This is a genomic window from Betaproteobacteria bacterium (assembly GCA_016194905.1).
Taxonomy (GTDB): domain Bacteria; phylum Pseudomonadota; class Gammaproteobacteria; order Burkholderiales; family JACQAP01; genus JACQAP01.
This window is the reverse complement of record JACQAP010000017.1, coordinates 112,156-153,248: the sequence shown is the minus strand read 5'-3', so window position 1 is coordinate 153,248 and position 41,093 is coordinate 112,156. Positions and strand designations below refer to the sequence as shown.

General features: G+C 61.5%; 42 protein-coding genes and 2 pseudogenes (1 of these 44 running past the window's edge). 21 read left to right on the top strand and 23 right to left on the bottom strand.

The features are described from left to right. Window positions 1–289: 289 nt before the first annotated feature. The 6 genes and pseudogenes from HY067_11145 (at window position 290) to HY067_11120 (ending at window position 5,574) form a co-directional block, all read left to right on the top strand. Window positions 290–1,094 (top strand): annotated as a pseudogene (locus HY067_11145) (transposase). A 479-nt stretch (window positions 1,095–1,573) separates the two neighbouring features. Beyond that, window positions 1,574–1,732, top strand: a complete 159-nt coding sequence (locus HY067_11140) for a hypothetical protein (GenBank protein ID MBI3528512.1) — start codon at window positions 1,574–1,576, stop codon at window positions 1,730–1,732. Between the two features lie 235 nt (window positions 1,733–1,967). Continuing rightward, the gene (locus HY067_11135; protein ID MBI3528511.1) at window positions 1,968–2,348 is read left to right on the top strand and encodes an SOS response-associated peptidase family protein; all 381 of its coding nucleotides are present in this window, start codon (window positions 1,968–1,970) and stop codon (window positions 2,346–2,348) included. A gap of 389 nt (window positions 2,349–2,737) precedes the next feature. Further along, window positions 2,738–3,926: pseudogene (locus HY067_11130) on the top strand (IS110 family transposase). A gap of 518 nt (window positions 3,927–4,444) precedes the next feature. After that, entirely contained in the window at window positions 4,445–5,293 is an 849-nt protein-coding gene (locus HY067_11125; GenBank protein ID MBI3528510.1) for a hypothetical protein, read from the top strand. Between the two features lie 140 nt (window positions 5,294–5,433). Then, complete coding sequence (locus HY067_11120) at window positions 5,434–5,574, top strand: hypothetical protein (GenBank protein ID MBI3528509.1); 141 nt, start codon at window positions 5,434–5,436, stop codon at window positions 5,572–5,574. A gap of 280 nt (window positions 5,575–5,854) precedes the next feature. Here the strand turns inward: HY067_11120 and HY067_11115 are convergent, their stop codons facing one another. Next, complete coding sequence (locus tag HY067_11115) at window positions 5,855–6,304, bottom strand: DUF4405 domain-containing protein (protein ID MBI3528508.1); 450 nt, start codon at window positions 6,302–6,304, stop codon at window positions 5,855–5,857. A gap of 21 nt (window positions 6,305–6,325) precedes the next feature. Beyond that, window positions 6,326–6,889: a DUF1924 domain-containing protein gene (locus HY067_11110; protein ID MBI3528507.1), complete on the bottom strand. Its 564-nt coding sequence runs from the start codon at window positions 6,887–6,889 to the stop codon at window positions 6,326–6,328. Window positions 6,890–7,175: 286 nt separating this feature from the next. On the opposite strand from HY067_11110, the gene HY067_11105 reads away from it, so the two are divergent. Then, window positions 7,176–7,427 carry a hypothetical protein gene (locus tag HY067_11105; protein MBI3528506.1) on the top strand — a complete coding sequence of 84 codons (252 nt, stop codon included), beginning with the start codon at window positions 7,176–7,178 and terminating at the stop codon, window positions 7,425–7,427. Window positions 7,428–7,606: 179 nt separating this feature from the next. Here the strand turns inward: HY067_11105 and HY067_11100 are convergent, their stop codons facing one another. Continuing rightward, window positions 7,607–8,539 carry a LysR family transcriptional regulator gene (locus HY067_11100; protein MBI3528505.1) on the bottom strand — a complete coding sequence of 311 codons (933 nt, stop codon included), beginning with the start codon at window positions 8,537–8,539 and terminating at the stop codon, window positions 7,607–7,609. A 98-nt stretch (window positions 8,540–8,637) separates the two neighbouring features. Between HY067_11100 and HY067_11095 the strand changes: the two genes are divergently transcribed. The 5 genes from HY067_11095 to HY067_11075 all read left to right on the top strand — a co-directional run bounded on the left by HY067_11095 (window position 8,638) and on the right by HY067_11075 (window position 12,528). Continuing rightward, entirely contained in the window at window positions 8,638–9,249 is a 612-nt protein-coding gene (locus HY067_11095; GenBank protein ID MBI3528504.1) for an NAD(P)H-dependent oxidoreductase, read from the top strand. A 29-nt stretch (window positions 9,250–9,278) separates the two neighbouring features. Continuing rightward, window positions 9,279–10,124: a pirin family protein gene (locus HY067_11090; protein MBI3528503.1), complete on the top strand. Its 846-nt coding sequence runs from the start codon at window positions 9,279–9,281 to the stop codon at window positions 10,122–10,124. A 67-nt stretch (window positions 10,125–10,191) separates the two neighbouring features. Further along, window positions 10,192–11,640 carry a PQQ-dependent sugar dehydrogenase gene (locus HY067_11085; protein MBI3528502.1) on the top strand — a complete coding sequence of 483 codons (1,449 nt, stop codon included), beginning with the start codon at window positions 10,192–10,194 and terminating at the stop codon, window positions 11,638–11,640. Window positions 11,641–11,798: 158 nt separating this feature from the next. Next, entirely contained in the window at window positions 11,799–12,125 is a 327-nt protein-coding gene (locus HY067_11080; protein ID MBI3528501.1) for a hypothetical protein, read from the top strand. Window positions 12,126–12,138: 13 nt separating this feature from the next. After that, on the top strand, window positions 12,139–12,528 hold the full coding sequence (locus HY067_11075) for a nuclear transport factor 2 family protein (protein MBI3528500.1): 390 nt from the start codon (window positions 12,139–12,141) through the stop codon (window positions 12,526–12,528). Between the two features lie 136 nt (window positions 12,529–12,664). Here the strand turns inward: HY067_11075 and HY067_11070 are convergent, their stop codons facing one another. The 12 genes from HY067_11070 to HY067_11015 all read right to left on the bottom strand — a co-directional run bounded on the left by HY067_11070 (window position 12,665) and on the right by HY067_11015 (window position 24,106). After that, window positions 12,665–13,456, bottom strand: a complete 792-nt coding sequence (locus tag HY067_11070; GenBank protein MBI3528499.1) for a DUF2182 domain-containing protein — start codon at window positions 13,454–13,456, stop codon at window positions 12,665–12,667. Window positions 13,457–13,484: 28 nt separating this feature from the next. Beyond that, the gene (locus HY067_11065; GenBank protein ID MBI3528498.1) at window positions 13,485–14,252 is read right to left on the bottom strand and encodes a DUF899 domain-containing protein; all 768 of its coding nucleotides are present in this window, start codon (window positions 14,250–14,252) and stop codon (window positions 13,485–13,487) included. Window positions 14,253–14,813: 561 nt separating this feature from the next. Beyond that, the gene (locus HY067_11060) at window positions 14,814–15,815 is read right to left on the bottom strand and encodes an NADP-dependent oxidoreductase (GenBank protein MBI3528497.1); all 1,002 of its coding nucleotides are present in this window, start codon (window positions 15,813–15,815) and stop codon (window positions 14,814–14,816) included. A gap of 104 nt (window positions 15,816–15,919) precedes the next feature. Further along, window positions 15,920–16,906, bottom strand: a complete 987-nt coding sequence (locus HY067_11055; GenBank protein MBI3528496.1) for an oxidoreductase — start codon at window positions 16,904–16,906, stop codon at window positions 15,920–15,922. An 18-nt stretch (window positions 16,907–16,924) separates the two neighbouring features. Further along, on the bottom strand, window positions 16,925–17,779 hold the full coding sequence (locus HY067_11050) for an oxidoreductase (protein ID MBI3528495.1): 855 nt from the start codon (window positions 17,777–17,779) through the stop codon (window positions 16,925–16,927). A 149-nt stretch (window positions 17,780–17,928) separates the two neighbouring features. Continuing rightward, entirely contained in the window at window positions 17,929–18,522 is a 594-nt protein-coding gene (locus HY067_11045) for a TetR/AcrR family transcriptional regulator (protein MBI3528494.1), read from the bottom strand. A 193-nt stretch (window positions 18,523–18,715) separates the two neighbouring features. Further along, on the bottom strand, window positions 18,716–19,468 hold the full coding sequence (locus tag HY067_11040) for a hypothetical protein (GenBank protein MBI3528493.1): 753 nt from the start codon (window positions 19,466–19,468) through the stop codon (window positions 18,716–18,718). Window positions 19,469–19,564: 96 nt separating this feature from the next. Then, entirely contained in the window at window positions 19,565–20,143 is a 579-nt protein-coding gene (locus HY067_11035) for a hypothetical protein (protein ID MBI3528492.1), read from the bottom strand. A gap of 20 nt (window positions 20,144–20,163) precedes the next feature. Continuing rightward, a complete protein-coding gene (locus HY067_11030; protein ID MBI3528491.1) occupies window positions 20,164–20,976 on the bottom strand; it encodes a DUF899 domain-containing protein in 813 nt (270 codons plus the stop codon). A gap of 111 nt (window positions 20,977–21,087) precedes the next feature. Continuing rightward, window positions 21,088–21,762, bottom strand: coding sequence for a PQQ-binding-like beta-propeller repeat protein (locus HY067_11025; GenBank protein ID MBI3528490.1), 675 nt, complete (start codon window positions 21,760–21,762; stop codon window positions 21,088–21,090). Between the two features lie 45 nt (window positions 21,763–21,807). After that, window positions 21,808–23,028, bottom strand: a complete 1,221-nt coding sequence (locus tag HY067_11020) for a helix-turn-helix domain-containing protein (GenBank protein ID MBI3528489.1) — start codon at window positions 23,026–23,028, stop codon at window positions 21,808–21,810. 184 nt (window positions 23,029–23,212) lie between these two features. Further along, window positions 23,213–24,106, bottom strand: coding sequence for a LysR family transcriptional regulator (locus tag HY067_11015; protein ID MBI3528488.1), 894 nt, complete (start codon window positions 24,104–24,106; stop codon window positions 23,213–23,215). 288 nt (window positions 24,107–24,394) lie between these two features. On the opposite strand from HY067_11015, the gene HY067_11010 reads away from it, so the two are divergent. The 6 genes from HY067_11010 to HY067_10985 all read left to right on the top strand — a co-directional run bounded on the left by HY067_11010 (window position 24,395) and on the right by HY067_10985 (window position 30,485). Further along, window positions 24,395–24,922, top strand: coding sequence for a cupin domain-containing protein (locus HY067_11010; protein MBI3528487.1), 528 nt, complete (start codon window positions 24,395–24,397; stop codon window positions 24,920–24,922). A 106-nt stretch (window positions 24,923–25,028) separates the two neighbouring features. Next, window positions 25,029–25,868, top strand: a complete 840-nt coding sequence (locus HY067_11005) for an SDR family oxidoreductase (protein MBI3528486.1) — start codon at window positions 25,029–25,031, stop codon at window positions 25,866–25,868. Window positions 25,869–25,882: 14 nt separating this feature from the next. Continuing rightward, entirely contained in the window at window positions 25,883–26,356 is a 474-nt protein-coding gene (locus tag HY067_11000; GenBank protein ID MBI3528485.1) for a (2Fe-2S)-binding protein, read from the top strand. Between the two features lie 10 nt (window positions 26,357–26,366). Continuing rightward, the gene (locus HY067_10995; GenBank protein ID MBI3528484.1) at window positions 26,367–28,613 is read left to right on the top strand and encodes a xanthine dehydrogenase family protein molybdopterin-binding subunit; all 2,247 of its coding nucleotides are present in this window, start codon (window positions 26,367–26,369) and stop codon (window positions 28,611–28,613) included. Window positions 28,614–28,779: 166 nt separating this feature from the next. Further along, complete coding sequence (locus HY067_10990; protein MBI3528483.1) at window positions 28,780–29,772, top strand: aldo/keto reductase; 993 nt, start codon at window positions 28,780–28,782, stop codon at window positions 29,770–29,772. Window positions 29,773–29,825: 53 nt separating this feature from the next. Next, window positions 29,826–30,485: an NADPH-dependent F420 reductase gene (locus tag HY067_10985; GenBank protein ID MBI3528482.1), complete on the top strand. Its 660-nt coding sequence runs from the start codon at window positions 29,826–29,828 to the stop codon at window positions 30,483–30,485. Between the two features lie 299 nt (window positions 30,486–30,784). Here HY067_10985 and HY067_10980 read toward each other — a convergent pair whose 3' ends face one another. Continuing rightward, window positions 30,785–31,927, bottom strand: a complete 1,143-nt coding sequence (locus tag HY067_10980; protein MBI3528481.1) for a PLP-dependent aminotransferase family protein — start codon at window positions 31,925–31,927, stop codon at window positions 30,785–30,787. A gap of 65 nt (window positions 31,928–31,992) precedes the next feature. Here HY067_10980 and HY067_10975 point away from each other — a divergent pair, with 65 nt between their 5' ends. From HY067_10975 to HY067_10965, 3 genes are all read left to right on the top strand, one after another. Continuing rightward, entirely contained in the window at window positions 31,993–32,445 is a 453-nt protein-coding gene (locus HY067_10975) for a MarR family transcriptional regulator (protein MBI3528480.1), read from the top strand. 102 nt (window positions 32,446–32,547) lie between these two features. Then, on the top strand, window positions 32,548–33,204 hold the full coding sequence (locus tag HY067_10970; protein MBI3528479.1) for an ureidoglycolate lyase: 657 nt from the start codon (window positions 32,548–32,550) through the stop codon (window positions 33,202–33,204). A gap of 75 nt (window positions 33,205–33,279) precedes the next feature. Further along, window positions 33,280–33,759 (top strand): L-2-amino-thiazoline-4-carboxylic acid hydrolase, encoded by a 480-nt coding sequence (locus tag HY067_10965; protein ID MBI3528478.1) that lies wholly within the window; start codon window positions 33,280–33,282, stop codon window positions 33,757–33,759. 254 nt (window positions 33,760–34,013) lie between these two features. Here the strand turns inward: HY067_10965 and HY067_10960 are convergent, their stop codons facing one another. The 7 genes from HY067_10960 to HY067_10930 form a co-directional block, all read right to left on the bottom strand. Further along, window positions 34,014–35,093, bottom strand: a complete 1,080-nt coding sequence (locus tag HY067_10960; protein MBI3528477.1) for a DUF2652 domain-containing protein — start codon at window positions 35,091–35,093, stop codon at window positions 34,014–34,016. A 216-nt stretch (window positions 35,094–35,309) separates the two neighbouring features. Next, window positions 35,310–35,798: a nucleoside deaminase gene (locus tag HY067_10955; GenBank protein ID MBI3528476.1), complete on the bottom strand. Its 489-nt coding sequence runs from the start codon at window positions 35,796–35,798 to the stop codon at window positions 35,310–35,312. A gap of 2 nt (window positions 35,799–35,800) precedes the next feature. Further along, window positions 35,801–37,243 carry an 8-oxoguanine deaminase gene (locus HY067_10950; GenBank protein ID MBI3528475.1) on the bottom strand — a complete coding sequence of 481 codons (1,443 nt, stop codon included), beginning with the start codon at window positions 37,241–37,243 and terminating at the stop codon, window positions 35,801–35,803. A gap of 34 nt (window positions 37,244–37,277) precedes the next feature. After that, window positions 37,278–38,279 carry an aromatic ring-hydroxylating dioxygenase subunit alpha gene (locus HY067_10945; GenBank protein ID MBI3528474.1) on the bottom strand — a complete coding sequence of 334 codons (1,002 nt, stop codon included), beginning with the start codon at window positions 38,277–38,279 and terminating at the stop codon, window positions 37,278–37,280. Between the two features lie 50 nt (window positions 38,280–38,329). Continuing rightward, window positions 38,330–39,370 carry an adenosine deaminase gene (locus HY067_10940; GenBank protein ID MBI3528473.1) on the bottom strand — a complete coding sequence of 347 codons (1,041 nt, stop codon included), beginning with the start codon at window positions 39,368–39,370 and terminating at the stop codon, window positions 38,330–38,332. 57 nt (window positions 39,371–39,427) lie between these two features. Beyond that, the gene (locus tag HY067_10935; GenBank protein MBI3528472.1) at window positions 39,428–40,513 is read right to left on the bottom strand and encodes a BMP family ABC transporter substrate-binding protein; all 1,086 of its coding nucleotides are present in this window, start codon (window positions 40,511–40,513) and stop codon (window positions 39,428–39,430) included. Between the two features lie 132 nt (window positions 40,514–40,645). After that, window positions 40,646–41,093: the 3' portion of an outer envelope protein gene (locus HY067_10930; GenBank protein ID MBI3528471.1), read on the bottom strand. Its footprint extends 416 nt past the window's final position; 448 of the gene's 864 nt are visible here — the last part of the coding sequence; its start codon lies off the right edge, out of view; it ends in the stop codon at window positions 40,646–40,648.

Sequence of the window (41,093 nt, the reverse complement as noted above, 5' to 3'; positions counted from 1 at the left end):
AGGCGTTTTTTTGCTATCTTCACACATGGCTGATCCTCCTTGTATGGACGGTGACTTCAGACACCACCATCTTAACAACGCGAGGCTCTCAGCCACCCTATTTCCTCGCACTCCTTGCGGCTTAAGGTAGTGCCATGACGGTCAGAGACAATTTATTCCGAAGGGGTCGATCGGGGTCGGACCACCACAAACCATTGATCGACCCGGACAAGTCCCTACAATAGCGCTCTGCAGGACGCTTAGAACCCCCTTTTTGGTGGCAAAAAGATAGTTTTAAGAGGTCTCCGCAATGCCGCGTGCCAATCGTCACTTCTTACCTGGTCATGTCTGGCACGTCACCCATCGGTGCCACGAGCGGGACTTTCTGTTCAAGTTCGCTCGGGACAGAAACCGCTACCTGCGTTGGCTCTATGAAGCACGCAAGCGATTCGGGTTGTGCATCCTCAACTATGTGGTGACGTCCAATCACATTCATTTGCTGGTCAAGGACACGGCGGAAGGCGTCATTGCCCGGAGCATGCAACTCGCTGCGGGAAGAACGGCGCAGGACTACAACCGCAGGAAAGCGCGTCTGGGCGCCTTTTGGGAAGACCGCTATCACGCCACCGCCATCGAAACCGATGCGCACCTGCATCGCTGTCTTGTCTACATCGATCTGAACATGGTGCGTGCCAGCGTGGTGCGTCACCCATTCGGAATGGGAACACGGTGGCTATGGCGAGATCCAGGAGCCGCCTGATCGCTATCGCCTCATCGATCTTGCCGCGCTCAGCACGCTATGCGGTTTCGGCAATGTCGCGGCCTTCCAGGTGGGACATCGCCAATGGGTGGACGCGGCGCTGCGAATGGGCGCAATGACGAGAGACGATCGTTGGTCGGAGTCCGTCGTAGTCGGAAGCGAACAATTCGTCGAGCAGGTCAAGACCGAACTGGGTAGCGCGGTCGGGCGTCGCCAGATTGCCGCAGAAAATAAAACGTACACCCTTCGCGAGCCCTCCCCGCCTTATAACCATCTTTTCGAGGGGAATAATGGGGTGCTAAGCCAAAATAACGCCTATCTTTGGGATACTATTCTTGATAGTACAAATACATAACGTGGTCCGACCCTCATGGCACTACATCACCGAGCATGCCTTTCATACTCACGGCAATAGCGACAAGTGCCGTAAAGATCATGCTCTACAAAATCGCTCTTTCCGATAGATCATTGGTTTGCGCCAGTGTCCCGCGTGATATTTTTCGATAGTCGTATTTCATAGCCGCATCCCGCGCAAATGTTGCATGTTGCATCAACAAAAAGGGTGCGCTCGGGGGCTTCCCGGGAGATCGCGTGCCTATAGTCGGCTGTGTGGCTAAAGTCTCCGAATTCTCCCCCGGCGCGCCCTTAGTGCTGCAATGGTCATGCCAGTCCGAGGCGCTGTAAAAATAACACCTTCGATACGATCAGAAAACGCTCTGTTTTCGAAGACAAAATAGAAATGCCGGCTATCGGACGGCTAAGCATGTCGTAAGGTCAACACGGAGTACGGTCACAAAGTGTCAAAGAATGCCTCAATGTCATTGAGGCGTGCGGATGCTCTGCGTTTGGCACCCGAGCACTGACGAACCCGGCCATTATTTTGCCGAGGGAAAGCGGCAACTGATCGACTCACTTTATGGGGCGATGATTCAGACTGCGCACGCCGGCAACGATGCGTTTGCTGCGATCGACAAGGCGCTGGGCAAACCTTAACACTCTCGCAACCTGAGCCGGCACTACTACTGACAAACCACTATATGTTGTGGTATCCTGCTCGCGTACCGAGCTTTTCGGTATAGACGACCCCGGGTTCTTGTCCGCCCCCGGACGGTGGGGCTCGTCGGACCCCTTGGTCCCTTCCTCCCTACGGAACCAAGGGGCTTTTTATTTCGTCACGCCATACTGTCCCGCGCTATAAGAAGTTACCCGCCGCAGTATTTTGAAGGGCATGTGTTCAAACTATCGCCCCGTTACCCGCCGGGATAGGCTGCTAACGTTCTTTGGCGTTGAGCGCGAACGACATGAGCCGATCCCGGAGGAAACCTGGCCGCTTGGATTCGCACCGTTCGTTCGCCTGCTCGAAGATGGATCAGGCAACGAGGTTATCAACGATGGCATGTTTGGGTTGTTGCCGCGCTTCGCGACGGAACTGGCCTACGGTCGGAAAACTTACAACGCCCGGTCAGAGACGGTCGACAAGCTGCCCAGTTTTAAAGAGTCATGGGCGCATGGCCGGCGTTGCATCGTGCCCGTGGGAGGGCAACGGGGTCACCTTGAGCTAGCCCCTATATGGCCGGCAACAACTTCGACTGGCAAACCCATCGCATGACGCACTTGTGGAACTTCGCGAACCTCACGGATGCTGCGAAGGAATAGACAGCAACCCAGTCCATTCGCCGGCCCTACCGCGCGCGCTTTGCTTTAGCAGGCGCTGCACGCCTTGCAGTGCTTGCCTTGACGTGGAAGTGTGGGAAGTGGGTCTACCATCGAAATCATGCGGCTGACGGTGTCCTGTCGGAGGCGTAGGATAAGTCTCCGACGGGGGTGTGGCTCATGGGGTCCGTGGCGGCCTGGCTGACCACTCGGCTCTGAAATGCCGCCCCCGTCTTCTTGCATCATCCGTGACGTCTGCCGGGATGGTGCCCTCAATCGATGTGGCTCTGTAAGTAGACGAGACGTGCGGATGGTTTGGTCGCGTTTATACGAGGAGGCACACGCATGAAAGCCAACGAACTTCAGGTCGCAGTGGATGTGGGCGCGCGCACGCACCGCGTGGCGGTGGGCGATGGCTGCGGTCGGCTCCTCGAGGAGTTTGACCTGGAGCACACTGCGGCGGGTTTTGCGGGCTTCTTCATCCGTATCGAACGCCTGCGCGGAAGACGCAGCGCACCGGTGGCCGTGGCGATGGAGGGATTCAATGGCTGGGCGCGCCCGCTCGATCGGCAGGTGCTCGAGCACGGCTGGAAGCTCTACAACGTCAACAACCTGAAGCTCGCGCGCTACAAGGAGATCTTCCCGGCACCGGCCAAGACCGACGCGATCGACGCACGGCGCATTCTGGAGCTGTTTCGGCTGCGCGGCGACCTCGCGGTGGCGCGCGGGGTGCTGCAGGAAATAGTGGCCGTTACCCAAGAGACCGAGCGTCTGAAGCGGCTCACCCGCCGGCGCCGGCAGTTGGTCAACGAGAAAGTCCGGGTACTGAACCGCATGCAGTCGGACTTGCAGGCGGTGTGTCCGGGGTTGTTGGCGATCACGGCGCAAGCCGACAATCTGTGGTTCCTGAGCCTGCTCAGCGCCCGCGAGGACATGCGTAGACTCGGCCGGCCTGCGCCCGACTTCGCTGCTCGCGCTCGAAGGCGTGGGGCGCGCTTATTGCGCGAAGATCGAGGCTTGGCAGCGCGAAGCGCTCTTCTCGCACGAGGCCGAGTGGGCGGGTCCGATGATCGTGGCCGATGCGCGGCGCGTGCTCGCACTCAAGGGCGAGATTGCCGCGCTCGATCAACTCATCGAGCCGCTCACCGAGAGCTGCGAGACGGCGCGGCGGCTGCGCACGATTCCGGGCTTCGGTCCAATCTGCGGCGGTGAACTGGCCGGCGAGATCGGTACCATCGAGCGCTTTGCCACCGAAGCGTCGCTCGCGCTCTACCTGGGCATGGCAACGCTTGATCACAGTTCGGGCACACATACCGGCACCAGGCGCCCGCGACAGGTCAACACCCGGGCCAAGGCGGCGATGATGATCGCGGTGGCGCGTCATATGGAGCAGGTAGCAATCTCGCGTGCTTACTACGATAGGAAGCGTGCGCAGGGCAAGACACACAACCAGGCCGTTCGTGCGCTCGGACGACAACTGGTGCGGGTGATCTGGTCGATGCTCAAGCATCAGCGCGATTACGAGGTGCGTTGAACAATCCGCTTGCAATTTCCAGCGGGATGTTCAGGCCTGCATAATTGCATAATGGCAAGTCGACGCACTTCGCGAAATAAGTTTTGGCGATCATTCCGATGTTCCGAAGCTCTGGAACTGTTTCAAGTCCTCACCCAGCCGCCGACGCGGCTTTCGTTCGCCTGCATCCACGTGAGCGCCGCATCGCGAGGCGTTTTCTTCTCGACGTTGACGAGCCAGTCTATCTCGGTAACGCCGTCGAGACCGAGATCGATGCGCGCCAGGACAGCCCGCGCCGCCGGTTCTAGGCGGCATAAAACGGGTTTAAGGGTTCGATGAAAGCAAGATCCCTTGGAGCGCTAGTCGAACTTCATTAATAGTCTGGGAAGTCCAGATCCTTTGTTTCGGAGAATGCCAGTGAGACTCAGATGCGCACGGCGCGGCATGACAAAGTCCTCAGGAAAGAACATGCTTGTCATATACACTGACCGGAAATGTGGTCTGTCCCCGATCCATTGTGAAAGGACGAACAACATCATATGCGCAAGATAAAAATTAAGAACCTCTTCATCTTATTGGTTTCGGCGCCCTCCTGCACACTTGCAATTGCTGACGACCAAAAGGAAAGTCTGCAGCTAATTAAGGATTTCGCCAAAGAAATGTGCTCGAGCATTCCCCTAGAAAGCACGAAGAGCGAGATAAAGTTGAAGGGTGATGCCCAAGCTAAACTGACAGGTGTTATCAAAAAGCTGGCCGATCTCGGAGCGTCCGGAGCAGTTGACTACTCAAGCCAAAAGGCGCAAGGCGTATTGCAAAGCGATCTGGCAAAAGCATTGTCAGACGCGAATAACTGTCGACTGCACATATTCGACACATTGGAGAAAAAACTCCTGCACAGAAATCCTGTTGTCAATCAGCCCAAACCCGTCAAAAATAAATCCGATCGCCCAGAAGAGACCGCCGTGAATGGCACGATTAACTTCTCAAGTGAGGCTGGCGACTATATCGGAGGCGGGAAATCGATGGATATATCAGATGAAAATGCAAAGCTCTCTGCGATTGCAACGGATAGGACTGTGTCCGTACATATTCGCGGAGATGATGATTGGAATATTATTTTCGAAGCTCCCGAGGGTAAGAGATTGGTGGTTGGAGCCTACGAATTAGCGCAGAGGGCACCGTTTCACAACCCCGTCAAGCCCGGATTGGAAATTTCTGGTGCAGGGCGTGGATGCAATACCCTCGCCGGTAGATTTGACATACGAGCTATTACATTCTCGAAAAAGAAAGCATTGGAGTTGTTTGACGCCGAGTTTGAGCAACATTGCGAGGGCAACTCGCCCGCTCTCCGCGGACGCATTCAAATAAAAGCGCGATCGAATTCTTAAATTGCTTTTTGCTCTGGCAGTTCAAAAAATAGATCAGATTCAATTTGCCCGCGGCCTCGTCAAGGAGGGCTACAAGGCGGGCCTGCTGCTCTTCGAGGAAGGCCGGGTGCGCCCCTGTCTGCCGACAGTCGTAGAGCGACTTGCCCGGCGGCGCGCGTCGGCTGGTCCAGAAAGCCGAGGGCATCCGCGCGACCATCGTCAATGGCGTCGTGACCCTGGAGAACGGCGAATCCACCGGCCACTTCGCCGGCGAGGTCATCAAGGGAAGGCTCGCGTCGTAAGAGACGCATTACCAGATTGAAAACGCCGTTTCCCCCTTGAGGCGCGCCGAGCAGCTCGCCTTGATGTGGGGCTTTCGACGAGCACTGTTCGAGTCCCGCAGTGAGGCGCGTTGTGTGCGCCTCGCCAGGTCGAGTTGCGCAGTCGCCATCGAGGCAGGCAGCACAGGGATACCCCGTGAATACGGGGCGCGACTCCAAGGGCGGCCTTCTTTGGGTTACCTTTCTTGGCCGCGCAAGAAAGGTAACCAGCCGCCGGGCTGCCCCCGGCCTAGCGAAGTACTTAGCGTGGTCCGACCAAATCGTCGCTCGTCGAGCGCGTGCCCCGTCCTGTCACGATGTGCCAGATCAGCGCGACCGGTGCACCGAGGCCGATGATCCAATGCACCATGCTGACGACAGGCCGGGTTTGCTCGTCGCTGTAGTACAGCACATACCCTGAAATAATCAGCAGCACCATGATCGCGACGACGACGCAGCCCGCCAGCAGATTCTTGCGTTGATGCCAGCCGACGCGCACGTGAATCGGCAGCAGGGATCCGGCGATGATGAGCATGAGCACCGCGGCGGTGCCGTGCAGGCGCAGCCACCACTCCTCCATCGGATGCGGAGGTTCGCCGTACTCCCCATGCTCCCGCATGAAATAGCGGTACACCAGCCACAGCGCCCCGGTAGCAAACAGCGCGGCGCCGCTCCAGTAGACCCAGTGGCGATGACCTCGGGAGAGTCGCATCGCCTTCCTACGTGCAGTAATTCATTGCGGTACGGCAGCGCGTTTCGCCGATCTACTCGCGACGTTGATCAGGTCGCCCTTGTTGCCACCTTCGAATGCCATCAGGTAGGTGAGCACGTCGCCTTTCTCGAGCGTCGTGCATTCGCGCTCCAGCAGGAGCAGGCAGTTCAGCCTCAGGAAGGTTTCGACGTATCGCGGATCGCTGAGACGCTTCGGATTCGCGGAGGGGGCGAAAGGCTCTATGTGGCGCTTCTTGGCATGCTTGGGATCGGGGTGCTCCCAATCGTTGATGACATGACAGGTGCGACAGGGGATGTCCGTTTGATGCGCAAGCACCGAGTAGCGCGCGTCCTTCAAATGGCACGACGAGCAGCTCCACAGGCCAGTGGCGCCTTTGACCTTATGCGGTTCGAGATAGAACGCCTCGCCGCGTTCGGCGGAGAATCCGGCGAACGATGGGTCTTTCGCGCGCTCTTGCGCCGCGTACCCAGCCAGAACCTGCTGCGGCGTTTCTGCCCGCGCAGTGCCCGCAATGAGATGACCACACCCCAATACGATCGACGCGACTACCACGCTTCTCAGCATCTTCTCCTCCGATTGCTTGTTATTGTCGTTGGCGCCGCGTGTGTGGAGCTAAATGCATGGCCCTTACGCACGTACAGCATACGCCATGGCGAATCAGTCTGTCGCATCCCGCCAGCCCCGACGCGACCATGATTCTAGCTCGGGTTTGGAAGCTGGGGGAGAATCGAAAACCTGGCCATTTCAAAAAGGGGACGGATTTATTTTCCCCGACGGCAGGTGTAGGCTTTCGTCATACCGCCTCGAATTGACGGAAGTTCCCCCATGCCCCGGATTGGAGGGAGATGCGATGCCATCGGAAATCGGAATCAATGCGCAAGCGCGACTCGTTGAATTCGAAGACGGGCAAGTCCGGGTCTTATATGACGGCATTCAATACGCCAGGGATCAATTGGTTCCCTTCCACATTTTTGGCGTGGACAGCAATCCCACCAGGCACTCGACCGCGGGCGCCTTTGTGACCACCTTCATGTACGCCAAATTCGGAATAGATGAAACTGTCTGGCCGGCGCTTGCTCGCCAGTTTGTCAATTCGCCATGATCGTAAATGGGGGACAGCCCACCTTTCCCGTTTCAGCACAAGGAAGCGCAGAGGAAGCGCACAGAGGAAGTGGAGGAAGCGGGTCATGGGCCTGTATAAATGCATAAAGCACTAATAGCAATACCAGATTGAAACGCCGTTTCCCCATGTGGCGCGCCGAGCAGCTCGACTCGCCGGCCCTACCGCGCGCGCTTTGCTTTAGCAGGCGCTGCACGCCTTGCAGTGCTTGCCTTGAGGTGTTCGATCAGCCAGCGCCCAGCCGGGCCGGGCGGCCTGTCTGTTCGGAACACTGCGGACATCACCATAATGAGGTTGGCGTCGGGTATGTCCTCGATCCCGATTTTCACCAAGGATCCATTTGCCAAATCGGTTGCGATCACGCCCGCCGGCATGCCGCCCCAGCCCAGACCTGCGCGCAAGAAGGCGTGCTTCGCGCCGAGGTCGGCAAGCCGCCAGGTGTTTTCGGAAAAAACGCCGAACTCTTTTCCCTGCGACAGTTCGGAACGGTCCGTCAGGACGAGTTGCCTGTGCTGCGCAAGGAAACGCGATGGAATTGCGCCCTTGAGTGACGCCAGAGGATGGATCGGGGACGCAACAAACGCCCAGCCGACGCTGAGCAGGCGCTCGCGTGTGAGGTGTGCCGGGGCGGTGGGCAGAGAGCCCATCACCCCGAAGGCACAGCGACCGTCCATCACCGGCTGCAAAACCGCACCCAGTGCTTCGACATACAGCCTGAGCGGCGTCGCTGGAAATTTTTCTTGAAATGCCGCGATGGCGCAGGTGAGCTGTTCGAGCGGGAACATCACGTCCACCACGACGCTCAGTTCGGGCTCGAGGCCGTCCGACAGGCCCTTCGCCCGGGCCTTGAAAACATCCATTCGACCGACGACCGCGCGCGCTTCGGCAAGAAGCGCCAAGCCCTGACTGGTCAACACCGGGGAGCGGCTGGAGCGGTCGAACAATTTGACGCCGAGCTGGGCCTCCAGATTCGCAAGCGTTTGGCTGATGACCGATTGCGCTCTTCGCAATCGGCGTCCGCCCGCCGAAAAGCTTCCTTCATCGGCTGCCGCGATGAAGATGCGCAGGTGGTCGAGAGAAACGCCGTCGAGCATATATCGACGCCAACGATGGTTTGTATCGAAAAATATAGGCTACCACGATTGGAGACGCGGCGATATTGTGCTTTCGACGAACCGAAAGGATTAAAAGCATGACCGTCATTTCCGTCATCGTTGGAAGCACGCGCGAGGGCCGTTTCTCGGAAAAGCCCGCGAAGTGGATTTTGCAGCATCTGAAGAAGCGCGATGGCGTCGAAGCGAGGCTGTTGGACCTCCGCGATTTTCCGATGCCCTTCTTCGACCAGCCCGTGCCACCCGCCATGCCCGGCCGGCCGCCGTATGAGAACGACATCGTGAAGCAATGGACCGCCGCGATCGCGCAGTCCGACGGCTTCGTCTTCGTCACCCCTGAATACAACTACGGCCCCGCAGCGGTGCTCAAGAACGCCATCGACTGGGTCTATCCGGAGTGGAATCGCAAGGCGGCGGCTTTCGTGAGCTATGGCGGTGGGGCGGGCGTACGCAGCGTCCAGCAGCTCCGCGAGACCGCGGTCGAACTTCAGCTCGCCCCGGTTCGCTCATCGGTCCACATCCCTGCCGCGACGCTGTGGGCTCACTTCCAGGGCGGCGATGTTGAAGCGGGACTGGCTCAGCTTGAAGGGCCCGCCGGGATGCTGATCGACGATCTGCTGTGGTGGACCATGGCGCTGAAGGCGGCGCGCGCCCGCGCGTCCCGATCCGCCATTGCGCAGCAACGGCTCTGATTCCTGCGCTTTTTTTCAGAGGAACCCCAATGATCCTTGCACCTACTAGATCAATCGCACCACGCCTGGCACGGGCGATCGCGCGTCGTACCCGTGGTCAAGCGCACGGTCCCATTACTCGTTTGATGAGCCCGTCCGACTTCGGCGAGATCCTGAAGCCGTTCGTGTTCCTCGACCTTTTCGACCATGAGGGCGCACCGTTCAACGGGCCTCTGCACCCCCACTCGGGTATCGCCACCCTGACCTACGTTGCGGAAGGTGCGGTGAGCTATATCGATCCCGACAACATCAGGGGCACACTACCGGCGGGTGGCGTCGAATGGATGCAGGCTGGACGCGGCATGTGGCATGGCGGCGGTCTCGACAAAGCAGGCCGGACGCGCGGCTTCCAGTTGTGGATCGCCTTGCCGCCGGAACTCGAATTGGGCCCAACCGTAAGCATCTTTCAGGCGCCCGAAGATGTGCGGGAAGATGGCCCGGCACGCGTCCTGCTGGGAAACTACCGGTCTGCATCGAGCGCCATCGAGTCCCCTTCGCCGATCAACTATCTTGCCGTGCGACTGAAGGCCGGCGAGCACTGGCGTTACGAGCCACCGGCGGGCCATACCGTTCTCTGGGTCGCCATCGCATCGGGTGTCTTGTCGGCGCCCGATGTACTGCAGCACGGCGATCTCGCAGCTTTCGAGCCGTCGAGCCAAGCGGTGGAATTCAAAGCGCTGACCGATACCGAGTTCGTTCTCGGCTCGGCCGCTCCGCACGAGCATGATCTCGTCCCCGGCTACTACTCGGTCCACACGTCGCCGGACGCGCTGCGCGATGGTGAGGCGCACATTGCGGCGATTCGGACGCGCCTCGTTCAAGAGGGCCGTCTGTGAACACACCCGTCGCCCGGTCCGGGCACCCGACCTCCGAGTAACTTCAAATTTGAACAAGGAGCTTACGATGATAAAAATCTTGCGTTGCGTGGTCGCGATATGCGGCGCCGCCATCATGGCGGCGGCGCATGCCGATCTTCCTCCGGCGCCGGGCGCACCGATCGCGCCGATGAAGGAAACTTTCGAGAAGCGGGTCGTGGCGACGGGCCTCGCCAATCCGCACAACATGGTCTTCGGACCGGACGGGTACCTTTGGCTGACCGAGCAGATCACCAAGCGCGTCACGCGCGTCGATCCCCAGTCAGGGATGACAATAGTCGCCGCACAGATTGACGACGCGATCCATTCCGAAGACGCCCAGGATGGCCTGCTCGGACTGGCCTTGCACCCCGACCTGCTCAAGGGCAAGGGGCACGACTTCATCTACGTCTCGATGACCTACGACGCGAGACAAGGCGGCATCACGCCCAATCGCACCTTGATCCGCCGCTACACGTACGACGCGAAGGCGCAGAAGCTCGCGTCGCCGGTGGACCTCATCAAGGGCCTGCCTTCCTCGCACGACCACCAGTCTGCGCGCCTGCTGTTCGGCCCGGACCAGAAGCTGTACTACTCGATCGGCGACCAGGGCGCGAATCAGTTGGCATATCTCTGCGTGCCCAACCAGGCACAAACGTTACCGACGGCCGACGAAGTGAAGGCGACTGACTGGCGGCACTATGCCGGCAAGATTCTTCGACTGAATCTCGACGGGACCATTCCTGCGGACAATCCCGTCATTCACGGGGTAAAGAGTCACGTATACGCATGGGGCATCCGTAACACCCAGGGCATGGTCTTCAGCCCAAGTGGCAAACTGTTCGCGACAGACCATGGCCCGAACAGCGATGACGAGTTGAACCTCATCCTGCGCGGCAAGAACTATGGCTGGCCCTATGTGGCCGGCCGCAAGGACAACGCCGGCTACGCCTACGCCAACTACTCTGCCACCACCGGCGGATGCGAATCCGTCAAGGATCCTGCGCAAAACGGCAAGACGGCCCCGCCGGGGGTTCCTGTGCAGAAGGAGTCGGACTGGTCAGATCCCGATTTCGTCGAACCGATCAAGACGCTGTTCACAGTCGACAACGACTACAGTTACACCGACCCCGCATGTGCCGATAAAGACCTCTTCTACATCTGCTGGCCGACCATTGCGCCGTCTTCGGTCATCTACTACAAGGGTGGAAAGAGCGGCGTTCCCGGCTGGGAGCATTCGCTGCTGATCGCCAGTCTCAAGCGCGGCGTGGTCTATCGCGTGAAGCTGGACGACACCGACAGCCTCCCCGTGGGAGATGCGCAGCCAATGTTCCGCGCGGTGGATCGCTATCGCGAGGTTGTTGTCAGCCCTGATGGGGGGACTATTTACGTTGCAACCGACGCTGTTCACCTAGGAACGACGGACGCCGGAAGCGCAGCGTTCAAGCTGGAAAACCCGGGCGCGATCCTGGCCTTCAAATATTCAGCACCCAAATAGCAACCGCGACGCCGGCCAACCTCTCCAATGGACAGTGCGCTGTCCACTCGTGATGGCGACGGGCGCGACGTGCAAACGATAAAACCTTTCGTGCGATGGTCCTTGTGCGCGGCATGCCCGAATCATATTGATCATCTATTTGGAAATGGAGCGCAGTTGTGAAGCGGATCAGCAATATATTTGTTGTGGTTGGCCTGGTAATGCTGGGCCTGACAAGCGCGGAGACGTATGCAGGTCGGGAGATCGTGACGCGCAGCGTCGAGGACGCCCACGCGGACCTGATGCGTACCTACAAGGCGCCGGGCGGGCCGCCTGCCGGTATTGTGCATTCTCGTAGCGCGGAAGACGCCAAGGCGGACATGATGCGGGACTGGAGTGCAAAACCGTCTAATTCGCCCGGCGTGGCAGTCCACGCCCGCAGCATTGACGAGGACTATATCGATCTGATGCGCATGTGGACGGGACACCTTCCGGATAGGAACTAGGGAAAGGCGGAAAATGATCAATCGACCCAAATCGACCCTCATCAACTATGACGGCCTGATGCAGGCGAACCTCGCACGGGTGTTTGGCGAGCGCGACGCCGGGCGGCGCATCGGGGCGATCCGTGAGCTCTATGCCGAAGACGCCGTGCTGCATGAGCCGCACGCCTCCGTCAACGGCCACGCGGCAATCTCCGAAGCTGTGACTGCGCTGCTTGCCAGCCTGCCGCCGAACTTCGTCTTTCGCGCGGTTGGACCGGCTGTCGGTCACAACGGTGCCGCGCGCTTGCAATGGCGCTCCGGCCCACCTGATGGTCCTACTGCCGTCACTGGCACCGATGTCGCTCTTTTCGAGGGAGGACTCATTCGTTCCCTCTATGTTTTTCTCGATCCCACCGGCACCTGAGTGTTTGTTTGAGCTCTACGACGTAATCGGGGCCTAACGCCCAAGCCGAGCCGCTGCATAAGAACGGACGGGGTCTACCATCGAAATTGTGCGGCGGAGGCACTCGGCCAGTTCGTGTTTCTACGATGCGGATGCGTCATCCGAGCCCGGCAGCTCGCGCGATCAGAAACAACCCTGCCCCGACGACGACGGCCCCGATGGCTCGCGCCACGCGCTCACCGGCCGGTGCGAGACGTTCGACGGTGATGGCTGCCGCCACGACAGTCATCGCGCGCAGGTCCATGACCCCGATGACGAGGAGGATCGCCGTCAGGCCGGCACAGCAGTAGCTGCAGTGGAGGCCGAGGCGCAGGCCGTATCGCCAGGCCGCGCCGGCGTCGGCCGGCAACTTACGGCCGCGCCTCTGTGCCGCCCGGCAGCAGGCAAGGTGATGTGCCTTCCACGCGGTGAACTGGAGCGCGCCGGCGATCAGGACGACCACACCCACCGCGATCGGTACGGCGCGCGCCAGCGCCGGCTGTTCCATCTCGACCTTGGCCAGCGCGACGCCCAGCGCAAAGGCGGCCATACCGAACACGGTCCACACGAAGAAGTACCCCACCCCCACCAGCACGGTCAGCCGACCCAGGCGCGTCTCGCCTGTCCTGCCGACGGCCTGGCGATAGCGCCACAGCATTGGCACCAAGGATGGCAGCATCATCGCCACCATCATCACGACCCACATGCCGAGGAACGATGCCGCGGCGCCGGGCCACGTCTGTCCGGGCATCCGCATCCACGCCATCGACATCGTCCAGCCGCCGGGCATCGACATCTCGCCCATCGCCGACATGGACGCGCACCAGACGATCGTCACCGCCGCGCTGGCGGCGAAGAGCAGCGCCGAGACGCCAAAAAAGGCATGCGGGGAAGCTCGATCGGAAACCATGCGACGCGAGATCTCTCAGCGAAATCGCTCAGCGCTTGTCGTACTCGTCGTGGCGCTTCCACCACATGCCCGTCTCGTTGCGCCCCTTGGGCGCGCGGTCGAGCCACTGGTACATGCCCCACAGGCCGTCCAGTCCGCGCGCGTAGGTGGAATAGGTGTGGTAGACGACGCCGTCCTCGATCACGAATGTGCTCATGCCCGGCCTCTCGCGCGTGTACGTGGCCGCGTCGGTTCCGGTCATGGCCGCATTCTTGGCGACCGGCTCCGGGACCGCTGCCGTCGCGTCCATCGCGTGGCCGCCACGCTCGTAGTTGTATTCGATGGTCCCCTCGCGCTGTTGCTCCTCGGTGAACGAGACGTTGAAGTCGGGGTTGAAGTCGTTGCCGAACGAGGACGCCCAGGGGAACGTCCAGCCCATCCGCCGCTTGTACGCCTGGAGCTTCGCGAGCGGCGCCCGCGACACCGCCGAAAGCGTGACGTCGTGATTCGCCAGGTGGACGACGAAGCCGTTGAACCCGTCGGCGATCGTCGAGCAGGTTGCACACCCCGCCGTGTAGTCGGGCCCGAACATGTAGTGATAGATGAGGAGCTGCGAGCGTCCCTTGAAGAGGTCCGCCAGCGAGGCACTCCCTTCGTCGGTCTCGAATCGGTACTTCTTGTCGATGCGGACCCACGGCAGCTCCTGCCGCCTCCGCGCCAGCTCGTCGCTGCGCCGCGTGAGCTCCTTCTCCGTCTCGAGCAGCTCGAGCCGCGCAGCGAGCCAATCTTTACGTGTCCCGGTCATGTGCTTCGTCATCGCTCTTCTCTCCTTCGTTCAAGTGTCCTCATCGTTCGTTTCTCGATACGACTTGGTGGTTGGTCATGAGATAGTCTAAGCGCCGGGTATCGAACGATGGGAGTTACAAGTGTGACGGGATTCCGATGGACTCGAAGCAAGCTTGCACCGGCATCAAAGCCGCGGCAGACGGCGATGGCGATTACACCGGCCGGGGCGGCCTTCTTTTGAGGACTTTTAGTTCCGACATAACCTGCTTACCGGTTAGCAACTGAAGAGAGCTTTTAGTTTGCGGCATAACCGGGTAAGCAGCTGCCTTCGCAAATGAGGGCTTTTAGCTTCGGCATAACCTGCTTAACCGGTTATCAACTAAAAGCACTCATCAGCAGCCAACCGGTTAAGCAGGTTAGCCTCCACTGAAATCTTCGATTTTCTTGGGCCGCGCGAAGACAACGCAGTTGCGGCGTAGGGTAATGCGGCGGATCGCGATCATTTCATTGATGCGACCGACGCGTTAGCCGGAGCCAAAAGTGACCAGCCGCCGGGCTGCCCCCGGCCTTCGAAGATTTCCTACGACTACCCCTATCTCACCTTGACGACTACCTTGCCTTTCGCGCGTCCGCCTTCGACGTAGGCCATCGCCTCCTTGGTCGATTCGAACGGAAAAACCTGGTCCACAACTGGTCGTATGACGCCGGAGTCAATCAGAAAACCGATCTCGCGCAATTGGTCGCCGCTTGCCCTCATGAAAAGGAACGAGTAGCTGACGTGATGACGTTTTGCTTTTGTCCTGATTCGATAGCTCAAGAGGCGCATTACCAGTTTCAACAACCAAGGCGACCCGATGGCTTCCGCGAAAGCGGGATCAGGTGGACCGGAGAGCGAGATGAGCTTTCCACCGGGTCTTAGCACGCGCAAGGATTTTTCGAGCGTTACTCCCCCCAGGCTGTTCAAGACCACATCGTAATCACGCAGGATGGTTGCGAAATCGTCTTTGCTGTAATCGATCACGATATCCGCGCCGAGGCGCTTCACCCAACCGACATTCGCCGTGCTCGTTGTCGTCGCTACGATGGCACCAACATGCTTCGCCAGCTGAATGGCAAATGTTCCTACACCACCCGAGCCCGCGTGGATCAGAACTTTTTGCCCTTGCTTCAGGTTCGCTTTCTCGATCAGGGCTTGCCAGGCGGTCAAGCCGACCAGGGGGACAGAAGCTGCTTCTTCCATGGTCAGGTTTTTCGGCTTGTTCGCAAGGGAATCCTCTTTGATCGAAATGAATTCCGCAAACGCACCGATTCGATCGGCATCCGGTCGCGCATAGACCTCATCGCCAGGCTTGAATTGCCGCACGCGAGATCCGACCCGGACCACGACCCCGGCGAAATCATTACCCAAAATGAGCGGCAAGCGATAAGGCAAAATGAGCTTGAATTCTCCGTCCCTTATTTTTGAATCCAGAGGATTCACGCCAGCGGCGTGGATCTGGACCAATACGTCATCCTCGCGCAGCTCCGGACTTGGCACTTCGCTGAGCCGCATGCCATCCTTGCTTCCATAGCGATCGACGACGAATGCCTTCATGACTGGCAGATTCATTTGCGACATGGTGAGATCTCTCCCCGGAGTTGCGTCGATCGTGGACTGGTCACCCATGGTGTCGCTGCGCGGAACGGTGGCAAGCGCAGTCACGCATTGACGTCGACGACTGTGCGGCCGCGGACTTTCCCTTCGAACATCCGGCCTGCGACAGCGGGCACGTCTGCGAGGCCGACCACCTGCGTCGTGCGGGCGAGCTTGCTCAGTTCCAGATCACGCGCGAGTCGCGCCCAGGCCTGGATGCGGACCTCCCGCGGGGCATTGACGGAATCGATGCCGGCAAGGCTCACGTTGCGCAGGATGAACGGCAGGACCGATGCAGGCAGATCCACGCCCTGAGCCAGGCCGCAAGCCGTAACCACGCCGCGATACTGTGTCTGCGCCAATATGTTTGCCAGCGTACGACTGCCGACTGAATCCACGGCGCCCGCCCATCTTTCACTCGCGATCGGCGCTCCCGGCTCTGAAAGCGTTCGGCGCTCGATGATCTCCGCCGCGCCAAGGCTGCGCAGATAATCGCTTTCCTCGGGACGTCCGGTCGACGCAACCACGCGATACCCAAGATGAGACAGGATGGCGATAGCGATGGAGCCCACACCGCCATTGGCGCCGGTGACGAGGATGTCGCCACGCTGCGGTGTGAGGCCGCCATGTTCGAGTGCCAGCACGCATAGCATCGCCGTGTACCCGGCCGTGCCGATAGCCATGGCGTCCTTGGTCGAAAAGGCCGCCGGAATCTTGATCACCCACTCGCCTTTCACGCGCGCCTTCTGCGCGTATCCGCCGTGATGCGTCTGGCTCAAGCCCCAGCTGTTGACGACAACGCGGTCTCCGACAGCGATGCCGGGATGCGAGGACTCCTCGACGGTGCCGGCCAGATCGATGCCCGGGATCAGCGGGAAGTGGCGAATGATGTCCGCGCGCCCGGTAATGGCCATCGCGTCCTTGTAGTTCACAGTCGAATAGTCAACAGCGATGGCGACGTCGCCGGGCATGAGATCTTGCTCGTTCATGTCGACCACGCTGGTGGAAATCGTTTTATCTGTCTTTGTTGCGAGCAGTGTTTTGAATGTCATAGTGCTCTCCCAAACAGGTTACTTTTCCAGGACCGGAGTGCGAAGCAGTGATGCCGTCAGCGTGTCGAGATGCAGGTCCTTTCGGATTCCGGCGTCCAGCACGCCAGCCGGCGCAAATCTGCGAAGCAAACGCAAGCGTCTTGCGAGCCCGCCGGCGGTGTATCGGACTTTCGGGCGAACCGCGCTGGCAGCCTGCAGCACGACGTCGGCGACGACGCCCGGCTGGTCGGCAGCGGCCATCACTTCCTTGAGCGTCTTGCCCAAGACCGCACGAATCTCACGGTACTCATCGAGCTTGGAATCCGCTTCCAGCAAGTTCACGTCGAACTGCGTCTTCGTGTATGCGGGCTCGATGACCGAGACCCGGATGCCCCTCGTGCGTAGCTCATGGTCGAGCGATTCCGAGTAACCTTCGATCGCGTGCTTGGTTGCGGCGTAGAGCGCCCCGTACGGCATCGGCAGGAAACCCAGCACGGAGCCGATGTTGATGATGCGGCCGCCTCCTTGTCGTCGCATGTGCGGCACGACGGCACGTGTCATCCGAACGACGCCGAAGAAGTTCGTATCGAAAATCGACCGGGCTTGTTCGATGGAGCTCTCTTCCGCTCCGGCGGGGGCGACACCGAAGCCGGCGTTATTCACGAGCAGGTCGATGCGGCCCTCCAATCGCATCACTTCCTTGACGGCGGCGTCGACGGATTGGTCGCTGGTCACGTCGAGGGCCAGGATCTCGAACGATTGCTGGCCCGCTCGGGCTCCCCGTCGGCTGGTGCCGTACACCTTGTAGCCGGCCTTCGTGAGCCGCTCTGCCGTAACCTCGCCGATGCCTGAGGAGGCGCCAGTAACGAGTGCTATCTTGCTCTTTAGCTTCATGAGAATTCCTTTCAGGGGAGTAAAAGTTACCAATCAAGTACGCGGGACTGCAGAACGGTGATGGTGTTGTTCGTCACCTGGCCCCCCATTTTGTATGATGATCATCATATTCTTTTTCGAACGAAAGCCGGTCATGAGTGCAGGTAAAGTCAGGCGCCGACCGGGGCGAGGTACTTCAGCGTGGCTTTGCGCAGCGCATCGCAAAGCCTGGGGTCGTCAACAGCACGCGCCAGCAGCAAGGTGCCGACCGCCGTGGCCACGATGACGAGCGCACGCTCGTGCGCGTCCGGCCGCCCCCAGTCGGGCGACTGGCGGGCAACGAGATCGATCATTTCCTTGATGCGGCGGGTGGCCGAGCGCCGCACTTCGGGCGCTTGACGCGGCATCTCGGAGCCGAGGGCAGCGATCGGGCACCCAGTCTCGACGGCGTCGAGGTGCTCCTTCGAGAGATAAGCGTGCAGCAGCGCGTGCAACGCCTGCTGCGGCGGTGCGGCGGCCGCAATGCGCTGCGACGCGGCGACGGAGTCCGCACCGGCGCGGTCCGCTGCCTCGGCGAGCATCGCTTCGCGCGAAGGGAAGTGCGCATAGAAGCCGCCATGCGTCAGGCCGGCGTCCTTCATGATGTCGGCGACGCCGGTGCCGCCGTAGCCGCTGCGCCGGATGGCGCGCGCGGCGGCCTCGACGATGCGTTCGTGCGTGGCTTCCTTTTGCTTGCGGGAGGTTCGTGTCATGGCAGCGAGCATTTAGATGACGATCATCATTTCACAGTTTGCGCGAAGTGTCAACCGGCAAGGACCAGAGCACCCGCCCGGCACTCCCGGCCGGCGCCCGCGGCCGCCTTGCTGTGCGTCCCGAGAAGTAACAGATCGCGACGGCGGCAAGCAACCACGCCCGCCAGAGGCTTGGCATGGTCCGACCAGGATCAGAAGATCCCTTCTAGTGATGGGGAAGGCAAAGAAAATCGCGATAGGTGCAGAGGGCAGCGAGAAGATTCTTTTCGTCAGCCATGATCCTGGCCTTCTCCGCCTCTCCGATGAGTTGGATCATATAGCTTTGCTCAGCGTTACCTTGTTTATCTATGAACGGATAAAGAAGGCTGGAATGAACACTGAGATTGGGAACTGCCCCAATGTCTTCGTTCGTGATGTTCGGAGCGTAGAACATCAGGTGCGGCATGGACATGGTATGGATTTTCATGTCAGGAGGCCCCAATGCGCGCATGAGCGGCGCGACCATGTAAGACAAACCCGCCTTTTCTGGAACTTTATAGGTCTTGTTCTTGTAACGATTTTCAATTTCAGATTTCAAGGCAACAGGGTCCATTCCTTGAGCGCGAAGCGTGGCCGTGTCCATGATGACGCTTAAGTGAGCCCTTGTGCCCACGGCGTCATAGCAGAGGGGAATATAGATGTCGTTGCGAAAATCGACCCATTCCCAGACGGTGCGCTCTACAAGACATGTCACACCGCTCGTCCCCTGCCGGGAAAGCTGATAGCCCTTCTCGGGATCAAGCAGATAAACGGTTGCCTTGTCCCGCAATGCCGGAGGCACGGCGCTCAGTGCAAACTGCGTTTCGAGTTTGGCTGGCATCTGCTCGATAGTTGTCTCAGCGGCCTGGCCGGACGATGCTGATATGCCAACTCCAGCGAGACTGATTGCGATTGATGCCACGAATAATTTGATCTTCATGGATTTTCCTATGTGGTTTGTACAGATGTATGCATAAAGCACTATCGGCACTATCAGATTGAAACGTCGTTTTCCTCTTGTGCGAAAACGACGGGATCAAGCCTCGCCTTTTGCCTGCGTGCCGAAGCTTCGAAGCCAGCTCGCACCGGTATCGACGCCGCGGCAAACACCGTAGGCGACCAAGCCAGTGACGGCGATCATCGTTGCGGTGTGAACGCCGACGGCCGCGAGCGCCAGCGTGAGCGAGCCCGATGCGGCGATCTCCCCCGCCGCTCCATTTCCCAAACATAGCGGCATCAGCACCGGCACCAGCATCAAGCCCGCGCCGTGCGCACTGGACATCATGAAGGACCAGAGCGCCAGCCCGGCCTTCCCGGCCGGCGCCCGCCTGACTTTGTGGCCAGAGAAGTGACAGATCGCGACGGCGACAAGCAACCCGCCCGCCAGGACTTGCATCACAACGCGATCCATCGACAGGCCGATTGCAAAGGCGCCGGCCACGAGCGCGACCGATGTGGCGTGCCCGACCGCAATTGGCATCAGGGCCCGCAGCGCCTTCGTCCGATCACGCGAATGCACGCCCCAGGCGGCGGCGAACATCCAGCCGGAGGCAGGGTTCAGCCCGTGAAGGGCGCCGACCCCTGCGACCGCCAGCCATGGCCAGTAGCTTGCCATGATGGATTCCCTCGCCCAGGCTAGCCGGCTTTTAGCTGTGCGCCGCGCAGCACGAACCGCCCGGCCTTGGCAGCCGGCGCCGGCTCGTAGCGGTCGTGGTGGCGCACCCACTCCATGCCTTGGCTGAAATTGTCCTCGTCGCGGCCCTTGGGTGCGAGATCCAGCATGTTGTACGTGCCCATCATCACTTCGACACCGCGGCCGTAGGTCGAGTAGGTGTGGAAGACCTCGCCTGCGTCGTTCTTGTAGAACAAGCTGATGCCGGGCGCTTCCTCCGCCGGGAAATTCGTCATGCCGAAGTTGTAGTAGACCTCGCCCTTGCCCCTGGCCCGTTCTTCCGGCGTGAAGCTGACGTGAAAGTCGTGGTTGAAGTCGGTTCCGTTCGAGGACACCCACTTGAACTGCCAGCCCATGCGCTTGCGGAATTGCTCGATCTGTTCGATCGGGGCACGCGAGATCGCCACGAAGGTGATGTCGCGATGCTCCAGGTGGATCTTCATGCCGTCGGTATGGTCGGCCATGTAGGAGCAGCTCTTGCAGCCCTGCTCCCAGCCGGGCGCAAGCATGAAGTGCTGCACCATGAGCTGGCTGCGACCCTCGAAGAGATCCGCCAACGTGCGCCGGCCCTCGGGCGTGTCGAAGACGTAGTTCTTGTCGATGCGCACCCAGGGCAGTGCGCGCCGCTCCTGGGCAATCTGGTCGCGAAGGTGCGTCAGTTCCTTTTCGCGCGCCAGCAGCTTCTTGCGCTCGGCGATCCAGCGGTCCGGCGAGACGATGGGATGATTGGCGAGGTTCGGTTGGGTGACGCTCTTTTCGTTGACAGCTGCTTTCATGATGAGCTCCTTCTCGGAAAAAAGGGTGAGTTCAGCCAATGCGCCTTCCGGTGGACGGCGCGCTTACTTGCGGTTGGAATTTCCAGTCAGGCCGTCAGCGGCCCGGCGGGATCAGGACGGACTGCGTTTGGGCCGGCGCACGGCGCGGACTTTTCCGCTCGGCCCGCCGCCGGCGTAGAACAGGTCCTTGCCGTCGGATTCGAGCCCGCTGACGCCCACGCCTTTGGGCATCTGCAACCGCTCGAGCACGACGCCACTGTCTGGATCGATGCGGCGGATCTCGCTCTCCTCCGCTTCCCAGGTGCCATGCCACATCTCGCCGTCGACCCAGGTCACGCCGGTGACGAAACGGTTGGATTCGATGCTGCGCTTGATGGCGCCGGTAGCGGGGTCGATCTGGTGGATCTTGCGATCGCGATAGTTCCCCACCCACAGGCTGCCCTCGGCCCAGGCCATCCCCGAGTCGCCGCCCTTGCCGGGTGCCGGGATCGACGCCACCACGTCGCCGGTGGCGGGATCGATCTTGTCGATGCGCGCCTCGGCAATCTGGTAGAGGTATTTTCCATCGAAGGCCGTACCCGCATCGCAAGCGACGTCAAGGGTATCGATGGGGTCGCCACTGTCGGGATCGAAGGCCACCAGTTTCGCGCCTGTCGCGGCCCAAACACGCCGGCCATCGTGGGTGACACCGGCGATTTTGTCGACGCCGGGAAATCCGTACTCGCGCACGATCTCGGCCGGACGGGTTGCCGCCTGGAGTCTTTCGCTTACTGCCTTGCCTGCCATCTCTGTCTCCTTTTGGCGCCCACGGGGTGGCGCGGTGAGAGCACTTTATTCGAACGACAGCGCGGTGGGGAGTAACAAGATCGTCGTGAATCCCGCCAGAGGAGGTGATAGCCAGCGCTGCGCCCGCGCCCGCCCGATCGAGCGCACCCGTCCGGCGGCCTCGAGCTCGACGAGCGCGCGCTGGACGGTACGCTGGCTGGCCTCCAGGGCTAGCGCCAGGGCCGAGGTCGACCAGGCCGCGCCGTCGGAGAGCAGCGCCACCAGTGACGCCTGATTGCCGTCGATGGGCGGCGCCAGCACGACGACTTCGCGCGCGCCGCGCGGCTTGAGGACGAAACCTCGCGGGGTCGCCTCGATGCGCGCCAGCTCTGCGACAAGCGCGCGCAGACGGCCGATCTCGACCCGCAGGCGCGCCCGATGCGACTCGTTGGGTCGGCGGGCGCCGAACGCGCGCGCGATCAAGGCTTCCCGATCGACATCGCCGGGCCACGCCTCGGCGAGCGCGCGCGCCAGCGCAAACAGCACGGGCCGGCGCGCAAGCGGCCGCCACGCGGCACCGGCGCGCAAACCACGACGACAGGCGTCGACCACCAGCGCGCCGGAATCCAGAAGGGCTGCAACTTCGTCGAGGCGCAGCGGCTGCTCACCGCCGGACGAGCGGCGCCGCGCGGCAGGACGATCGAGCGCAGCCCTCACCTCCGCCACCTCGGCCAGAAGCGCCGGCACGCGTGCCCGATCGGCCGCCTCGTGCGCGCGAGCGAGCGCGTCTCGCGCCGGGCCGATGCGCAGCGAGCGCAGTGCCAGCTCGGCCGCGGCCAGCTCGGCCACCGCCGCCAGCGACGGCGGCAGGCCACGCGCATCGAGGCGTGCCAGCGCGGCCGCGGCCTCGTCGAGGCGGCCAATCAGCAGGAGCCGGCGCAACGCGATCAGCCGCGCCTGCAGCGCGTTGGCGCGATCCCCATGCGCTTCGAGCGTGTCCGACGCCGACACAAGCGAACGCGGCGACCCGGCGAAATCGCGCATCGCCAGCGCGACTTCGGACTCGGCGACCACGCAACGGGCGCGCGCCAATTCTTCGTGGGTGCCGAAGCCGCGGGCGGCGCGCCGCAGAAGCTCGCGGGCGCGCGGGTATTCACCGAGCTGGGCCATGGCGGTGCCGCGCAGGGCCAGCGCCGGCGGGTCGTCGCGCAAGGCCACCCGCTTGAGGGCGCCGAGCGCGTCACCGGCAGCGAGGGCGCGCGCGGCGGCAGCGATCAGGGAGTCCATACCGACAGGCTACCTTACAGCACCGGCAGTGGCCGCAGGCGCAGCCGAACGCGACGTCGCCACGCGTTTCTATCACGAGGATACTTTCTTCGGCACCGGCAGCATGTCGAGTTCATGTTTTCCCAGGGCGCCTGAATTCCATATTGCATAAAGCCATCACCTTTGACTCTGTCCTGCTCATTTCTTAGCTTCGGTACCGCAACGCATCGACCAGCAACGCAAACGCCGGCGAGGACTGGCGTCGGCTTGCGTAATAGAGGTGATATCCCGGAAAAGGCGGGCACCAATCCTCGAGCACCCGTATGAGATTTCCGCGGGCGATGTGCGGCTGCGCGACATCATCGACCATGTACGAGAGACCGAGGCCGGCCAATACGGCATCCAGGCGCTGCCTGATGGTATTGAAGACGAGCTGCCCATCCACCCGCACCTTCAACTCTCGACTCCCCTTCTCGAATTCCCACGCGTAAAGACCACCATAGGTTGGCATGCGCATGTTGATGCAGTTGTGCTCCGTCAGGTCCTGCGGCTTCTTCGGTACGGGTCGCCTCTCGAAGTACGATGGAGCACCCACGACCGCCATTCGCATGTCCGGCCCGATGCGCACGGCGATCATGTCCTTGGCCACCTGCTCTCCGAGACGAACGCCGGCGTCGTACCGCTGGGCGACGATGTCGGTGAATCCATAGTCAACGCTGACCTCGACTTTGATGTCGGGATAGCTCGGCAAGAGCTTCACCAAGGCCGGTGAGAGGACCGTATACGCCGCATGCTCGCCGGCCGTAATGCGAATAGTGCCGGCGGGCTTTTCTCGAAGCTCACTTAGGGCGTCCAACTCGGCCTCGATCTCCTCGAAGCGATGGCCGACCGTGAGGAGCAGTCGTTCGCCCGCCTCCGTCGGCGAGACGCTGCGCGTGGTGCGAGTGAGCAGCCGCAGGCCCAGCCTCGCCTCGAGCCCGCGAACGGTGTGACTCAACGCCGATTGCGAAACCCCGAGCTTGGCGGCCGCCTTGGTGAAGCTGCGTTCCCGCGCGACGGCAAGAAAGGCGAGCAGGTCATTGAAGTTCTCTCGGCGCATTGATGAATTCTCCTCATAGGTCCATGCGGATTCTACCGTCTAATCATTTGCCGCAGCGGCCGCTACAGTCTCGACATCGACGATCGCAAACCAAGCGACCGCCTGAGTCAGACAAGGAGCTTGGCAATGGACATACAGCGAAGGCCGTCGACTGGATGGAAAAGGTCACCGACGAGCAATACCAGGTCCATTGAGGGCCAAAAGAAAGGAATATCGAATATGAAACTGATTACTGTGGCGGCACTATCTTTTTTCGCACTCGTCTCCGCATCCGCCCAGTCAAGCGAGATGAGAACCTTCCCTGGATTGGATGACGGTCCGGTCGTATCGAACGAAGATTCGCCGACCATCACCATTACGCGCAACGGTTCGCAGCCGTCGAGGAAAGGACCGTCTCAATTCTTCACGGGCTCGGTACGCATCGATTTTCTGTTCCAGGCGAAAGAGCCATCGCACACGACTGCCGCCAATGTCACGTTCGAGCCCGGCGCCAGGACTGTGTGGCATACCCATCCGCTCGGGCAGGTCCTGATCGTGACGTCCGGAACTGGCCGCATACAGCGTTGGGGTGGTCCGATCGAGGAAATCCGGGCAGGAGACGTCGTTTGGATTCCGGCGGGCCAGAAGCATTGGCATGGCGCCTCGCCGACCACCGGCATGACGCACATCGCCATTCAGGAAAGGATTGGCGGCAAGAACGTCGACTGGATGGAAAAGGTGAGCGACGACCAATACGCGAAACGCAGCGAAGAACTGGCGATCGTGCTTCGCAATGAGTTCGAAAAGTCGGCCACTGCGGAGCGTCTTGGGGACTAGCACGGCGCTCTTCCCTCTTCTACCTTCACAGGACATGCAGCATTAAGCATTTTTTCTAGCTAACGCCTGCGCCTACAGTTCGTACATCACACAGGGAAAGTACATCATGAGCAAGGTCTGGTTCATCACGGGTTCGGGCAGCGGTATCGGCGCCGGAACTGCCAGGGCGGCATTGAAAGTCGGCGATCGCGTGGTTGCGACGGGCCGAAACCTCGACAAGGTGCGCAACGCCTTGCGTGACGTCGCCGGCGACAATCTCGCGTTCATCCAGTTGGACGTTGCCGAAGAGTCACAGGCGAAGGCGGCAGTGGACAAGGCGGTGCAGAAGTTCGGCCGCATCGACGTCCTCCTGAACAATGCCGGCTACAGCTTGCTCGGCAACTTCGAAGAACTGGGGACGCAAGACATCGAACGCCAGTTCGCGACCAACTTCCGGGGCGTGATGTACGTGATGCGGGCAGCGCTGCCGGTCATGCGCAAGCAGCGCTCGGGGCACATCATCAACATGAGTTCCGTTGCCGGCGTTGTCGGCCTGAAGCACTGCTCCGCTTACGGCGCGAGCAAGTTCGCCGTCGAGGGCCTTTCACTTGCCGTGGCCGAGGAAGTCGGGAAGTTCGGGATCAAGGTCACGGTCGTGGAGCCGGGATTCTTCCGCACGGACCTGCTGGACGCTGCGAACGTCAAGTGGCCGAGCAAGCGCATCGACGATTACGCGGCGACAGAGGTGAGCGCCAAGGACATGTGGTCTCCCTACGCGGGCACGCAGCCAGGCGATCCAGATAAGCTCGGCCAAATTCTGGTGAAGCTGGCGGGCATGGATTTCCCGCCGCGGATATTCGTGGCAGGGGGGGACGCGGTAACGGCGGTTGCGCCGGCTGTCGCGGATCGACTCAAGGCAGTGCACGCCTTCGAGGGTCTTTCGAAATCGACTGACGGCAGTTTCTGATAAGGAGATCAACCATGAGCACGCTCAACGTCAATGGCCGTGATCACACGGTCGACGCCGACCCCGGCACCCCCATCCTCTGGGCCCTGCGCGACACGCTGGGCATGACCGGCACCAAGTTCGGTTGCGGCGCCGCGCTGTGCGGCGCCTGCACTGTGCATCTGGACGGCCAGGCCATCCGCTCCTGCATCACGCCGATCTCCGCGGCCGAAGGCAAGAAGATCACCACCATCGAGGCCGCCACCGATGGCAGCGACCGTGTCGGTGCCGCCGTGCACACCGCCTGGGTGAAGCACGACGTGGCGCAGTGCGGCTACTGCCAGAGCGGCCAGATCATGAGTGCGACCGCCTTCCTCAAGTCGCTGCCCCGCGGCAAGCAACCCACCGCTGCCGAGATCGACTCGGCCATGGCCGGCAACATCTGCCGCTGTGGCACCTATGCCCGCATTCGCACCGCGGTGGCCGATGCCGCCAAAGCCATTGCCTAAAGGAGCTGCCATGTTTCCCAATTTCGACCACACTGAAATGCCGCGCGCCCTGCAGCGCCTACTTGCCCGGGGCAAAGCAGACGAACCCGCCACCTTGTCGCGCCGCAGCTTCCTGAAGCTCGCTGGTGCCGGCGGGCTCGCGCTCGGCGCCTTTCCCTATTTGGCAACGGCACAGGCCAACGGTGCGGGCCAGGGGGCCAGCGCCCTCAAGCCGACGCAACAGCCCTCGGCCTTCGTGCAGATTGCCTCCAATGGCGAGGTCACGGTGACCATCAACAGGCTTGAGTTCGGCCAAGGCGTGCAGACCGGGTTGTCGATGATTTTGGCCGAGGAATTGGACGCGGACTGGAACCTGGTACGCAGCCGGCACGGCTCGAACGACGCCGCCTACCTCGACCCGCTCTTCGGCATTCACCTCACTGGCGGTTCCCATTCGATCAAGAACAGCTTCACGCAGTATCGCGAGCTTGGCGCGCGCGCCCGGGCCATGCTGCTGGGTGCCGCCGCGGCGCGCTGGAACGTGGACGTGTCTACCCTGCGTACGCAGGCCGGCTCGGTGCTCGGCCCGGGTGGCCGCAAGGTGGGTTACGGCGAACTTGCCGAGGCCGCTATGGCGCTGCCCGTTCCAGAGAAGGTCGCGCTGAAGGATCCCAAGGATTTCCGCCTCATCGGCCGCCCGACCACGCGCCTAGACGCGCGTGCCAAGAGCAGCGGGCGTCAGGACTTCGGCATTGACGTTCGCCTGCCTGGTCAGCTGACGGCCGTGGTCGCCCGTCCACCGATGTTCGGCGCCCGGCTGGCGTCGGTGGATGACAGCGCAACGCGCGCCGTCAAGGGCGTGAAGGCTGTGCTGCGCGTGCCGCTTGACCGCGGTGCCGAAGGCGTTGCCGTGGTGGCCGACGGCTACTGGCCGGCCAAGCAGGGGCGCGACGCGCTGAAGCTGCAGTGGGACACGTCGGCGGTGGAGAAGGTGGACAGCGAACGGCAGCTGGCTCAGTACCGCGAGCTGGCCGATCGCCCCGGCCCGCGCCACTTCGACGCCGACATGGCCCCGCTGGCCACCGCAACTCGACAGCTGGAAGCCGAGTTCGTGTTTCCCTACCTGGCCCACGCGGCCATGGAGCCGCTGAACTGCACCGTTGCACTTACCGAGGGGCGCGCCGAACTTTGGACCGGCTCCCAGTGCCCCGGTCTGGACAGCGCCGCCGCCGCGCGCGTGCTGGGCATCAAGCCCGAGCAGGTGACGATGCATGTGCAGATGGCGGGCGGCGGCTTCGGCCGGCGTTTCTCGAGCGGCAGCGACTTCGTGGTCGAGGCCTGCGAGATCGCCAAGGCGGTACGCGCCGCCGGCCTGAACGCGCCGGTGCGCACGCTCTGGAGCCGCGAGGACGATATCAAGGGCGGCTACTACCGCCCGATGCACTTGCACCGCGCACGCATCGGCTTCGACGAGCGCGGCAAGGTGCTGGCCTGGGACCATGTCATCGTGGGGCAGTCCATCACTTCGGGCTCCGTTTTCGAGCAGTACCAAGTGAAGAACGGCATCGACGCCACAGCAACGGAGGGCATGCGTGATCCCTACCCGCTGCCGATGCGCTTGACCGTACATCATCCCAAACTCAACGTGCCGGTGCTGTGGTGGCGCAGCGTGGGCTCCACCCATACCGCTTTCGTGATGGAGACCCTGATCGACGAGATCGCCCGTGCCACGAAGCAGGACCCGGTGGCCTACCGCATGCAGCTTTGGGGCGACAAGCACCCGCGCCACCGCGCCGCGCTGCAACTGGCGGTGGACAGGAGCGGCTATAGCAAGAAGAGCCTGCCGGCCGGCCGCGCCTGGGGCGTGGCAGTGCACGAGTCCTTCGACTCCGTAGTGGCTTATGTAGTGGAAGCCTCTGTGCGGGACGGTCGGCCGGTGCTGCACCGGGTCACCGCCGGCGTGAATTGCAACCTGGCCGTGAACCCGCGCAGCGTGGAAGCCCAGGTGCAGGGTGCGGCGGTCATGGGCCTGTCGACGTGCCTGGCAGGCTCGGCCATTACACTCAAGGACGGCGTCGTCGAGCAAAGCAACTTTGGCGACTTCTCGGTGGCGCGCATCACCGACATGCCGGAGTTTGATGTCCACATCGTGCCTAGCGCCGAGCCGCCAACGGGCATGGGCGAACCCGGCCTGCCACCGCTGGCGCCGGCCTTCGCCAACGCCATCGCGCGGCTGACCGGCAAGCCGGTGCGCAATCTGCCATTCAACCTGGCCTGACACGAGCCGTCGACCACGAGGACCTCACACGACGGAAGATCTCGACACATTGATCTTGCGCGCCGCGCTGAACAGGCAGGCGGCGGTCAGACCGAGCGCACAACTCACGATGACCGCGTGGTCGAAGGAAGAGCTGCGCAAGTTGGCACCTACAGGAGTACAAAATATGAAGAAGCGTAAATTAGGAACGAGCGGCCTTGAGGTCTCGGCTATCGGGCTCGGCTGCATGGGCATGAGCTTTGGCTATGGTCCGGCTACGGACAAACAGGCAGCGATCGCACTGATCCGGTCGGCGGTCGAACGCGGCGTCACATTCTTCGACACCGCCGAAGTCTACGGTCCCTTCACGAACGAAGAACTCGTGGGCGAAGCCCTGGCACCGTTGCGCAAGCAGGTAGCGATTGCCACGAAGTTCGGCTTCGATATCGATCCGGGCAACGGCGCGCAGCGCGGTCTCAACAGCCGGCCTGAACACATCAAGGAGGTCGCCGAGGCCTCCCTCAAGAGGCTGAAGACCGATGTCATCGATCTTCTTTATCAACACCGGGTGGACCCGGCGGTGCCAATCGAGGACGTCGCGGGAGCGGTGAAGGACTTGATTCGCGAAGGCAAGGTGAAGCACTTCGGCCTGTCCGAAGCAGGCGTGCAGACGATCCGGCGTGCTCACGCAGTCCAGCCGGTCACCGCCCTCCAGAGCGAGTACTCGTTGTGGTGGCGAGAGCCTGAGAACGAAGTGTTGCCAACGCTCGAGGAACTCGGGATCGGCTTCGTTCCTTTCAGCCCTCTGGGCAAGGGCTTCCTCACGGGCGCCATCAACGAGAACACGCAGTTCGACAGCACGGATTTTCGCAACGTCGTTCCTCGCTTCACGACGGAGGCGCGAAAAGAAAACCAGAACCTCGTCCAAGTGCTCGGCGAACTCGCGGCCCGCAAGCACGTGACGCGTGCCCAGATCGCGCTCGCATGGCTGCTTGCGCAGAAGCCGTGGATCGTTCCTATCCCCGGCACCACGAAGCTGCATCGCCTGGAAGAGAACATCGGGGCGGCTGGAGTCGAGCTGACGGTTGACGATCTTCGCGACATCGACAGCGCTCTTTCCGAGATCAGGGTGCAAGGGGCGCGGTACCCGGAACATCTACAGAAGCTGGTCGGTCGCTAAGCGGCAGATTGGCCGACACGCCAGAACCTGCAACGTCCCGTGAGGAGAGCACCATGCGAATCGGCATTCTCGGTTCCGGCTTGATGGGCGGCAAGCTCGGAACGATCTTCGCGCGAGCCGGACACGAGGTGATATTCAGTTACGCCCAAAGCGAGCAGAAGCTCAACAGGCTCGCACGGGAAGCCGAGGGCAAGGCGCGGGCCGGCACGCCGCGCGATGCCGTGAAGGAAGCGGACGCGGTATTGCTCGCCGTACATTGGTCCCGAATGGACGACGTGCTGAATCAGGCGGGCGACTTGTCGGGAAAAGTGGTGGTAACCTGCTCTCTGCCGATGAATGACGACAACACCGGGCTGGTCGTCGCCCACACATCGTCGGGCGCAGAAAAACTTGCAATGATGATTCCAAAAGCTCGCGTCGTCTCAGCGTTCAATACGGTGCAGAGCGAAGTGCTTTTCGGCGTGTACGAAGCCAGGCGCAAAGCTGCCCGACCGAGCCTGGTGTACTGCGGCGACGATCGCCGCGCCAAGGAAGTCGCCGCCGAACTGATCCGCGACGTGGGTTTCGAGCCGGTGGATGCGGGCCCGCTGCGAATCGCCCGATACACCGAACCGTTCGCGCTGCTCGTCGGACAGCTCGCGTACGAGGGAACGAGCGGGCCAGAGCTGGCGTACCGCTTTGAGTTGTTCCGGCCCAAGCGCCAGAAGGAGTAGGGGCGAACAGCTGGGGGGACATGGGGAGCTCGAACAACTTCTTGTTCTGTTCGTCGCGGCCGCAAAACTGATAATCATCTATCCGCTTCCTCGTCGGGTCGTTCGTCATGACTACATTTGCCATCACGACGCCACGCCCCTTCGTAAGAGGCAGCTAGATGATTATCAGGCTTTGAGCACCTTTGGGGTCACACCTTTGGAGTCAGGCTTGGTGTGGGTTTCCCCTTGTGGCGCGCCGAGCAGCTCGACTCGATGGCGGGAAGTCGACGAAGCTTGCCAAAAAAATGCAACTGGGACAGCTAGCGTAGAAGTTCGGCCAGGATCGACAGCCCTCGCTCGATCTGCTCCTCGCCGGCGTGGCTGAAGTTCAGCCGGAGGGCGCCGCAGCTTTCCGGCTGATCAGGATAGAACGGCTCGCCGGGCATGAAGGCCACGCCGCGCCGGATGGCTTCGGGCAGCAAGGTGCGCGTGTCCATGTGCCGCACAAGTCTGAGCCAGAAAAACAAACCGCCCGGTGGCGTCTGCCACGTCGCCAGATTGCCAAAATGCCGCTCCAGTACGCCGGCAAAATAATCGCGCTTGCGTCGATAGGCCACCGCTAGTTCGGCCAGGCGTTGGCTGCGCCCCTCATCGCGTATCTGCTGCAACACGAGCCATTGGCTGATGCGATTGCTGTGCAGGTCCGCGGCCTGTTTGAGCCGCGTCAGGTAAGGCACCAAGCGAGGCGACGCAGCGAGAAACCCCAGTCGCAGCCCCGGCGCCAGGCTCTTGGAAAACGAGCCCTGGTAAATCCACGATGCGCGCTCGATTCGGGCGCAAACCGGCGTGCGATCGCAGTCGTCGTAAACAAGATCGCGATAGGGGTCGTCTTCGAACAAGGTCACGTCCCTTTCGTCGCAGAATTGTTGCAGCGCCCCGCGTTCGGCGGCCGAATAGCAACGCCCGGTCGGATTCTGGAAGGTGGGAATGGCGTAGATGAACGACGGCTGAGCGCTCTTCGGCCACGCCGCGCCGGGCCGGCCGGGATCGAACGGGAGAAAATCCGCCCCGAAGAAGCGGAAGACCTGCAGGGCAGCCAGGTAGGTGGGTGATTCGAGCGCCACGGTTGTGCCGGGATCGATAAAAAGCTTGGCCACCAGGTCGATGCCCTGCTGCGAACCGGAAAGTATCAGGATCTGTTCCCGGGAGCATTTGAGGCCGATTGCATTGAGATCCCCGGCAACTGCTTCCCGCAGCTCGGGGTCGCCTTCGCTGGGGCCGTACTGCAATAGCGAACGCGGAATCGCATCGACGTTCAATGCCGGAAACGTTTCAGCGGCGGGAAGACCGCCGGCAAACGAGACCATGCCAGGCCGGTCGATGACCGAGAGGATTTCGCGAATCGGAGACGCGTGAAGATCCGCCAGGCGGCGGGAAAAGTGTCCGTGAACCTGCATTTCCATTTGCTCGATATGTCAAGTTTGTTGACGTATCGACAGGTTATCCAACGCACCGGTATCATGTCAATATGGTTGACCTACAGGCAGGCCGCGAGGAAAAACTTCGCGAAGCTATCGAGCTCTTCTACTTCGCATACCGGGCTTTCACGAACGGGCCGGATCACATTCTCGATGAACGTGGGCTGGGTCGGGTACATCACCGCATCCTGTATTTCGTCGGGCGCAATCCGCGGATTGCCGTCAATGCCCTCCTGGAAATTCTGGACGTCTCCAAACAGGCGCTGCACGCGCCCTTGCGCCAGTTGGTCGAAGGACAACTCGTCGTCATGCAGGCCGATGAAGCGGACCGCCGTTTCAAGCACCTGAGCCTGACGAGCGAGGGGAAGAAGCTTGAAGCCCGACTGACCGGTGCGCAAATGAAGCTATTGAGCGCCGTGTTCACCGCCACCGGCGACCGCGCGCAAGTGGCATGGAAAACGGTAATGCGCGATATGTCGCAACGAGCCGGAATCAAGTCATGATAGGTATCTACACGGCTTGCACACCGTGAAAAGCGGTGTAAGCGGTGTCAGGCTGACCCTATCAATTGTGAATAAGTTTCTCACCGAAGGAACGATGGCATCATGGATATTGATCAACTGGAATTCGCTTACTCGCCAACCACCGGCGTGCGGCGGGTGTATGAAACGCCGGTGGTGCTCGCCACCGAAGCCAGTCTCCAAGGCTACGGCTGTCTCGTAGATGATCCCAAGACATTCCCGATCGAGATCGTCCGCTGGCCGGTTCAGGGGTGGCGCCCAGTGGACTTGAATTCCGGCGATCAGGGCGGCGTGACCGAGGGTCTGTTCGAGTTTTGTTGGAAGGGCGAGACTCTGTATGCGCGAAACAACGCGGTGGGCGACAGCTATCTATTCGGCTGGAGCAATTGGCCGGAAGAGGCCACCATCGGAACCTCCGGCCGATTGCGCGAGCGCGCCCTGATCTGGCGCGCGAACTATCACCCGGACGGCGGCCAGCTCTTCTATCCGCTCAGCGGGCAGAGTTTCGTAGTTCCGCTGGCGCTGCCGGGAGACGATGTAACACCCGAAAAGTTTTTGACTTTCTGGTGCGAGGGTGGCCGCGGCCTGTACCTGCATCCCAATGTGTGGCACGGGGCGGTCGTACCGCTGGACGATGAGGCCGAGTTCCTCGACCGACAGGGGCGCGTCCATGCCCGCGTCTCAGTCGATTTCGTCAAGGAGTTCGGCTGCTATTTGGCAGCGCCGATGCGGCGCCCTTAAAAAATTAATGGGGTCAGAGCACCTCTGACTCTATTTATCCCGAACAGGTAACTGGAGAACCAAGGGAGGCGACCGATGGACATTCCGTTGATCAAGCAGGTCAAGATACAAGCTCAGGTCCTGATTCCGCTTGTCAAAGCCCTCCAGGCAGAACTGGGCGAGGAGCGAGCCAACGCCATCGTGCGAAAGGCGCTCGGAGACCTGTATCGCAAATATGGCGAGAAATGGTGGCGGAAGCAGGAAACACGCAACCTTGGGGAGAAGATGGCTTCAGCCTTTGATCGGTTCGCGGCTGGAGATGCCCTGGATTACGAGGTGATCAAACAGTCTCCGGATGCGTTCGAAATAAACGTCACCGAATGTCGCTACGCCAGGTTTTATAAAGAGATCGGTGCGCCGGAACTAGGATTCTTGCTGACCTGCAGTGCGGATTTTCCCATGGCAGAGGGCTTTGGTGCCGACGTGCAACTCACCCGTACGCAAACAATCATGCAAGGCGCCAGTCACTGTGATTTTCGATATACGCTGAAGAAGCGCGAACGAGACACTCGATGATGATCGATAGGCGTCGCGCGACGTCTTGGTCCAGTTGGTCTCCGCGGCACCTAGTCCCGCGACGCCTGCCGGCCTTACAAGTTGTTGGAGCGGACCGCTGGTAAACTGTCGCGGCTCAACGCGGGCGCCGGTGGCCGGCGGCAGCTCAACGGCAGGAGTAACGCCGGTCGGACCACCGAATGACATTTGCCAAGGACGTCTTCCCGATCGCACCTATCGCATCCTGATGACAGCAATCTACATCGACAGGGACTTCATCGATCGGCCTTCTCGCATACCTCGCCGAGGTTGGCGATCGATTTTTCGAAAAACACTTTCAATTTCTTCTCCATCAGGAACCTGAAGATCATCCGAACGATCGGGTTGTCGCGCACGAACAACTCGACCGCGAGATCGGCCTTGCCGCCGGGCGCCCGCGTGAGCAGATACCGGCAGGCGCTTGTATTCTTGAGGTCCGTTTCCCAGAGTTCCATTGTCGTGTCGCTGATCTTGACCTCGGTGGTCATCACCTCGATGCCTTCATCACCCCGGACGCATCGATGCGTCTTGCCGATCTGGTTGGGTTGGTCGTTGGACATTTCGACCTTGGTGACGCTCTCCATCCAATTCATGCGCCCCGGCAGGTCGATCAGCCGCTGATAGACCCGCTCGATGGGCGCATCGATCCGCCGGGTCAGTTGCGTCATCTTGCGCGGATTCTTCAGCCCTTCGGGCGCGGGCGGGTCGACCTTTACCTCGTCCCTGTAACTGTCCAGCGATTTGAAGTGATACTCGATCGTGCCGAGGTTGTCATAGGCGTCGGCGCCATTGGCAAAGGAGACGAGCCGGCCGTCCGCGTCCGCAAGCCTGGACAGGGTCGGCCGGGTGACCAGCAGGTACTCGGGCACGGTCACCGAGTTCTTCAGCAGGCGGTGCGCGATGATGATGTCCTTGCCGATGAATTTCAGATGATTCTTCACCTGCATGGTGCCCGCGGAGCCGAAATGCGCAACCATCTTCAGAGCAATGCCGCTGGCGCCGGCGCAGGCACCGCATTGGCAGATGCGGGCGTATTCAAATTTTTTCAGGTGCGTATGGAAGTCCAGGTACATCTTCCTGGCCTGCTGCACCAGTTGCTCGAGCGACGGCGGCGCGCCGTTGCGGTAGAACAGCACGGCGTCGCCCTCGAACTCGGATACCTTCATGCCGAGCGTATTGGCGTCGACCAGGATTTCCAGCAGTTCCTTAATGATGTGCTGGCTGTGCTGGATCTCGGTCTCGGCGATGAATTTCGTAAAGCCGCCGAGATCCGGAATGAAGAACAGGACTTCGTCGGCCGCCGCTTGGGTCGCCATGAATCGCCTCCGGGGTGCGGGAACGACGAGTCTACCTTACGCCCAGCGCAGCGTCGCCGTTGGCAGACCGTTGATCTCTGCCGTTGAACCATCGCCTTCGGGATCGCGCAGCGATGGGATCACGTCTTGCCTTTTGTCTGCGCGCGCAATTAAGTGACCAATACGGAAGACGAAAGCCCGACCTTCATACCTTTCCTCTGCGGTGAGAGTTGGGCTTTAGCGCCAGAAATCTTTGTGGGGAACAGCCGCCTCGTCCTCCAGCAGCGGCCCGACGACTTCGATCGCGCGCTGCCCACGCGCGAATACCTCGCGGCAGGGCAGCGACAACGTCGGATTTTCCGGATGATTTCCTGTGAGCGACAGCAAACGTTCCTCGGAGAGCGCGTAGACCACCCGCGAAATACCCGACCAATAGATCGCGCCCGCGCACATGGCGCAGGGTTCGGCGCTACTGTACAACGTCGCCTTGGCAAGATGCTCCGGCGGATAGCGGCGCGAGGCGTCCCGCACCGCCAGCAATTCCGCGTGGCCGGTGGCATCGCCGTCCGGCCAGCCGAATGCATTGCCGGCTTCGGCCAGAACTTCCCCCTGTCGGTCCACGATCAGTGCCGCGAACGGATGCTTGCCGCGCGCCTTCGCCTGTTCCGACAGGGTGATCACCTTGCGCAGATACAGCAGATCGTTTTTATCACTCGCGGCTGCCATATTCAGGCCAGCCCGGCGCGCTCGAGCATGCCGCGGCTGATCCGGTTGTGGCGCTCGACCAGCGGACCGAGGTCGATGCCGCGGAGCGTCCCGTCTTCGACCACGACGCGGCCGTTGATCACAGACAGCCAGGCGCGTTGCGGCGCGCAGGTCACCAACGCTGCAACCGGATCGCCGAGCGCGCCGGCATGGCCAAGGTCGTCCACGCGGAATGCCACCACGTCCGCCGCGTTACCCGGTTCGAGGCTGCCGATGTCGCTGCGTTGCAGGACTTTCGCGCCGCCCAACGTTGCCAGTTCCAGCGCCTCGCGCGCTGACATGCGGTCCCCGCGCGATTCGAACCCGGGCCAGCCGACCCGTTGCAGCAGCATCGCCTGGCGCGCTTCGCCGAGCATGTGATTGCCGTCGTTGCTGGCCGAACCGTCCACGCCGAGCGCCACTTTTACGCCGCGATCGAGCATGTCCCGCACCGGCGCGATGCCGGACGCGAGGATCATGTTGCTGCTCGGACAATGACAGACACCGCTGTGGCTCTGCACCAGCCGCGCAATTTCGTCGCGGTCGGGATGCACCATGTGCGCGAACCACACTTCGTCGCCATGCCAGTCCAGCGATTCGACGTACTCGAGCGGCCGCTTGCCGAACATTTCCGCGCAGTAGCGATTCTCGTCCAGCGTCTCCGCGAGGTGGGTGTGCAGGCCGACGCGCTCGTGACTGCGCGCCAGCCGCGCGCTGTCGATCATGAGTTCCGGGCTGACGCTGAACGGCGAGCACGGCGCCAGGCCGATGCGCAGCATCGAGCGCGGGCCGGGATCGTGGAAGGTTTCGATCACGCGCCGGCTGTCGGCAAGGATCGCCCGCTCGTCCTCGACGATGCGGTCCGGCGGCAGGCCGCCGCGGCCCTCCCCCAGGCTCATGCTGCCGCGGGTCGGATGGAAGCGCACGCCGATTTCGGCCGCAGCACGGATCTCGTCGTCGAGACGCGCACCGTTCGGAAACAGGTAAAGATGATCCGCCACCGTGGTCGCACCGCTCAGCACCAGCTCGCACAGCGCGAGTTTGGCGCTGACATAGACCGCGTCGGGAGTCAGTTCCGCCCACACCGGATAGAGCCTCTTCAGCCAGTCGAACAACGCCAGTCCGCGGCCGGTGCCGACACTGCGGGTCAACGACTGGTAGAGGTGATGATGACAGTTCACCAGGCCGGGCAGGACCACACAGCCGCGCGCGCTGATGGTCCTGGCAGGCGTAAGCGCAACCGGATCGGCGGCGATCCAGGCGGCAACGTCGGCATCACTGCCGACCGTTTCGATTGCATCGCCGCGGATGAAGACGCTTGCGCCACGAATTTCGCGGCGCATTGCGTCCATGGTCACGACGACTTCAGCGCCGCAGATGAGGAGGGTGTCGGTCAGCAGCGTATTTGCAGGAGCCGGTGTCGACATCTCGAATTCGGGAGGACGTGCCGCGTCGGGCGACTCAGGCGTGCACTGGCGCTGCGGCCGTCAGGACGCCGTAACGCAGCGCCTTGTCGCGCAGGTAACGCCGATACGCGAGCGACATGCGATCGCAGCGCACCGGCATTTCCGCCCCCGGATCCAGCGGCAGTTTCTTCGGCACCTGGTTTTCCAGGATCGGCTTGTCCTGCAGGAAGATGCGGTCCTGAAAAGCGCGCAGTTCGTCCTCGGATTGCACGAAGTTGGTCAGCGCGAGAATGATCCAGACGCGGCTCAGTTCTTCTTCTACAGGCTGCACATGCAGGCTGATGGCTTCGCGGAAATCCGACTGCGCCTGCGGCAGTTTTGTCAGGATGGCCGTCAGCGGCCGCACCACGCGATAGGTGTACTCCACTTCGCTGCCGCCGTGCGCAAGGCTGTTGGTCTGCGGCTGCCACGCATGGCAATGCGTCGCCAGAATGCCCTTGCCGCCCTGCCCGTCGTCGAATTCGGCGACATCGTAGTCGCGCACCTCGGTCCGGCCCGGGTCGCCGAGAATGCCGGTATGGACCATCGCGAAATGCGCCATGTCGAGAAAATTCTCGACGATGCGCGGGCCGCTGGTGGCCACGTCATACGGGCCGCACAGCACCTTGCGCAGATTCGGGTCGGCATATTCCGGGAACGGCAACACCTTTGCGACGGGCTCGCCGATGCAGACCCAGACCAGGCCGTATTTTTCTTCGGCGCGGTAGGCCATCACCTTCGCTTGCGTCTTGCCCGACAACTCGGGCAACGCGGGAACGCGAGTGCAGCGCGCGTCCGTGCCGTAATGCCAGCCGTGATACGCGCACACGACTTCGGCGCCTTCGACGTGCCCGATCGACAACCGCGTGCCGCGATGCGGGCAGCGGTCTTCCCACGCATGCACATCGTTCATTGGATCCCGCCACAGCACCACTTCCCGTCCGAGAAGACGCACCGCGAGGAGTTTGCCGGCAACGAGCGAAGACGAACCCGCGACGGGATGCCAGTCATCCAGCAGCGTGCGGTCGTCGGGTTGTTCGATGATGCCCATGCCGAAGCGATGCCGCGTCAGGTCGCGACCGCGAAGCCGTCGATCTGCTTCAGCCAGTACTGCTTCTTCTCCGGCGGCAGGAAGGACGCGGCGACGGAGTTCGCCGCCAGTTTGCGGATGTCGTTGCGCGACAGTTTCAGCGCGCGCTGCACGGCGAGGAAATTCTCCAGCAGGTAGCCGCCGAAATAAGCCGGGTCGTCCGAATTCACCGTGACGCGCAGACCCTTGTCGAGCAGGCGCTTCAGGTTGTGGTCCTCGATGCGCTTGAACACGGCAAGCTTGACGTTGGAGAGCGGACAGACCGTCAACGGCATGTTTTCAGCGGCCAGCCGCTTGCAGAGTACGGCATCTTCCTCGCTGCGCACGCCGTGGTCGATGCGCGACACCTTGAGGTCGTCGAGTGCCTCGTAGATGTATTCCGACGGGCCTTCTTCACCCGCATGCGCCACGGTAAGGAATCCCTCGTCGCGCGCGCGCTTGAACACCGCCGAAAACTTCGACGGCGGATGGCCCATCTCGGAAGAATCCAGACCGACCGCGTAGATCGCATCCTTGTGGGGCAGCGCTTGTTCCAGCGTGCGCATGGCGGATTCCGCACTTAAATGCCGCAGGAAGCACATGATCAGCCGCGAAGTGATGCCGAGTTTGTCGCGCGCCTCGTCGAGACCGCGGCGAATCCCGTTCAGCGCGGTCTCGAAGGCGATGCCGCGGTCGGTGTGGGTCTGGGGATCGAAGAAGATCTCGACATGAATCACGCCTTGATCGTGCACCCTGGCGATGTAGGCACACGTCATGGCATGGAAATCGTCTTCGTCGCGCAGCACGTTGGCGCCCTCGTAATAGATGTCGAGGAAGGACTGCAGGTTGTGGAAGTTGTACGCCTTGCGCAACGCTTGCACAGACGGATATTTGAGCTTCACGCCGTGCTTGCGCGCTAGCGCGAACACCATCTCCGGCTCCAGCGTACCTTCGATGTGGAGGTGCAGCTCGGCCTTGGGAATGCCGCGGATAAAAGTCTCCATGCCGGCATCAGCCGGCGTTGCCCGGATCGCACTCATGGATGAGAAACGGGACGACATACCGCCGTCCCGCCGTCATGACAGATGCGCAATAGCTTACTTCGGAATCGAGCCTTCGACACCCTCCACGTACCAGTTGAAGCCCATCAATTCCTCGATCGGCATGACCTTGCCTGCGGCCACTTTGATCGCACCCGACTGATCCTTGACCGGTCCCTGGAACGGTTGGAACTTGCCTTCCTTGATCGCCTTCTGCTTGTCCTCGAAGGCTTTCTTGCCATCGGCCGGGACTGCCGCATTCACCGGCGACATCACCACCAGGTTCTCCTTCAAGCCCCACTTCACGACGTCCGGCTTCCAGGTTCCCGCCAGAATGGATTTCACCGCCGCGACGTAGTACACGCCCCAGTTGTTGGTGTTCGCCGACAGATGCGCCTTGGGCGCGAACTTGGTCATGTCCGAATCCCAGCCGAAGGCATAGACGCCTTTTTCCTGCGCCACCTGCAGCACCGCAGGCGAGTCGGTGTTCTGGCACATCACGTCCGCGCCCTGCGCGACCAGCGTCTCCGCGGCCTGGCGTTCCTTGGCCGGGTCATACCAGGTGTTGACCCAGATCACCTTGGTCTTTATTTTCGGGTTGACGCTCTGCGCACCGAGCGTGAATGCATTGATGTTGCGGATCACTTCCGGGATCGGGAAAGAGCCGACGAAGCCCAGCGTGTCGGACTTGGTCATCTTGCCGGCCAGGATGCCGAGCAGATACGCTCCTTCGTAGAACCGGGCTTCGTAGACACCGAGGTTTTTCGACGTCTTGTAGCCGGTGGCGTGCTCGAAAATCACATCCGGAAAGCTTTGCGCGACCTTCACGGTTGCGTTCATGTAACCGAACGAGGTGGTGAAGATCACTTTGTTGCCGTCGGTGACGAGCTGGCGGATGACTCGCTCCGCGTCGGCGCCTTCCGGCACGTTCTCGACGAAAGTCGTTTTCACCTTGCCGGCCAGCTCCTTCTCCAGCATCAGGCGGCCCTGGTCGTGCGCATAAGTCCAGCCCGCGTCCCCCACCGGCCCGACATAGACGAACCCGACCTTGAGCGGCTCGGCGGCGATGACGCCACCCGCCGCGCCCAGCGCCAGGACTGCGCCCAGCAGCGATGCGGCCAGACGGGAACCGAATCTTTTCATGACTTCCTCCTTGATGTTTCCAACATGCATGAACAACCTGCCATAAGCTTATATCAACGAAACCGTCACGCGGCGGCATCTTGCCGCCGCGTGACGGAATGTACCCGCCGTTGCCGCGCAGGATCCGCCGGCCTAGAAGTGATATTCGGCGCGGATCATCGGGGTCTTGGCGAAGGCGCCGTCGCCGGCCGGACCGTTGTGGTCATTACCGAACTTGTTCTCCCAGTATTCGTATTCGAGGCCCACCTTGAACATATCCTTGGGGCCACCCGCGATACGTCCCACGTCCAGCATGATTGCGCCGTCGAAATGGATTTCTGTCTTGGTGTCTCCGCCGAACTCATCCTTGCCCTTGGGGGCGATGACGTCGAAGTAGCCCTGGAAACGGAATGGCGAGGAACCGATGGGAATGCCCCAGGCGAGATCCAGCATCGCATGCGTGTCGTAGTCGTAGCGGCTGGTGATGCCGACCGGCGCGTTGCTCTCCCAGAGTGCCAGCACGCTGACGTTCAGGAAGCCGGGAACATCCATCATGACGGTCGGACCGATCACGAGCATTCGCTTCTTGGAGGAGTAACCG

What these genes read in the sequence shown, in the direction of transcription:
- HY067_11140 (MBI3528512.1), top strand. Translation starts at nt 1,574, where the DNA reads ATGCTCTGCGTTTGGCACCCGAGCACTGACGAACCCGGCCATTATTTT.
- HY067_11135 (MBI3528511.1), top strand. Translation starts at nt 1,968, where the DNA reads ATGTGTTCAAACTATCGCCCCGTTACCCGCCGGGATAGGCTGCTAACG.
- HY067_11125 (MBI3528510.1), top strand. Translation starts at nt 4,445, where the DNA reads ATGCGCAAGATAAAAATTAAGAACCTCTTCATCTTATTGGTTTCGGCG.
- HY067_11115 (MBI3528508.1), bottom strand. Translation starts at nt 6,304, where the DNA reads ATGCGACTCTCCCGAGGTCATCGCCACTGGGTCTACTGGAGCGGCGCC.
- HY067_11110 (MBI3528507.1), bottom strand. Translation starts at nt 6,889, where the DNA reads ATGCTGAGAAGCGTGGTAGTCGCGTCGATCGTATTGGGGTGTGGTCAT.
- HY067_11105 (MBI3528506.1), top strand. Translation starts at nt 7,176, where the DNA reads ATGCCATCGGAAATCGGAATCAATGCGCAAGCGCGACTCGTTGAATTC.
- HY067_11100 (MBI3528505.1), bottom strand. Translation starts at nt 8,539, where the DNA reads ATGCTCGACGGCGTTTCTCTCGACCACCTGCGCATCTTCATCGCGGCA.
- HY067_11095 (MBI3528504.1), top strand. Translation starts at nt 8,638, where the DNA reads ATGACCGTCATTTCCGTCATCGTTGGAAGCACGCGCGAGGGCCGTTTC.
- HY067_11090 (MBI3528503.1), top strand. Translation starts at nt 9,279, where the DNA reads ATGATCCTTGCACCTACTAGATCAATCGCACCACGCCTGGCACGGGCG.
- HY067_11085 (MBI3528502.1), top strand. Translation starts at nt 10,192, where the DNA reads ATGATAAAAATCTTGCGTTGCGTGGTCGCGATATGCGGCGCCGCCATC.
- HY067_11075 (MBI3528500.1), top strand. Translation starts at nt 12,139, where the DNA reads ATGATCAATCGACCCAAATCGACCCTCATCAACTATGACGGCCTGATG.
- HY067_11070 (MBI3528499.1), bottom strand. Translation starts at nt 13,456, where the DNA reads ATGGTTTCCGATCGAGCTTCCCCGCATGCCTTTTTTGGCGTCTCGGCG.
- HY067_11065 (MBI3528498.1), bottom strand. Translation starts at nt 14,252, where the DNA reads ATGACGAAGCACATGACCGGGACACGTAAAGATTGGCTCGCTGCGCGG.
- HY067_11060 (MBI3528497.1), bottom strand. Translation starts at nt 15,815, where the DNA reads ATGAAGGCATTCGTCGTCGATCGCTATGGAAGCAAGGATGGCATGCGG.
- HY067_11055 (MBI3528496.1), bottom strand. Translation starts at nt 16,906, where the DNA reads ATGACATTCAAAACACTGCTCGCAACAAAGACAGATAAAACGATTTCC.
- HY067_11050 (MBI3528495.1), bottom strand. Translation starts at nt 17,779, where the DNA reads ATGAAGCTAAAGAGCAAGATAGCACTCGTTACTGGCGCCTCCTCAGGC.
- HY067_11045 (MBI3528494.1), bottom strand. Translation starts at nt 18,522, where the DNA reads ATGCTCGCTGCCATGACACGAACCTCCCGCAAGCAAAAGGAAGCCACG.
- HY067_11040 (MBI3528493.1), bottom strand. Translation starts at nt 19,468, where the DNA reads ATGAAGATCAAATTATTCGTGGCATCAATCGCAATCAGTCTCGCTGGA.
- HY067_11035 (MBI3528492.1), bottom strand. Translation starts at nt 20,143, where the DNA reads ATGGCAAGCTACTGGCCATGGCTGGCGGTCGCAGGGGTCGGCGCCCTT.
- HY067_11030 (MBI3528491.1), bottom strand. Translation starts at nt 20,976, where the DNA reads ATGAAAGCAGCTGTCAACGAAAAGAGCGTCACCCAACCGAACCTCGCC.
- HY067_11025 (MBI3528490.1), bottom strand. Translation starts at nt 21,762, where the DNA reads ATGGCAGGCAAGGCAGTAAGCGAAAGACTCCAGGCGGCAACCCGTCCG.
- HY067_11020 (MBI3528489.1), bottom strand. Translation starts at nt 23,028, where the DNA reads ATGGACTCCCTGATCGCTGCCGCCGCGCGCGCCCTCGCTGCCGGTGAC.
- HY067_11015 (MBI3528488.1), bottom strand. Translation starts at nt 24,106, where the DNA reads ATGCGCCGAGAGAACTTCAATGACCTGCTCGCCTTTCTTGCCGTCGCG.
- HY067_11010 (MBI3528487.1), top strand. Translation starts at nt 24,395, where the DNA reads ATGAGAACCTTCCCTGGATTGGATGACGGTCCGGTCGTATCGAACGAA.
- HY067_11005 (MBI3528486.1), top strand. Translation starts at nt 25,029, where the DNA reads ATGAGCAAGGTCTGGTTCATCACGGGTTCGGGCAGCGGTATCGGCGCC.
- HY067_11000 (MBI3528485.1), top strand. Translation starts at nt 25,883, where the DNA reads ATGAGCACGCTCAACGTCAATGGCCGTGATCACACGGTCGACGCCGAC.
- HY067_10995 (MBI3528484.1), top strand. Translation starts at nt 26,367, where the DNA reads ATGTTTCCCAATTTCGACCACACTGAAATGCCGCGCGCCCTGCAGCGC.
- HY067_10990 (MBI3528483.1), top strand. Translation starts at nt 28,780, where the DNA reads ATGAAGAAGCGTAAATTAGGAACGAGCGGCCTTGAGGTCTCGGCTATC.
- HY067_10985 (MBI3528482.1), top strand. Translation starts at nt 29,826, where the DNA reads ATGCGAATCGGCATTCTCGGTTCCGGCTTGATGGGCGGCAAGCTCGGA.
- HY067_10980 (MBI3528481.1), bottom strand. Translation starts at nt 31,927, where the DNA reads ATGGAAATGCAGGTTCACGGACACTTTTCCCGCCGCCTGGCGGATCTT.
- HY067_10975 (MBI3528480.1), top strand. Translation starts at nt 31,993, where the DNA reads ATGGTTGACCTACAGGCAGGCCGCGAGGAAAAACTTCGCGAAGCTATC.
- HY067_10970 (MBI3528479.1), top strand. Translation starts at nt 32,548, where the DNA reads ATGGATATTGATCAACTGGAATTCGCTTACTCGCCAACCACCGGCGTG.
- HY067_10965 (MBI3528478.1), top strand. Translation starts at nt 33,280, where the DNA reads ATGGACATTCCGTTGATCAAGCAGGTCAAGATACAAGCTCAGGTCCTG.
- HY067_10960 (MBI3528477.1), bottom strand. Translation starts at nt 35,093, where the DNA reads ATGGCGACCCAAGCGGCGGCCGACGAAGTCCTGTTCTTCATTCCGGAT.
- HY067_10955 (MBI3528476.1), bottom strand. Translation starts at nt 35,798, where the DNA reads ATGGCAGCCGCGAGTGATAAAAACGATCTGCTGTATCTGCGCAAGGTG.
- HY067_10950 (MBI3528475.1), bottom strand. Translation starts at nt 37,243, where the DNA reads ATGTCGACACCGGCTCCTGCAAATACGCTGCTGACCGACACCCTCCTC.
- HY067_10940 (MBI3528473.1), bottom strand. Translation starts at nt 39,370, where the DNA reads ATGAGTGCGATCCGGGCAACGCCGGCTGATGCCGGCATGGAGACTTTT.
- HY067_10935 (MBI3528472.1), bottom strand. Translation starts at nt 40,513, where the DNA reads ATGAAAAGATTCGGTTCCCGTCTGGCCGCATCGCTGCTGGGCGCAGTC.